The sequence below is a fragment of the Pseudomonas sp. NPDC089569 genome (genome assembly GCF_050280625.1).
Taxonomy (GTDB): domain Bacteria; phylum Pseudomonadota; class Gammaproteobacteria; order Pseudomonadales; family Pseudomonadaceae; genus Aquipseudomonas.
The window spans coordinates 1-54,314 of record NZ_JBNNVQ010000017.1; the positions used below are offsets into that span (position 1 = coordinate 1).

Genomic DNA, 54,314 nt, shown 5'->3' on the forward strand with positions numbered 1-54,314 from the left:
CGACTATTGAGAAAATCTTCACCGCGATGAATTTCAACGCGATCGTGATCGATTTGACCGAAACCCGCAGCATCGACAGCACGACCCTTGGCCTGTTGGCCAAGCTGTCGATCCTGTCGCGGCAAAAGGTCGGCCTGCTGCCGACCGTCGTCACCACCCACGAAGACATCACCCGACTGCTGCAGTCCATGGGCTTCGAGCAGGTGTTCAATATCGTTGACCAGCCTGTGCCGTGTCCGGAATGCCTGGACGATCTGCCGGATCAGGATCAGTCCGAAGAGGTGGTGCGGATCAAGGTGCTGGAAGCGCACAAGATCCTCATGGGTCTGAACGATTCCAATCGTGAAGCGTTTCATGACCTGGTGAATGCGCTGGAGCGCCATTGATTTAATAAGCGGCGCGCATGAAAAAGGGCGAACCTGTGAGGGGTCGCCCTTTTTGCATTTCAAGCCATCAGATCACAGCTTGGCCTGCAGCAGCGCCTCAAGCTTTTCCTGATCCCGGGCGAATTGGCGAATACCTTCCGCCAACTTCTCGGTCGCCATGGCGTCCTCGTTGGACAGCCAGCGGAACTGCGTTTCGTCCAGCTTCAGACGTGCTTCACCGGCATGGCCTGGCGACAATTTGCGTTCCAGCTTGCCGGTATCGGCCGCCAGTTTATCGATCAGATCAGGGCTGATGGTCAGGCGGTCACAGCCGGCCAGTTGTTCGATCTGGCCCAGGTTACGGAAGCTGGCGCCCATGACCACGGTCTTGTAGTCATTGGCCTTGTAGTAGTTGTAGATGCGTGTCACCGATTGCACACCCGGATCGTCTGCGCCTGTGTACTCGTTGCCGGTGGCCTTCTTGTACCAGTCGTAGATACGACCCACGAACGGCGAAATCAGGAACACCCCGGCGTCTGCGCAGGCTGCGGCCTGTGCGAAGGAGAACAGCAGGGTCAGGTTGGTCTGGATACCTTCCTTTTCCAGGATCTCGGCAGCGCGGATGCCTTCCCACGTGGAAGCAATCTTGATCAGCACGCGGTCACGGCCAATGCCGGACTTGTCATACAGCTCAATCAGCCGGTGCGCACGCTTGAGCATCGCCTCCTTGTCGAACGACAGGCGGGCGTCCACTTCAGTGGAAATGCGTCCCGGGATCACCTTCAGGATTTCCTGCCCTACGGCGACGCCGAAGCGGTCGCTGGCCAGGCCGACATCGCCCTTGCAATCGCTGACGCACGCGTTCAGCAGCTCGGCGTAGGCGGGAATGGCCGCTGCCTTGAGCAGCAGGGACGGGTTGGTGGTGGCGTCCACCGGTTTGACGCGAGCGATCGCTTCGAAATCGCCGGTGTCGGCAACCACGGTGGTGATGCGTTTGAGTTGTTCCAGCTTGGAAGTCATGGGCGTGCTCTGTCCTTTGGATCTGATGACATTACCCGAGCGCTGACAGCCACTCAAGGGCGCGTATGTGTATCGATGGTCCCCGCGGCAACAACCTGAAAACGGCTGTTTGAATGGCGGGGTGCGCTATCGGGAAATACGATGCCCAAACCGCGTACAGGTTCAACGCAACCGACAGTCAACGCCCTTCGAGCAACTGCGCAGCCTGATCCAGCAAGGCCAATGGCTCTTTGGTCTTGTGGATGTCCACCGACAGCAACTGCCGGAACTTGCGCGCCCCCGGAAAGCCGGTGCCCAGCCCCAGCATATGCCGAGTGATGTGATGCATCGAACCGCCCGCCTCGAGGTGCGCGGCGATGTAGGGGCGCATCCCTGCCAGCGCTTCGGCACGGCTGATCACCGGTGCAGTGCTGCCGAACAGTTGCTGATCCACTTCGGCCATCACATAGGGGTTGTGATACGCCTCGCGACCGAGCATCACACCGTCGAACGTCTGCAAATGCTCGTGACAGGCTTCAAGTGTCTTGATCCCGCCATTGAGAATGATCTCCAGCTCGGGAAAGTCCGCCTTCAACCGCGCCGCCACGTCATAACGCAAAGGCGGAATCTCGCGGTTCTCCTTCGGCGACAACCCTTCCAGAATCGCAATCCGTGCATGCACGGTAAAACTCGTACAACCGGCTTCGCGAATCGTACCGACGAAATCACACAGCTCCTCATAGCTGTCACGGCCATTGATGCCGATGCGATGCTTGACCGTCACCGGAATCGACACCGCATCACGCATGGCCTTCACGCAATCGGCCACCAACTGCGGATGCGCCATCAGGCAGGCACCGATCATATTGTTCTGCACCCGATCACTGGGGCAGCCGACATTCAGGTTCACCTCATCGTAACCATGCTCCTGCGCCATCCGCGCACAAGCCGCCAGGTCCAGCGGAACACTGCCGCCCAGTTGCAACGCCAGCGGGTGCTCGGCTTCGTCATGACGCAGGAAACGCTCGTGATCACCGTTGAGCAGCGCACCGGTGGTGACCATTTCGGTGTAGAGCAGGGCGTTCTTCGACAGCAGGCGCAGGAAGTAGCGGCAGTGGCGGTCGGTCCAATCCATCATAGGCGCAACGGAAAACCGCCGAGACAGCGTAGAGCTTGAGGTTGCTAGGGATGTAGCTGATTTTTGTACCATTTTACTCTACGCGTTTTGAACGGGTTTTCGGGGGTAAATGGGCGTTTTCGAGAGGTCGTTGGTACAATGTACCAACCCCTTTCACAATTGTACCAGTTGACCATGGCCACGATCAGAGCACGGAAACGCACCGACGGCAGCATCAGTTACACGGCACAGATACGCCTGTTTCGCGATGGAGCGCAAGTTTACCAAGAGAGCCAGACCTTCGCCCGAAAACAGGCCGCCCAGGCCTGGGTTCGCAAGCGTGAAACCGAACTGGACCAGCCTGGCGCCATTGAGCGGGCCAACCGCCAAGGGACCACGGTCAAGGAAATGATTGATCGTTACCTGCTCGAAATGGCAAAAGTCCGCCCATTGGGCAAAACCAAACTGGCCACGCTCAAGGCGATCAGCGAGTCGTACCTGGGTAAACTCAGCGACCAGGACATCAACAGTCAGCAGTTGGTGGAGTATGCGGTGTGGCGGATGGGCGAGGAGGGCGGAAGTGTCCAGCCCCAGACAGCCGGTAACGATCTTGCCCATCTCGGTGCTGTACTGTCGATTGCCCGACCTGCATGGGGGTATGAAATTGACTCTCATGCGATGGCGGACGCACGAAAGGTTTTGAAAAAGCTTGGCTACAACATGAAAAGCCGAGAGCGCGACCGACGGCCTACGCTGGACGAGCTGGACAAACTTCTGACGCACTTTCGCGGGATTCAAGCTCGCCGCCCAGCGTCGATAAACATGCTCAAAATGACGGCTTTTGCATTGTTCTCAACCCGTCGACAAGAGGAAATCACGCGCATCCGGTGGGAGGATCTGGACGAAGAGGGCCAGCGGGTGTTGGTGCGCGACATGAAAAATCCCGGCCAAAAGATTGGCAACGACGTTTGGTGTCATTTACCGCCCGAAGCCTGGGCCATTCTGCAAACAATGCCGAAATCGCTGCCCGAGATTTTTCCATACAGCGCTGAGTCCGTATCTACGTCCTGGACCAGAGCTTGCAAGTTCCTGGGCATCGAGGATCTGCACTTTCATGACTTGCGTCATGACGGTGTTAGCCGACTGTTTGAAATGGACTGGGATATTCCGCGAGTCGCCAGCGTGTCAGGACACAGGGATTGGAACTCCATGCGACGTTATACCCATTTGCGCGGTCGCGGCGACATTTATGCTAACTGGAAATGGTTGGAGAAAGTCCTACAGGCGCCCGTAAAGCTGGGCGCCCGGACATTGAAGTGAGTTAACTGCCGCGCGGCACGCTGTTCAGTTGAGTGGTTTCTTTGATGGCCGCAGCGCGTTGCGCATCAAGGTAGTTAGCAAGATCCGTAATGTGAACGCCCTTTGCACTTTTTTGGCTTGGTTCTAATCGAGTGATTGGGATTTTTATTTGTCCGGCCAGCACCTTTCGTTGAAACATTTCAGCGGTGAGGTGCGTGAAGTAGTCGCTGCAGACCCGCGCCAGCGGAATGATGGCCTGGCCATCATATTGGGCAAGAAGCACGAAGAAAGTCTTCATGGTTTCTCCCCTTTCGTCAGTTGCCTAACTGGGCACAACTGTGTAGCCCATTTGGCAACCGAAAACTTGTACGTGATAGCCTCGGCGTTGCCATCGTTGAGGGTTTGGGCTTGCATGGTTCTCTCCTTTCAGTGGTGGTAGGCGTCGAGGGGTTGCAGCCCCTCGGCACCGTTCTTTCAGCCTTTCCTGCGGCTGCTTATGAGTCTTCTTCTCCCATTGCGCGTGCAAGCTCAATCAGGTAGAACGGTTCGTTGTTCGGTATCTCCGTAACCTCCAGCTCGCCCTTCTCGCCGAAGACGAAAAGCCACTGACCGCACATAAACCGTCTCGAAATGTTCTGATCCGTGGCAGCAGCAGCGTCCCTGGCGGTGATGAAAAGTTCGACGGTTTTTTGCGTTTCTTCCTTCAGTTCACGACTCGCCCTGGCAAGCTCGTCGTGGGCGCGCTCAAGCATGTACAGGGCACGTTGAAAATTACTGATTGGCTTCGGTTGATTCGTTTTTGTCGTGTTCATGGTTATTCTCTTTTCAAAATTGACACCAAGGGTTTGCAGCCCCTCAGCGCCGTTTCGTTGATTACTTGGCAAGCCAGATCAGTACGTCCGGCACTTGAATGGCCACGATCGCGATCAGTGCGACTGTTGAAATCGTGATGAGCAGATTGCTCAACAATTCCCGGCTGCCCGATTGGGCTGTTTCATTGGTACGCTGCATGGTTCTCTCCTTTCAGTGGTTGCCGGTTGCAGCCGGCGTTACAGGGAGCTGTCTGGCTTTCGCACCAGGTGCAGCTCCAAGCCTTCAAATTCGTTGTTGTCCCCGGTGATCGATTGCCACTCCAGAACCGCCTGGATCTGAATCTGCGAGCAATTCAGCACCAGAATTTCTCGCTGACCGTCTGTTGCCCGAACCTCCAGGATGTCGACCAGCCCACTTGCGCCGTAGGCGTCGGCCTGCACGGTTTTCCGGTGGTCGTTGCCCATCTGGTTTTGCAGCTCGGCAACGCGGTCCTGCAGGCTGATCGATGTGCCGAGAGCGCCTTCGGCGAGTACTTGAATCTGCATTGACGTGTCCTCGGCGGTCAGGCGTTGAAAATCCAGCACTTCACAATCGGCTGTTTCGTCATGACGGCGTTGGAGTACTTTCGCCTGATGAGCACGCACCGCACTGTCGGTTGCCTTGTTGGTTTCGATCAGCTTTCGAGAGCGGGAATCTTTCAGGCGCTCGCGCAGCTCGCCGATGTCGGCGACCTTCTGGCGGTGTTCGGCGGCGGCCTTGACGAAATCGTTGAGGTTGATGGCGATGGTGTGGTCTTTCTTGCTGTGGTTGACCACCGGGCCGTCCGCGTCCAGGCCTTCGAGGTACTCGTACACTTCCCAGAACTCAGCCACTACCGGGTGATCCGAGCTGATTGAGGCCTGGCGCTCGATGGCCATGCGGATGATCTGGGCGCGGGTATGGCTGATCTGAGAATCACTGAGGGGCACGACCAGGCGCAGGCAATCGAGCAGGGCCAGCAGCTGGGCGTGGTTCTTGTTGATCCGCTCCACACGGATGTAGCCGCGCAGCTTGTTGCCGCAATGGGCACAGTGGCTCTGCTCATCTTTGAATGGCGTTTCGCACGCAAAACAATGGCTGTGGAGGGTGCGCAACTTGGCTTCGTAGCCTGGCATGCGACTGGCAAACAGCTCCATCACTTCCGATTCTTTGCGTACCGCTTGCAGCAGGAAATTGCTGAGTTTTGAACCTTCCAAGGAATTGAGCAGGTCCGCCGCCGCTCGGCTTTCGGCCGTAACGGTTGGCCGAACAAAGTGCAGCTTCACAATCCGGGTCATGATCGCCTCGGACGCTACGACAGGCGCGTTCTGGCTGATGGCGATGGTGGCTCGAAAGGGCGGCTCGTAGGTTTCGTTGCCGGCGGTTTTCACGCCTTTGGTGGCCAGCGTGCCGCCACCGTAGTAGTCCTTCAGTTCGTCCCATTCGAATGTTTTGGCGTGGGCCTTATCGTCGCCGCTGCGATCGGACTCCAGCAGCACGACAGGCATGCCGGAGATTTGGCCCATCAAACGGCTGCGGCCGGCCTTGGTGGATTTGGAAGGGTCGAAGCCTTCGTACCCTTCACGGCCCAGCAACTTCCACAGCAAGGTGAGCAGGGTGGTTTTACCGGCGCCGGCTTCGCCCGTGGCTTCGAGGAATGGGAACGACTGGTACCGAGCGCGGATTTGCTCGGCGAACAGCGAGCCGAACCAGAAGGTCAGTGCAACGGTGCCCTGGGCGCCGAAGCATTGCCAGAGCAAGTCCAGCCAGCGTGTGTCGTAGTCCTTGGCGTCCTTCTGCAGGGCGATCTTCACGCCTTTTTGCAGGCTCTTGAGTTTCAGTTTGCCCATCTCGAAGAACTCTTCTTCGTTGATGGTGATGAGCTGGCCTTCCTTAATGGCGATGTCGTTGAACACGTAGCAGCCGTATTCCCGGCTGTAGCCCACGTAGTCGATGGTTTGCACGGTTTTGATACCGAAAAGCTGGTCTTTCATGATCTTGTCCAACTGTTGTCCACTGCCGGTGAACACGGCTCCGGCACCCATGCCGAGAAGTCTTTTTTTGAATTCGCTGGCGGCGGCGACCTGGCCACCGGTGAAGGTGTTTTTCACCGAGCCACCGTCGTGGGGGAAATCGACGCGGAAGAAGTACCAGGACTCGTCGGTGATCTCGTTGCGCTGGAAGTACAGGGCTCTGGGGTAGCAGTTAGCGATCTCGACCACGCAGCCGGACATGCGCAGCGCCTTGGCGCGACGCTCTTTGTCGTTCAGCTGTTGGTCTTCATGCTTCTCGCTGGCATCCAGTGCCTGCATGGCACTGTTGAAATTCGAAATGTCCAACTTCCACCAGTACAGGCGGGAGTCGAAGCCGAAGTGAAACTCCTCTCGCTCGCGCCACTGGTACATGAGCAAGGCTTTCTCGACGGCGCTGTCTGCAATCAGCAAGGCGCCGTGGTGCTTGGCTTCGCCCAGCTCTTTGTCGATCCGCTGGGTACGGGCATCGACGTCATCCATAAATGCCCAGCGTTGATGTAGATCGTTCCAATCGACCTTGCGCGAATCCGGCTGCGGGATCTGCGCGGCCTCGCAGGTGAAGCCGATATCGCGCGCCTGACGGACCCACATGCGGGTGTATTTGTGGGCGCCTGGTTCGTTGTCCAGAGCCCAAACAAGCCTCGGTGTTTTACCGCCGCGAGCCGTGATCAGGGCTTTCAGCGATTCCTCTGGGTAGGCGTTCGAGGACAGGGCGGCGACAGCGGGGATGCCGTTTTGCACCAGGGCGATGGCATCGAAAATACCCTCGACGATCCACAGTTCATCCACCTGCAATAGGTCCACGCAGGGCGGTACCCACCAAAATCCTTTGTAGCTATCACCTGGTTTGAAGCGCGCCTTTTTCTTGCCGAAGCGGTTCGGCTTATCGATGAGCCGTTCCCAGTAGCCGCCTTTTTCGAGAGGAAAGCGAACGGTGGCCGAACCGATGTTCAGTTCCCGGTCAAAGTAGTGCTCCTGGGTGTACCAACCCTCAATCTGGCCAACGTCGAAGCCGCGGGCGAAAGTCAGGTAGGCCTTGGCACTGGCTGCCGGCTGATCATCGGTGGCAGGGGCGCGCTTGCTCCAATCGTCGAACAGGTCGCTGTACAGCTCTTTCACCGGCTCCATGTAACGGCATTTCTGCTCGCGGCCACAGCGGATGAACCATGGCTCGTCATGCCGGGAAAACAGCCGCTTCTGGTTGCACTGCGGGCAGGTGCCTTTGCGCATGTATTTAGTGCCAGCCATGTGCTGCAGACCATAATCGGCCTCGAGCCGCTGCAACACGTCAGCGCGAATCTTATGGTCCATGGCCTTCACTGCGCACGCTCCCCAGCATCGGGGGCGAGCTGCTTTTTCAACTCACAACGCGTGCGGCAGATGCCGGCCAGGTAAGGCAGGTCCTGGAGAACTTTGGGGCCCCGTTGGCCAGCGGGCACGTTCCGGTAGCGATCGGAGTACCAAACGTCGGCCATGGTGGTGTCGTACTGGCTGTTGAGCCACTGCAGGTATTGCTTTGCCTGCTGCTGGTTCAGCTCCAGCTGGATGGTGATATTGCTCATTTCGGCCACCAATAAAGTGCAGTTTCCCCTTACCCACGCAAGGCGGGCATGTCGCAGGGGCGGTTCAGATTTAGTTCGAGGTGTCGCGGGAGGTCAGCAAGCGCGCAGGTAGGAAACGCGCCGGCACGGGGTAGCGCTTCTGGGTTTGGGTATCCAGCAGCCAGACCAGGTATCGAAAGGCGCTGCTTGCCGGATAGATGCCCAGCCGTGCCACGCGTTTTGTGGTCATGCTTTCGAATTCGGTCACTGCCAATTCGGCGATGCGTTGCACCAGGTGCTCAGGTACTTCGAGCGACTGGGCGAGGTAGCGTTTGCAGTTTTCAAGAAGCTGATGGTCACCGGACAGATGTTGTCCCTGTTGGCGGTACAGGTAGGCCACGGCAGCCTGTTGCATGGCGGCGCGATAGTCATTGGTGGGGTTGATCGTCAAGGTGATGGCGTTCATGCGAGTGTGGCCTCCATTTCCAGTTGATCCAGCAAATCGGGTTGATCGTTGGCTGACTTCATTGCAGCGCGGCGCAGGGATACGTCGGCGATCGGAAGGCGAACGGCGGGATTCGCCATGCCGCTCGGGCTCATTTCATGGGTCATTTCAAACTGGGCACGCACCGACCAGCCGCAGGCCTCGTTGACGCATTGCAGGTAGGCCACGCGCAGGAAAATATGGGTGCCTTCACTGGTGCGGATACGCATACGGCCCATGCAGTGGGGGCAAACAAGTTTGTAGGTGCTCACTGATCGGCCTCCTTGCTGTGCAGTTGGATCGTGGCCAGCACCTCGGCATGGCGAGCGCTCAGGTATTTGCTGTGGGCTGCGAGAATCGCAACGGCCTCACCTTTATCGATGGCGCCATCGGCCAACGCTTTCTCGATGATCTGATCGACTACGCCTCGTTTTGCAGAAGTGCTCACCGAGCGGCTATACAACTCGACGTTGTCCAGGGTTTCAGGGGCGGCGATGGGCACGAACATGCCGTCGTAAAGGAAAGCCACGTACTCAGGGAAAAAACGGGTGCCAGCCTCGCGCTCGAGCATGTGAATCTGGTCATCGCGCAATGGCCGGCTGCCGGCGTTTTCGTAGACGTGATTGTCGAATTTCTTGAGTTCGTAACCGAGACGCGCTGCGGCGCATTCGCGTCCACCTGGGTAAGCACAAACAACGGCGCTGACGACTTGGCGTCTGGTTTCTAGCACTGGGCGTTTCATGTTCTGGTTTCCTCCGTGAGCCAGAGGCCCTAGTTTGCAATCACGCCGTCTTTGATACCGAGAAGCACAGCAGCTCGATGTGCCTCCCCTCGCAAGCATTTTTTCTGGCCATTTAGAACCGCGTACACGGTTGAAGGAGAGAGGTCGTTTTTTTCCGCCCATTCCTTCGCCGTGATTCCTTGTCGGGCAAGGCGATCGCGGGCCCCTTGGCGCGCTTGCTCGGTTGGGTATGTGTTCGGCATAGTTCCGTTTCGTGTGATTTCGTGTGATGACAGAGGAAGATTATTCAACATTCGTTGGATCGTCAACTTCTTAAGGGGTCGTTTTGTTGAATATTGGCGAAAGGCTGAAAGAGGAGCGTGTCCGCTTGGGGTTCAATCAGGCGGACTTCGCAGCTTTTGCTGGGGTAGCCAAAACCTCTCAGTTCAATTACGAGAAAGGTGATCGCAGTCCAGATGCGGCTTACCTTGCGGCTGTGGCTGAAAAGGGCGTGGACGTGCTCTACGTCGTGACAGGAGAAAGGAAGCCTTTATCCAGTACCTGCATGACCCCAGACGCATCTGACTTCTTCGCGGTGTATCAGCTCGTGAGTGAGGCTGACCGCGATGTGCTGTTTCGAACAGCGCAGGCTTTTGCAAAGGCACGTGGGTAGGAAAAGACTGCAGGAGGCTGATTGCTTTCAGTCTTGAGCTGGGGTGAAGGACGTAAGACGCGGGCCATGGGGGCCAGCGAGTTTTCGAGGACGATGTGAATGGATGGTGTTGTTGCAATAGTAGCGTTGGCAGTTTTCGTCGGTGTCTGGTGGTGGTTGGTAAAACAGTTGCGCAAGAGCGGCAGGGGCTTTTTGATGCGGCACCTGTTGGGATGCTCAGCCGCTTGGATGGCGGGTTTGTTGATAGTCGGATCCGCAATCTCCATGGGGATCATCGAGTCCAAACCTGTAGAAGTGGCTCAGAAGCCGCAAGCTTCCAATCCTACGTTCAAGTACTCGATCGTTAACGATGAACACCGAGAGGGCAGACCCCGTAAGGTCGAAGTACTGTTGTCTCGCCGACTGACTGATGGCGAGCTGGCTGATACTGCGAAGGCGATCCGTGACGATTCGTCAGTAAAAGCGGAGAAGACTTTCATTGGTTTTCGGGTTGAAGGCCAAACCGAAAAAACTTTCTGGGCGAATGCCAGTTTTGATCCCGATTTCAAAAGTTCGCTCATCGGCCTCAGTGCCCAGGACTATCAGACTCTGGTGACGATGGACTTGAAGGCGTATCCGGACATGTTGGGTAGCTGGCTTCGCGACGGTGCCCTGGGCCACGTGATGGTTTTGTACAAACGAAACGGCCAATACAGTATCGATTCGATCTTCCCTAGTGGCGGAAAAAATACTGAGAACTATCAAGCGAAGACGCTTGCTGATGGATCGCTGCGCCTGGATGAGCCTGAAAATAGTTTCCATGAGTATTACGTTGTCGACTCCAAAGGGAATTTACAGGGCTGGGGTGAGAACGGTGTCTACATGACGTTACCGCCCACCAAATCTTCCCTCTGAGTCCAAGGGAAAACACTACTTACATTTCCATCGTGGTGCGTGGCTTCGGGAGTGGTCGTCTGCACGACGGCCCCCATTCAATCCGGGTCAGTGATTTTTTCTTTTGACGCTGGTGACACACACAAATGTGCTGAGAATGGGGAACTCCCGGGTGAGTCAGGTGGTGCAAATGCCCCCGCGCCCAACACAAGGAAATGGAGTACGCAAAATGGAAACCCTTACCCCTTTGGAGCACCTCTTTCTGAATTTTCTGCGCGAGCTGAGTGAGCAGCAGCGTCTGGACGTGTTGAGGATTCTGGAGGTGCTCGTGCAGTCAGAGAAGTAAGGCACGGTGGAAAGAGGCTCCGGCATTGAGCCGGAACCTCTTGGTGTTGGTTAGCTTGCAGCTCCTCTCTTAGAAACTCTCAAGAAAAAAGAGAGGGTGTCGACAAGGTCTATGTAAGGGAAATTCCGAAGACGCTCTTTAAGTAGAGGTTTATTGCCTGGCATGATTTTACCGTCTAGCAGTCTACGAGAAGGGCTCTCCACTAAACAGGACACATGGAAAAGGTAGGATTTGTGGACGTTAAAAAAGAAATCAAAGCTGCAAAAAGGCTGCAACTTGTTGGCCTAATCATCGCGGCTGTGAGCATCGTGTTTATCGTGGTCTCGTTGCTGCTGTCGATCTACTCTTACGCCGACCTTCAGGGGTGGGAGCGCCTAAAAAACCTGGTAAGCAGCATCTTCGCACACACCAATTTTCCAGTAATTGGCGGTATCTGGAATATTGCTGCTATTGCAGACTTCAGTGAACCGTTACAGGTGAAAAACCTAGGTTTTCTTTGTGAGTTAGTCTTGTTTACGGTTGGTGCAGCAATGGTGGCCACTGCAAATATCACCCTTAGAGATATTGCGAAGGCCTCACACGACGCGACGCAGGAGCGCCGGAAAGAGCAACTCAAGAAAGAGCAAGAAAAGTTGAGCGAACAACAGCGGGTGAAAGAGCGGTCTTAATTGGTTCCATTGTGTAAACCCGGTCGATACCGGGTTTATGCTCTTTGTGTCTGCATCAGTTTCCATTCCCTATCTACTGCCCGTTTCGCCGTTTTTTCACTTGCGTACAGCCAGCGTAACCGTCTCGGCTTGTTTTGAGCTCCGGCAGTCACTGTCTTTTCCGTTCCAGCCTTTTCGTCTCGATAGTGGGCGATGATTCCGGTGTACTCCCCTTTGTTTTCCTCAGCCAGGTCTTCGACCGAGTCCTCCGGCAGTTTGCTCTGCAGGTCCAGACTCATGGTGTAGCCGTTATCGGCACTGAGGCTGTGCTGCACGTTCCCCCCATACCAGATGATTTCATCAATCTCGGCCTTCACACCCTGGAGCGTGTAAGTCAATTCCGGGATCAGATCCGGTCGTCCTCGGGCAAGCGTATAGCTGAGCGTGGCGCTGCCACGTTGCAGGCGCTTGAACTCTGCCCGGGCGGCACGCAATGCGGACTGCTGGTCGCTGTAGGTATGGCGTAGGTCCTTGAGATTTTCCCCGCCACCGGCAATGGCCTCCTGCTTTTTCGCGCTGTTCACGTCGTAGTAATACGCCCGCACACCGTCGTAGCTGTCGCGGTCGGCCTGCAGATAACGGTGTTGGTCGCCATCGGCGCGGTTCAGGGTGATATGGGGCAGTGCCAAGCCGCTGGCTGTTTTGCCGCCGCCGGCGGGCATGCACAGCAGGCAGCCGGCTTTGACGGTGGCCACCGCATCAAACTCTTCGCCCAGGCGGCTGATCAGGTTGGCATCTGACTCATTGGCCTGGTCGAGCTGCAGGATGGGCAGGCTGCCCAGTGCGCCGGCAACCGTAGCCGTGAGGCCATTGCCAGAGGCGATGGCACCCAGTACAGCGCCAAGGGTGGTGTTGCTCCAGCTGCGCTCGCGTTTTACCTTGAGGCCCTTACGCAGGTCGGCCGATCGAGCGCGGATGCTAAGTACGTCAGGGGCGCCACTGTGCTCGGTTTCGTCGACGGTGTAGGTGCCTTTGTCGACCAGACCGGTGTCGCTCCAGCCCAGCCAAAGTCGTAGGGTTGCGCCTTTGGGGGGAATGGCCAGCAGGCCGTCGTGGTCGCTGAGGGTGATGCTGAGCTGATCCGCTTCAATGCCACGATTGTCGGTCAGATCCAGGCTCATCAAGCGCGGGCTGATCAACTGGGCAATGTCATTGCCATCGACGGTCAGGCGAAACGCCGGCACCGGATAGGCGAGGTCGCGCCGGCCCTGCTCCAGGGCGCTGCTCACATAGCCCGTCACGCGAGCAATCACGGCATCGATCACAGCAGCCCCCTCAGAATGTTCACGCCGGCACCGGTACTGGCGCCGAGCAGATCGACACGACCATCGTCCACGCGCTTCAGACTCAGATTGAATTCAATCCGCCGCGCGGCGCCGTTGGAAAAGAAAATCGTCCTGGTCTCCGTCAGATCGTCGATGACCCAGAGCCCGCACAGCCTCCCGGTGCCTTCCACCATCGGCCAGGCCTTGCCGGTATCCGCCATCGTGCGCAGAGCATCAAGGCTCAGGACCGTGCCGGCCAGCTCCGGAAGGATGATGCCGGGGAGGGTGATGGCATCCTCACCACGCCCCAGAAACTGGCGGGCCGGTTGAGCGCCGATCCGGCTGCTGCTGGGGTGGCGCCATTCGGTACGGCGTTGCATCTCCTGGTAGGCGGCCGTGTGCAGGCTGAACACGAACATGCCAAGGGCGAGCATCATGCGGAGTTACTCCTGGTCAGACAGTCGGCTGCGTTTGCGGGCCGACTTTTCGCGTTCGATACGGGCCATTTCGGCGCGCACCGCACGGGCAATGGCTTGCGCATCCATGCCCGGGGCGGGGTGGATGTTGATCTCGTAATGATCATGACTGTCATAGGTCGCCGCGGCCGGTGGCGCGATGGGCGCTCTATCGTCGATCGCAATGGCTGGCGTCGCGGCAATGCCCATGGCCATGGCGGGCGCAGCAATGCTGCCCAGGGCCATGCCACCGGCGGCGGTGAATTGTTTGCCGAGCCTGGCCAGCGTTCCGAACACGCCTGAATCCGAACCAGCTGGATCGGCCAGCGGCGATTGCGCAGCAGCTCGCGCGGCCTTGAGAGGTTGAGCCACGCCAGCGGCCTCAGCTGGATTGCGTTGATCTCCGGCCGGTGATGGGCCAGCGATCGCATTCATCACGAACGAGCCAGCGCTGGTGAGTTGTTTGCTGATGTTGGCAACGGCATCGAGCGGCCCTTGTTCCCCCGACTGCAGGCCCTGAGTCAACCCGGCCATGGTGAAACCACCCAACTCAGCGAAGACCCGCGAAGGGCTGTGGATACCGAGCTTTTCTTTGAACCAGTCGATGGTCGAGCCGCCGATCGAGGTGATGGCGTCCTTAATCTGGCCGGTACCGGCCAGCAAGCCGTTGACCAGGCCGTTGACGATCATGTTGCCGAACTCGGTAAAGCGCGTCGGCAAGTCCACGCCCAGATAGCTCAGCACGCCGGCGAAGGCCTGGTAGATCAAGCCAATCGGGCTGAAGTTGGCCAGCGTAGTGAGGATGCCGCCAATGCCGCCGTCGAATCCGGCCTTGATCTCCGTCCAGGCATTGGCGAAGTACAGCTTCACCTGGTCCCAGTTCTGATAGATGAGGTAACCCGCGCCGGCGAGCACGGCCACCACTGCCGCGATCGCCAATGCAACGGGGTTAGTGGCCAACCCCCACAGGGCAATGCTGACGGCCCGAATAGCGGTGACCAGGACACCGCTGAAAGCAGTGGCCAGTATCCTGAGCAGGCCCAGCAGGGTGGGTATTTTCAGGCCGATCATGGACAGGGCAAAGCGAACGGCGAGGAAGGGACCCAGTACACCGGCGATACCCAGCGCGGCGACGCCAAACCCTGTGGAGAGGGCGGCGATACTGGCCGTGGCTTTCAGGATGCCCGCCACCAGGTTGGGGTTGGCCGTCGCCCAGGTGTTCACCCGTTCAATGATCCGATTGAATCCGTTCACCAGCTCAATGATGGTCGGCTTCAGCGTTTCGCCCAAGGCGCTGCTGAGGTTGAACAGGCGGTTTTGTGTCATCTGCCAGCGGGCTGACAGCTGCTGGCCTTTGATGTCACCCTCGCGCTGCATCGAGCCGCTGCCCTTGGTGCTGTTCACCAGCTCAAGCTGGCGGCGGTACTCGCCAATATTGTTGGCAAGTTTCGCGGCGTCATCGCCGTATTCCTTGCCGAACAGCTCGGTCGTGACGCCGAGTTGGTCGCCCTTGGGCAACTTGTTCACCGCATCCAGCACCTTCTGAATGGTGCCGGTAGCGTCCTTTGCCATGCCGTCCTGAACGGCCTTTGCCTCGAGCCCAATAGCGGCCAAACCCTTCTGAAACCGCTTGGGCTGCTGCGTCGCAATCGCCAGTTCACGAATCATCGCGTTGGTGGCGGTGCCCGCGACTTCAGCCGACGCGCCCAGCGTCAGAAAGGTTGAGCCCAAAGCGGCGGCATCCTTGAACGACATCCCCACGGAGGCTGTGATGCCGGCGGTGCGCTGCATGACATCAATGATGTCGGAGCCTTTGGACATGGCGTTGTCGTCGAGGTAGTTGATCGCGTCACCGAGCTGGCTGACGTTCTGGATCGGCAGTTTGAAGAGCTGGGCGATACGGGCCAGGTTCTCGCCGATCTGGTCGGCGGGCAATTCAAACGCTGTAGCAGCCGTGGCCGCGACCCGTGCGAACTCCAGCAGGTTGTCTTTGCCCTGAACCCCCATCCGCGCTCCACCTTCGACAAGCGCGGCGATGTCCGTGGTGGCCATGGGGATGCTTTCAGCCATCTTCTTGATGGCGGCGCCCATGTCGTAATAGGTCTGGGTGAGCTGGCCGTTGTCGTCCCGGGCGCCGTCCACTTGTTTGGCGACACCGGCCATGGCGTCTTCGAAACTCGAGTAGTTCTTCACCATCGCCAGAATGGGCAGGCCGACGGCTGCACCTGTGGCGGTCGCACTGGCGCCGGCGGTCGCCGTGACGCCCACCATTTCACGACTCTTGCCGAAGTTGCTACGCAATTTCGCTGCCCGGGCATGTTGCGCACTCAAGGCGGCGAGGCGCTGTTTTTGCGCATCGATGCTGGCGGTGGTCGCATTGATCTGCTCACGCAGCTGGCGTTCCTGGCCGCTGAGGGATTTGGTGCTGAAGCCGGCGTCTTGCAACCGTGTACGCAATCCCTGGAGCTTTTCGCTTTGTTGCTGGTGGGCTTGTTTCAGGGCCTGGGCTTCCCGTACCGCCGCACGGAAGTCTCGGGCCATCGCTTTGGTCGGCACGCCGGTGGAGGCGAATTGCTGGCTGATGCTTTTGACCTTGGCTTGCGCGACTTCCAGCGCTTGGCTGGTCTCTTGAGCGGCTGCTCGCTGAGTGCGCCAGGCGCTGATGTCTTCCTGCTGGGTATTGAGTTCCTTGAGGCGGTCGCGAGCATCTTTCAACGCCCGCGCCGTTTCCAGGCTGCCTTGGCTGATTTGCTTGAGCGGCGCGGAGGCTTTGTTGATGACATCAAGCAATACTTGAAGTCGTAGATCATTCGCCATCGGCACCACTCCTAACCCGCGCTCTCTCGCGCCAATCCATCAGTTCCTGCAGGCCCAGCCGATCCATGTCGGCCGGAGCCCAGTGAAAGACCACGGCCAGGTCGGCCATGGCGTCCTCTACGCAACCAGGGATGCGTCCGTCTTCGCCTGCTTCTGCAGCAAAAAACCGACGACCTTGCCGCCGATGGCCAGCAGGTCGGCCGGGTCCATACCGGCAGCTTCGGGGGCGGTGATGCCAGGTGAGCTGATGCGCGGGATGACCTTGATCAGGCTGGCCACATCGAGGTTCAGCAGTTCGGCCAGGTGAATGCCGCGCAGTTCGCCGGCGCAGGGTTTGCGCAGGGTGACAGTGCTGATGATTTGCTTGCCGCGCTGGATGGGGGTGTCGAGTTCGACGGCGTTTTCGTCGAGCTTGATGGATTCAGGGGCGGCAACAACGGATTCAGCGGTAGTAGCTTCGGACATGATTTGCTCCAGGAGGTTGGGTGCACCCTCGTTCGAGGGCCAGTTGAATTAGATGCCCAAGGCTTTGCGTTGCGCTTCGAGCATGTCGACGCCATCGACCATCTCAACGAAATTGAGCAGGTCGATTTCGATGATGACTTCGCCGTCGACGATCAATTTGTAGTAACTGCAGGTGGTCGTCATGCCGTGCTCGGTGTCATCTCCCGGCTTGGCGTCGCCCATTTCGATGGTTTCGTGACGGCCACGGACAACGATCTCGACGGCGCTCATTTCCTCGGTGTCGTCCTGTTGATACGTGCCGGTAAAGCGCAGCAATACGCCAGACACCTTGATCGAGCCGAACTGGCGCAGCGAAATCAGATCGAGGCCGCCGGTTTTCCATTCCAGCTTGATGCCGTCATCGGAGAAGCCCAGGTCAGCCTTGACCGGGCCGTTCATGCCACCGCCGCGATAGGCTTCCATCTTGCGGCCGAGGGCGGGCAGGGTGACGGACTTGCAGACGCCAAGGTAGCTGTTGCCGTCGTTGAAAAGGTTCATGTTCTTGAGTTTGCGAGGCATGGCCATGGCGGGGTTCTCCGGTCGTCTGGCGCTGGGTTCCCTCCCCGTGAGGGGAGGCCCGGGTTAGCTGTTGAGGCGGCTGGCGAAGTCGACCAGGTAGCGGTCGGTGATGCGCTGACGCAGGGTGAGGTCTTCCAGCGGTGGCACGGGGGTGTAGTCGTAGTCGATGTACAACTTGCCGGCCTTGAGCGTGGTTTCGTCGTTGATGTCGTCGGGGAACCAGGCGCTGCCGCCGATCAGGTAGCCGCCGGCGACCATTTCGCGGATCTTGTCGTTGATGCTTTCGAGCATGTCGCGCACCAGGGAGGGATGCATGGGGTTGTCCATGGCCCACATCTGCGCGTTGGCCATGGTGTCGGCCAGTACCTGGGCGGTGCGGGTGTAGTTCTCGAAGGCGAACAACGGATCGTCGCTGCAGGTGCGGCTACCCCAGAAGCGATAACCGCCCTCGTTGATCAGGGTGGTGACTTCGTTGCCGTTGAGGTAGTTGGCATCGGTGGCGGGGTTCTGCAGATCCCAGAACACGTCGGCACTGATACCGGTCACGCCATTGACGGCGACGTTGGACAGGGTTTTATGCCAGCCCACTTCCTGGTCGATCTTGGCGCGCAGACCCAGTGCACGGGCTACGGCGGGAGCGTTGACGGTGGCATTGGTGACGGTGTCCCAGTTCTGGAAGTCCGGCCAGATGACCATGACTTCGCGGGCGCCGAAGTTCTCGCGGTAGGTAGTCGCTTCTTCCTTGGTTTGGCAATCCCAGGCGTTGACGTAGGCGAAGGCTCGCAATTGTTGGGCGATGGCCACCAATGCGGTGGCCACGGGCTGGGTGTCGAGACCTGGCACGCCGAGAATGCGCGGGGTGACCTTCAAGCGCGACTTGGCCGCGAGCAGGGCTTTCATGCCGGTGTATTTACCGGCCGCCGTGGTGGTGCCGATCAGGTTGCTTGTGGTGGCGGCTTCATCGACACCCTTGGCTACACGAACCACGACGGTGAGCGGTTTGGTCTGGTCAGCGATCGCCTGCAGGCTGGCTGCCAACGTGCCTTGAGTGCCGGCTTTGCCAATAGCGGCCTGTACGTTGGTGAGCAGGACAGGGGTGTCCAGGGGGAACATCGTGGCATCGGCGTCTTCGGCAGTACAGACCAGGCCGATGACAGCGGTGGAAACGGTGCGAATGGGGCGCGTGCCCTCGTTGATTTCGAGGACTCGCACGCCGTGATGGTATTCGTCGGCCATGGGGTTTGCCTGCGCAGTGGTTGAAAGACACTGCACAGGCTGCCGCGCGCGCGTTGGTTGAGCGAGTTCGAGGAGTTGTAGGGGCGGGGCCTACAGGGTGCTGCGAATGAAACCTCTACTTGATGATACCAAGCGCCTCGTGCGGCGGAATCTCAAGGTAGACCAGTCGGCTGTTTCACTTGCTCAATCTCACTGGACTGGCCTTGTTTGGAGGCATAGCTCATACAAATTCATACTGGAGAAAGCAGCTCAAGCGGCTTACCAGTCGTGCGCGCCGGGTATGCCAACATCCATAGGTGCTGAGGCGTGACGCGACCGGTAATCTCCGGACGAATTAGCGGCGATCCGGCCTGATCGAACGCCCAGGCCACGAACTCGGAGCAGAAGAATCGCGCCTTATCTTCCAGACGCAGGGAGTGCATCAGTATCCCGATAAGCCCCAGATAGTCATAGCCGGCGCCCAGCTTGCTCAGGGCCGCGTTATGGACCACCGCAGCATCAGGACAAGGCATCTTGACCAGGGCGGCATAGCTGGACTTCTCCAGGCGCTCTTTGAGTGGGGTTAGCGTTACGCCGCCGAACATGTTCGCGCCAATCACTTGATCGCCCATGACAATCTCGACATGGCTGAACGCCGACCAAGTAACCCCACGAATCAGCAGGCTGCCGATCAGACGGCGGCGGGTGAACAACAGCTGGACCGATTGCATCATGCGTTATCCTCGTTTATCGCGTTAACTGATCTGACTGGCTACTTGCGTGATCGCCGCACAGATTTCGTCATATTTGGCCCGTGCTTCCGCTCCGCTCAGCGGAACAATTTCGTACTTGCGCATGCGCAACGCGCCAAGCGCTTCCTGGGCCGCGCGCAGCCCATCAGCCTGCTGAATGATCAGGTCGGTAGAAGCCTTGTAGGTTTGCTTGGCCGCATTAGCGAACGCGGTGATCCAGATGCTGCACTCGCCGGTATAGCCCGCCGCCTTGTACGCCCGCGCCGCCGCTTCACGGGATACATATTCGCCCTCAAACCGTGTCCAGTTCATGGACACGCTGGCTACTAAGTCATTGATCTTGGCCGCGTACTGACTGCCGCTCTGGTAGCTCACGTTCTGCGTGGTTTGAACCAGTTGACCATCAATGACCCCATGCGGGACCGACAGGCACAAAAGCCACTCCGCATCAGTCAGCTGAATGATGGCGTCAGGGTTGGCGTCCTGAGGGACAGGGCTGTCGGACTCGTCGTAGAAACCCGTGATTAGCCCCGTCGAATCGTAAACTGCAAATTTTTGACCCATATCGATCTCCGATCAGTAACCAATGGCAAACCAGCTGCCAGCTTGGGCGGAAGTTGGATGCGTGTTTTGAATGCGGTACTGGCTCGGACTAGGGGAGTCAGCGTTGACCTGGTTGGTCCCCGAAGTCCCGACCGAGGCCACGATGGATGCACAGCCAGAAGGGAAAGCCAGTGGAAAGGTAAATGTGGATGACGTCGCCCCTGCAACCGAGAAGTTGCCCCATTGAAGGATGATGCCGGTCGGCAATTTTTGGTAACCAGTGCCTGCAATCGAGTTGCCAAACTGACCTGACGAAAAAATCATTGAGAGCGAACCGCCCACGATCATCCAGCCCACCGCTGTGGCGACCAGCACTACCGAGTCACCTTTGCGCATGGTGATGCCGCTCACCTGCGGGCCGCTGGTGCCCATGATGATGTCAGCGCCAGTCGTCGCCAGGCTGATTACGCCACTGCCGGTGTTGCAGATGGTGATACAGGCGCCGGAGGTATACGCACCCACCGCCGACAATGCTGGAATGGTCAGGGTGATCGTGCCGGACGCGCTGATCAGGCCGCCCACCGCCGCCAGAGGGATGGTTTGCGACGTCGAGATCGAAGCGCCCGGCCCGTACACAAGACCTGCGTTTTTCAGAAAGTCGGTGGTGACCAGTTTCTGACTGCTATCGAACTGCGCGGGTGACGGCGCCGTTGGAGTCCCTGTCAGGGCCGGGCTGATGAAGTCGGTCTGCGTCAGAAAGACGTTGGTGCTGCCATCGCCGTAAACACGCGAGATCTTGCCTTGCGTGACCACGATTGTGGTGCCTGCACCAGGGGCTTTGACAGTTACGGTAAATGCGCCCGAGGTGGAGTTAAATATGGTCCACGAACCGAGCATGGCCGGCAGCGTCAGGGTTACGTTGCCCGTCAGTGCCCCGGTCAGGAACAGGAAGTCAGCACCATACTGCGCGGCCGTCAGCGTGGTGTTGCCGGTAGCTGCCATCGCCACGTTTGCGCCGCCGCGCGCGCCCATAACGAACGCCGTGGTAGCCAGTTGCGTGTTGTTGGTGCCCGCCGAGGCAGTCGGGGCGGACGGGAAACCGGTCAGCGCAGGCGAGGCCAGCGTTGCGTAGTTGCTACTGACCCAGTTTTCCAGGGCCAAGTTGCCCAGGTCGGTGGCATCCACGGTCGCCTTTAGTTTGGCAGCAACGCTCCAGCCAATTTTCACCACGTTGGGTTGCTGGCCAACGCCTGTACCTTGCTGTACCGGGGTGAAACCGAGGCTGGCCTGCTTGCCTGCCAGGGCGTTGGTAATGGTGGTCGCGAAGTTAGGGTCGTTGCCCAGCGCTGCTGCCAGCTCATTCAACGTATCCAGCGCGGCCGGGGATGAAGCGACGAGCGCGGAAATAGCCGTCTGGATAAATGCGGTGGTGGCGATCTGCGTTGTGTTGGTGCCTGGCGCCGCAGTGGGCGCGGTTGGCGCACCTGTAAAGGCTGGCGAGTTGAGAAATGCAAACTCAAGCCATGGCTGGTACACGCCCACCGATTTGCGACGGTAAAACGCCCGGTCTGCTTGAACGCCCAGCGACAGCTGGACTCCGTTGGACGCGTCGACAGGCATCGCCCATATTTTTGTCCACTGCGGCATTGGCGCATTCGCCGTAGTACTGATGGTGCTGCGTGCCTCTGCCATGCTCGCGCCGACGGTATCTGCGTCGTTGCCGCTGGGGCTTCCAGAACTCTGTGTGTACAAGCCGGCGGTGACCAGCCGTGCAAGGACGTGTCCCGTCGTCGCAATTTGCGTACTGTTGCTGGTATCCGGGGCAGTCGGCGCGGTCGGTGTGCCGGTCAACCCTGGACTGGCCAACGGCGCTCGTGTGGTGTCCGTTGGATGTCGGTGGTCCTCCCTTGCGAGTTTGCTTCCCGTCCCCACCGCTGCCACACCAGCCATCAACGGTGCGACCGTAGCCAGATCGCCTGCAATTTCTTGCTGCACAAAACCTGTGGTGGCCAGCTGCTGATTGTTGCTGCCGGCGGGCGCTGTGGGTGCCGTTGGGGTGCCGGTGAAGATCGGGCTGGCCAACGGCGCAAAGCCTTGGGTGATGTTCTGGAACGTCAGCGCCGTGGTACCCAGGACAATGGGCCCATCCGTGACCAACTGCCAACGCGTATCCGCTTGAGTGGCACCCTGTTCGACCGACACCATTAACGACGGCGTTACCTCAGCGCTGTTGTCGGCATCGAGCGCACGCGACCAAGCTCCGACGGCCGCGACATACAGGCCATTATCCTTGCTCGTGGTCTGGTTCTTCACCAACACCCGATCACCGACGACCAAGGTAATGCCGTCCAGTATCTGCAACCCTGTCAACGCGATGTTGGCCGTGGTCGCCACGCGCACCGATTGCTTGCTATCGAGCTTGTTAACTTCTTCCAGCACCTTGGCATCAACATAGGCACGGGTGGCCAGCACCACGCTGGGATCGATTTTCAGTTCGACGTTACTCGAGTTGCTGACAATCAAGTTCATGCGCACAACTTGCGTGCGCCCGGAACCCTGAGTGAGCAACGGCTTGAACGATGGCGCGCAGTTGGCGATGGCCACCATGTCGCCGTCTGAGTCATACAGGCCGATTTCACGTATCCACCAGCCGCCGACGTCTTCCGGGATCACTTGTTCGGCGACGATGATCCCCGGATTCACCGGGTCAACCTTGAGCTGGTTCAGCGGCGCCCGGCGGCGCTCATTGAGCAACGCCGCTTGCGTCGCAGACGGCTGGGGCTCGGTGCCGTTGGCATCGCCTACGGCCATGTGGGTGATTTTCCACGAGATACCCAGGGCGTCCGCGTTGGCCTGCTTGGCGACACCGACATTGGTGAGGATGGCAAAAAACTGTGAGTTCTGGTCGATCATGGGAATACATCCAGGGTGTCAATGGTGTGGTCGCGACCGCCACGGCCTATTACGCCGCTGACTTCGATGTCACGTTGAGTGGGCGGGTACACGCTGATTTCGTCGCCCTCGTAGATCGTGGCGCCCAGGTAGAGATGGCCGGTGGTTTCCAGGCTGATCGCCAAACCGGTCAGGTGCCGACTGCGGGGCTTGGCGTCATCGATGAGGAAGGTCAGTTCCTGGTACATCTCGTCGGTGATGCCGGTGTCCAGCACGCCGACCTTCAAAGCAAAGGTCCCAGGCACGCCTTCGGGGATGGTCTGGTACCACTCCACCACTTCGATCAGGTAGCCCAACGGTTCGACGACGCGGCGCAGGGCACCGATGGTGCCTTTGCGGGAATGGATGTAGTACGCGGAACGAATGGCGGCGCGCTTGGTAGCCTCAGTCCAGTTACTGTCCCAGCGATCAACGGAAAACGACCAGGCCAGATACGGCAACAGTTCGACTGGGCAAGTGTTTGGATTCCATAGCTGACGCAGCGGAATGGGCGTGTGTTCAATCTGCGCCAATGCTTCGGCGGCCAGGTGTTCCAGCTGGCTGGCATTGCGCGGCAACAGCGAAACGGCGCCCATCACTCCACACCCTGTGTGAGTGTGATGCTCGTGCAGTATGGCGCCTGGTAAGGCGTAGCGACGATGTCGGTCCAGTTATCCAGCTCGACCTTGCGCACACCTTCGACGTGCAGCGCGGCATGGATGGCGGACTCGGAGACTTCCATGGCCAGCCGGCGGCGTTGGTGCACATAGGCCAATAGGCGCTGATTGGCAGCAGCAAGGATCGGCTCGGACTCAGGGCCACTGGTTTTGAGGTAGATTCGGGCGTTGACCTGGTACGGCAGGATGACGGCGCCCTGCACGGTCAGGCGATCACCCAACGGGCGGCGATCCTCGTCGCTGAGGTAGGCCTCGACAATTCCAGGTAGCTCCGGGTCAGCGCTGCCATCGCCCAGCAGGGATTGCACGGTGACCACCACTACAGCGGGGCTTGGGCTTTCGGCTGTGGCATCCGCCACGCGGCCAGCGGCGGCACGGGCGTGAAAGATGTAGCTGTTGCGCGGGCCGGCGGTGCTGAGGCCTTCAAAGGCCATTTGGGCGCGCTCGCGCAAACTGTCATAGCTCTCCAGGACTTCTGGGATCGGCGGCACGGCATTCGGATTACCGACCTGCACCACCAGGCGTGCGACATTGAAGTTTCCCGCCAGATTTTCCAGATCGGCGCCTTGCGCCAGGGCGAGCATGTTGGCCACGGCCCCTTCGTTGACGCGCTGACGCCAGATGGTTTCCCGGTAGGCGTTCTCCTCGAGCAGCTTGGTCAATGGTTCCGACTCCAGCTCGAGGCGGGAGGCTATTTCGGCCTGCTCTTCCACCGGCCACAGACTGACGGCGTAGGCCTTGCGCTCGGCCAGGATCATTTCGTAGTCAATTTGCTCAACGATCTGCGGTGGCGGGAGTTGGCTGAGGTCGATCGGGACAAAGGTGTTCATACGCTGGCCCCCAGCTGTAAGGGAATGCTGAGGTTGTGCTGTTCATTGCTGTCGACTTCGGCGCCTTCCAGCTCCAGTACGACTTGGCCCTGCAGGCTGACGCCGCTGAATTGCACGCGACTGAGGCTGATACGAGGCTCCCAACGCAGGATGGCCATGGCGGTGGCGGCGTATACACGCAGCCGCGTGGCATCGTTGAAGGGCTGGTCGACCAGTTCCGGCAGCAAGCTGCCGTACTCGCGGCGCATCACCCGGGAGCCAATGCGGGTGGTCAGGATGTCGGTAATTGACTGGCGCATGTGGTCCAGGTTGCCAATGGCACTGCCGGTTTCTCTGTTCATAGCGGTTTACCTGACTGATCAGAACCAAACTTCACGCCGCCATGCGGGTGATTGACCAGGCTGATACCGGACGCAATGACATCCTTCGAGACGGTGACTGTGCCGGTGACGTGCTGATTGCCGGTCTGGGTGTAATCGCCTTCATGGGTGATCGGGCCGACGATGTGAAGGCCGCCCTTGCTGATCAGCTCGCTGGTACCGGTTTCGGGCAGGACTGCCCGCAGGTGATGGGCGATGCTGTCGTACTCGATGACGGCGCCGTCGCGGTAGGTGCGGCGGTGCAAGCCGGCACGGTCGCCGATGGCTGCATGTTCGTCGCTGAAAACGCCGGTGAGCGCTACGCCGTTGGCGAGTTGTCCCGAGGGACTGAACAGCACGACCTGTTCGCCCTCGGTGGGAGGGTTCCAGTCCTGATCCAGACCTGCTCGCACCGCGATCCACGGCAGCCAGGCCGTGAGGAGGTCGCCGGTTTTCACCCGCACGCGCGGCGGCTTCATCTGGACTTCGGCGATGGTGCCGAAACGGATGAGGTTTTCGATCAGGCGGGCGAGGGCGGCGATATCGTTCATGCCGTCGATGGTGGCGCCACGCGCACGCGAGCGCAGCCGAGCAGCCTTGTAGCGAGGGTATTTACACTGTCAGGTGAGCCAGAAGTGTGTCGCGGATCAGCTCAAGGTCGACATCGGTGAAGCCCAGCACTTCCCGTTTTTCGTAGCGCACATCCGGGGCACCACGTTCGGCTCGGTCTTTCAGGCCGTACTGGTGCACGCGGGCGATGCGGGCAATTCGTCCGGTAAAGCCCACACTGACCAGGTTGCTGTCACCTTTGGCCTTGAGAAAGCTCGCGGTGCGCAGCTTGCGGAACATTTTCAACTTGCGCTGGATGCGACCCTGTTTGCCGCGCAAGTCGCGTTGCTTTCGCGGGGCGTACTGGCTGCCGTCCGGGTTGCGTTGTGCCGTGACTCGTTGCTGTTGGCTACGACGCAGCTGCTGCGCAATGGAACGCGCCAGGGAGGTACGCGCGGCTGGCTCCAGCCGGTGCAGCAGCAGGCCGGCCCAGTCCTCCAGCGCTTGCAGGTCACTCATGGCCAGGTCGCTGCGGATGCGGACTGGTCAGCGCCATGGCATCGGGCGGCTGAGGCGATTGCCATTCGGCAACCAGTTGGCCGTCGGCGAACACCTGGATTGGGCCGGCGATTTCCTCGTAGGGTGTGTATTGCGGTTCGGCGGCATGCCTGGCGGTGTAGGTGCCGTCGGCCTGCTTTTTGACGATGACACGCTCGGTCAGGGGCAGGCTCAGGCTCATGTCGACCTTGCTGTTGTCGATGACATCCGCTTCGAACTTGATGCCCTCGGCGGACTTGTCCAGGTTGGCCAGCAGTTCTGACTGGTTCACGCGCAGCCAGCCCAGTAGCGGCAACATCACGCTGTCGGGATGTCCAGCGAAGTCGGTCAGGATGATTTGCAGGTCGTAGGCATATTCAAAGGACAAGCCGGCAGCCGCGGTGCAGCGAATTTTGCCATTGTCGATGAAAACCAACAGGCGGTCGGGGTTGTGCTTGAGTTCCGGCACGGCGGCCAGCAGGTGGGCGCGCAGGTTATCGGGTTTGTTCATGTTGCACCTGGTGTTGGTAAAAGCAGCAACGCCAGAGCGCCGAGCAATGCAAGGCCATATAGCACCTGGCGCAAGGTGCTCACGCGCGATACCAGCCGAGTTTGTTCATGTCGCCGACATCCAGCTTTTCGATTGGCCCACGGACAATCACGACCTTGCAACCTGGTGTCATGAGGTGAAGGGCCTCGCAGAGCAATGCCATGTCCTCATGCTCGGTGGACTCCGGCACGACCAAAAGATCGCCGTCTTGTATGTTCAGTCGTTGCACAGCTTCGATATCGATCATGCGGCCTCCGGTACAGGGCAGTTGGCGGCGTGCCGCTGGTAGGCGCGCTCCAGCTTGATGTCGTACAGATTGCGTTGGTAGTCGGGGCCGTTGTAGACCTTGGCAAACACAGCCCATTTCTTGGCCTTGAGCGCCTTCAGCAGCGCAGGATCGGCCTCGAGGAAGCGCACGAACGCTTCAAATTGTTCGTTTTCATCTTTGGCCATGCGGGTGGCGAAGTCCTGCACGCTGGCGTAACCCAGCCGTACTGCATGAAACCCCATGATCTGGAAGGCGCCCCAGCTGGCTGACTCCAGCGCGCAGGTGTCATCGATGAGCCGGGCGTGAGCCAATCGTTGGTGTTCAGCCGTGCCGCCGGCGTAACCCCCGGCACGCGGGTTGACCAGGTTGGGCTGGCTGGCCGCCAAGTCATCGGCGTGGGCCTTGAGTGCAGTGGCGTCGTCTTCTTGATTACGAGGCAGGGCGAGTTGGCGGTACATGATGTGCCGCTCATACAGAATATTTGGCTTGCCGTTGTCGAGGAAACCCGCGCCCAGGCTTTCCACTTCGTTGACCGCGAGAATGGCGGCCAGCTCGACGCCCAGACGGACGGCGCCAGCGCTCAGCGTGGCATTGCGCAGCAGGGCAGAGCAGTCGGCACCGGTTAACGCCGCGAGGGTCTTGGCACCGGCGATGCCGTCACTGACCAGCCCCAGCCGGGACTGATAGGCACGCACTGCGTTCTCGGTGGCATCACCGAACAGGCCATCCACGAACAGGGAGGCGCCGGCCAGGTTGAGGCGTTGCTGCAGTACGCGGACATCCTGGCTGCGGTCGCCGTGGCGAAGGGTCGTCATACTTGTTCCACCTTGCGCTTGAAGAATTGATTGGCCAGCGCCCGGGTGCCTTCGACGCCGAGCAGTCCGATGACCCCGCCGAAGAATGGGCCGGTCGATGCGGGAATCCCCAGCAGAGACAGGCCATGGCTGCCCGCCAGTGCGAGAGCACCGCACAACGGGGCTTCCAGCGCGACGCGACGCAGGGTGCCGCCGCCGTACATGATCCGCAGCGCTGCAATGACAGCAGCCAAGGCGCCTGCATAGAGGGCAGGCCAATTTTGTTCGAGCCAGCTTGCGAGCCAGGCCCAGGTGTCCGGTTTATCAGGCATGTGCATCATTCCACTGTCCGAGGGTGAGGGGAGAAGGCTGGTGGGAGCCCTGTAGGAGCGAACACTGGATCAGTCCCATAGCTGCACCATTTGTCGTTGTTCCGCTTGGGGGGCCACCTCAGGCAACTGCACCAGGGTGCCGTGCGGCAGGACGGTGCCGAAGTCGGCCAGCCCCGGATTGGCATTGAGCACAGCCTCGGTGACGCCGGCGGTGCGACCGTAGATCCGCCAGCAAATGGCATCGACGGTTTCGCCCTGTTGAGCTTGGATGGACGCCATCAGATGAGCTCCACGGTGCAGTGCCCAACGCCGAGCAGATCGCGTATCGCGAAACGGGCGTCACGGCGGTATTCGTCGATCGAGGGGGTCAGTTCGTCGGCATTGCGATTGCCTTCGGAGGCGCTGTCGAAGCTGCGGTACCGCTCTGAGAGCTCGGCCGCTGCCGTGCAGTAAATGGCACGGCGATAGAGCAAAACCAGGCAGCTTTCGCCATTGATCAGGTCTGCCGGTACATCCGCCAAGGTGGCGTACCCTTCGGCTTGATGGTGGGTCTTGAGGAGGCGCAACTCCTGATTCACCTGGATCAGTGCATTGACGGCGGCCACTTCAAGGCGGGCGTCACTGATGGAACCATCCAGACGTATGGCGGCGCGAAGCGTGGCGCCATCGATGTCCGGCCAGAAACCGTCGTTGGTAATGACGTAGGTGTTCGTGGTGCTGCCAGTGGCAATGAATCCGCTCATGTTTCGGCCCTAAGTCGGCGGTGGCCGGGGCGTCACAGCAAGGAAAGGAGATAACCTGCTGATCAGCCCCGGGCCGCCGGGGTTGCGGGGTACGCTCGGGTTAGCTCCCAGAAGGGGGAGCGAGTTTTTTCAGAAGGCGTTCGGCGCCATCCAGATCCTTCTTGCCGCCAACAAAGCCATTGAGCTCGATAGCGCGCTTGAGCAACTCGATTCCGGCCTCGATTTGCCCTGGTTGTCCCGGATTCTCAGGGTCGAGGCCTGCGACCGTCGCGCGGCCGGTGGCCAGGTACAACTTGGCGCGGGCCTCGTCAGGCATGTCCTGCTCGTAAGTGAGTTCAAGCGTGCGGTGCAGGGTCGGCAAATCAAAGTCGCCGCCGATTTTCTGCGACTGGAGTGCGGCTTCGGCGATCTCCTCCGCGACCAGACAACCGGTGCTGCGTTCGAAGCGATCCGGCATCAGCAGGTTGTGCTGCAACACATACGCTGCAATATCGAGTGCACCGCTATAGTCACCAGCGTCGATCCGCCAGACCATGATGGTGGTCAGCACTTCGTCCTGGGCACCATTACCAGCCTCAAGCACGCCTTGGACGTAAGGCTCATAGGCCGGCAGCAACTGCGGCTTGAGCAATTTTTTGGCCTCGGTGGACTGGATCTGTTTGAGTCGCAGGCGGTCCTGTAATAGTTGGGCGAGCTGCATTTCGTAGGCCGTCCCTCCTGCCATTGAAATGGCCGGGGTAGTGGCAGCGGCCTCCTGCGCCGCAAGCACGCGGCGCTGGTGACGTTGGGCAAGAGAGAGGGCCATGGCTTATTCAGCCTCTTCGATGTTTTCGACCAGGGCGCCCAGACCGAAGTCCTCGATCACGTAGGCGTCGTTCGAGGACTGGTAGTCGGCGATGCGATCGCGCTCCGGTTCGTCCTTGGTCAGACGACGACGGCCGCTGATCTGGAAGTAAATCGACAGGTTTTTCAGCGTGGTGATCAGAATGCCGCCATCGATGAAGAACGGCGCGTCGACGATCGGCAAACCGCCCAGCGTGCCATTGGCGATAATCCGTGCGGCAGCCAGTTCGTTTTCGTTGTTGGCAGCACCTTCGATGTTGGCCAGGAACTTGGCGTGCAGCAGGTTGCGGTCAACCAGGACAACCAAGTCAGGATGTTTGCGGTGCCATGGGTCCAGCAACTGGATAGCGTCATAGACCAGGCCGTCGAGAGTTTTGTAGTCACCGTTAGGGCCAATGGTGATCTTGCCAGCAACCTTGCCGCTGCTCAGCACGCGGGCCGGGGCCTTGGTGCGGTACTTCTCCAGCCAGCCGACGTTCACGTCCTGCAGTAGAGGATGGGCGGTGCGATCAGTCGATGCGGCAGCACTGGTGCCGTTGAAGCCGATCATGATCCGGTCCAGTGCCTGGCGCTGAACGATGGCACCCGACAGGCGTGCTTGGAAGTCCGGAAACTTTGCCCAGGCATCGAGCAGTTGATAGGGCACGGCAGTGTCGAAGTCGGTCTTCTTGCAACTGTAGGTGTCGTTGTTAAGCGAGCTGACATCACGCGGGGAGCGCGCAGTCTGGCTGGTGTTGGTGCGGCCGGCAATGGTCGAGCCGACGCCCAGAATGATGGATTCGCCTTCCTGTTCGTCCACGCCGAGAACGTTGATTTGTGCCAGGAAGCCACTGGACTCCTGAATCGCGGTTTCCAGCTTCTGCTGAACTGACGGCGTGACGGTGAATTTTTCCGACGCGGAGCCGACCGAATTGAGTGCGGCGACCTGCTTGGTGAAGCCGTTGAAGGCAAGACGTGTTTCGTTGCGCATGGTGTTCTCCGAATTGAGCGAATAGGGCGCCCGCGTGGGTCAGTAGGCTGTCAAGACATTGCCGTCGCCGCCGGTGGCTGGCGGACGGGAGGTCTGGCTGTGGTCTTGGGTTTTTCCGAGTCGCTCCAGCAGTTCCGAAAAGTCGGTGCTGAGCTTTTCGTGCTTGGTCAGCAGGTCCTGGTGCGAGGCCTGTACTTTGGTGAAGGCCGTCGCTTGTTCGGATGCGTGGTCTGCCAGGGCCTCAACCGCATCGTTCAACTCAGCGAACTGGACATTGTCCTTGCTGGCCTTGTCCTTGCTCTTGCCCAACAGCTCGGTAACACGACTGAACAGGCCTTCAATTTTGCTGGGCGTTTCGACGACTTCTTCGAACTCCAGCTGAGCTTCCACCAGTTCGGAGAACAAGTTGTCCGGTTTGCTTTTGCGAGACTTCAGCGGCGACGCGTCCGGGTTTTGGGCGCTGAAAGTGAGCATTTCGGTGCCCAGGCTGGCCGGCGAATCGGTAACGGCCAGACCGTCCAGGTAAGCGCGACCAGTGTCGGCAAACTTCGGATTGATCTCGATGCTGGTGTACAGCTTCTGACGGGCCTTGTTCATGCTGATCAAGTCGGCGGTCGGCTCGATTTGTACGAACAGCGCCAGCTTGTTCACGCCGTTGACTTCGACTTCTTCGGTTTTCGCGGCCAGCACGTCGCCGTAGGCTCGGAAAGGGCTGTCAGGCAGAACGCTGCGGAAATGCTCCACCCAGATCCGGGCGCCGTAGGTGTTCGGGTTGTAGGTTTCAGCCGCATCGATCAGCCATTGACGTTCGATTTGGCGGCCATCGGTGGTGGCGCCTTCGACGGCGACGCGGAACCATTTGGAGCGGAATTTTTTCATTGAGCGAGTCCTCAAAGCGGTGCTGCTGGGTGCAGTTGCATTGAGGTGCATCGTCGGCAGTGGCAGCGTGACGGGCAATCGCCCGCACTTGTACTCCCGGGCCTTACAGGCCTGAACACTACGCCTTCACGCGCGCGCGGCGGCAGCATCGCCGCCATGACTACAGCCGAAGCCACCCCCGTCCGTGACAACCGCCGCCAGGCCAAATTCCTGTATTGGACCGGCCTGCGCATCTGTGCGATTTCCGAAATGCTGGGCGAGAAAGAAAAGACTGTGCATGCCTGGAAGGCCCGCGATGAGTGGGACCGTGCCGACAACGTCGAGCGTATTGGCGGGGCGCTGGAGGCCCGCTTGGTGCAGCTGATTCTCAAGGAAGGGAAGACGGGTGGGGACTTCAAAGAGATTGACCTTTTGCACCGTCAATTGGAGCGCCAGGCCCGGATCGAGCGATACAAAAGCGGCGGTACCGAGACGGAACTCAACCCGAACCTGGCCAAGCGCAACGAGGGGCCGAAGAAGAAGGCTGCACGTAACGAGTTCGATGAAGCACAGATCGAGCTGCTGACTGAGGCTTTCAAGGAAGGCTGTTTTGGCTATCAGCTGGACTGGTACCGGGCCAGCAATCAGCGCACCAGGGCCATCCTGAAAAGCCGGCAGATTGGTGCAACCTACTATTTCGCCCGTGAGGCGCTGATTGATGCCCTGGTTACCGGTCGTAATCAGATTTTTCTGTCGGCCTCGAAGAACCAGGCTCACATTTTCAAGGCCTACATCCAGGGGTTCGCCCGTGAGGTGTGCGGCGTCGAGCTGACCGGCGACCCGATCATCCTGGGCAACGGCGCCGAGTTGCATTTCCTCGGCACCAATGCGCGCACCGCCCAGGGCTATCACGGCAATTTCTACTTCGACGAATTCTTCTGGACGTTCAAGTTCAACGAGCTGAACAAGGTCGCCAGCGGCATGGCGATGCAGAAACAATATCGGCGCACCTACTTTTCGACGCCATCGAGCATGGCTCATGAGGCCTACACGTTCTGGACCGGCGAGCGCTTCAACAAGGGCAAACCAGCCGCTCAACGGCTGACATTGGACGTATCCCACGACGCTCTGCAGCAGGGGCGTTTGTGCGAGGACCGCATTTGGCGGCAGATCGTCACCATCCTGGATGCCGAGCAGCGTGGTTGTGATTTGTTCGACCTCGAGGAGCTGCGCCTGGAGTACAACGCCGACGCTTTCGCCAACCTGCTGATGTGCCAGTTCGTCGACGACGGCGCGAGCATCTTCCCGCTCAATGTGTTGCAGCCGTGCATGGTGGACAGCTGGGTGGAGTGGTCCGAGGACTACAAGCCTTTCGCCGCGCGACCGTTTGCTGATCGTCAGGTCTGGGTGGGCTATGACCCGGCCGAAACCGGCGACAGTTCCGGCTTGGTCGTGGTGGCCCCGCCCATGGTTCCGGGAGGGAAATTCCGCGTGCTTGAGCGGCATCAGTTCCGCGGTATGGACTTTGCCGCGCAAGCCGAATCCATTCGCCAAGTGACGATGCGTTACTGGGTGACCTACATCGGCATCGACATCACCGGCATGGGCTCGGGCGTGGCGCAGCTGGTGCGCCAATTTTTCCCGAACGTGGTGACCTTCAGCTATTCGCCGGAGGTGAAAACCCGCCTGGTGCTCAAGGCCTACGACGTGATTCACAAAGGGCGGCTCGAGTTCGACGCAGGTTGGACCGACATGGCCCAGTCGCTGATGGCCATCCGAAAAACCATCACCGCCAGCGGTCGGCAGTTTACCTATACCGCTGGGCGCAACGACGAAACCGGCCACGCCGACTTGGCTTGGGCGCTATTCCACGCACTGCAGAACGAACCGCTTGAGGGCCAAACCTCAACGAACACCGGCTTCATGGAGATCTACTGATGAGCAACAGCCGCAGCGAAACCACGCAATTGTCCACCTCCCCCCCGGCTGCGGCCGAGGGACAGGTGCAGCCGGCAATAGGTGGCAAGATGGAGGCCTTCACCTTCGGAGACCCCACGCCGGTTCTCGATGAGCGCGGGATTCTCGACTATCTGGAGTGCTGGTTGAATGGTCGTTGGTACGAGCCACCGATGTCCTTTGATGGGCTGGCCAAGTCTTCTCGGGCCAGCGTATTCCTGCAATCAGGGTTAAATTTCAAGCGCAACATGCTGGCCCGCACCTTTATTCCCCACAAGTTGCTGTCGCGGCAGACCTTTGAGCAATTCGTCCTGGATTTCCTTTGGTGCGGCAACGGTTATCTGGAAAGGCGCGACAACATGCTGCGCAGTACGTTGGGCCTGCAGCCCGCCCTGGGCAAGTACATGCGGCGCGGTGAGGATCTCGAAACCTATTATCAGGTGCGCGGCTGGCGAGACGAGTATGAATTCAAGCGCGGGACGGTTTACCACCAGCGTGAGGCAGATATTAACCAGGAGATCTACGGCCTTCCGGAATGGCTACCGGCGCTGCAGAGCGCGCTGCTCAACGAGTCTGCAACCTTGTTCCGGCGCAAGTACTACAACAACGGTAGCCACGCCGGGTTCATCATGTACATGACCGACACCGCTCAGAACGAGACGGATGTTGCCGCGTTGCGCAGTGCGTTGAAGTCCGCAAAGGGCCCGGGTAATTTCCGAAACTTGTTCATGTATGCCCCGGGCGGTAAGAAGGACGGCATCCAGCTGATCCCCGTCAGCGAGGTGGCGGCGAAGGATGAATTCGGTTCAATCAAAAACATCAGCCGCGACGACATGCTCGCTGCGCTGCGCATCCCCCCTCAATTGATGGGCATCGTTCCGCAGAACGCCGGCGGCTTCGGCTCGATCAAGGAAGCGGCGCAGATCTGGGCGATGAACGAGCTGGAGCCGATCCAGGCACGCCTGATACAGGTCAACGAATGGGTGGGGGAGGAGGTGGTGAGATTCCAACCGTTTGAAGAAACCCCAGGCTCTTCAGGTTTGCTCAACCCGTAGCGACCAATATCCGGCCAGCTTTACCGCTCCTCGGCTTACTGGCTTAGGAACGCATGGCCCATCGAGGCCATGCTTCACCCTTACAGCCTCCATAAAACTGACACGCTGCCTCATGAGCAGAAAGACCGTTGGGAATCCGCTCTGCAGCTAAAAAGCATCATCTATGTGGATAAATAGGCCCGTTCCTGTGTAGTCATGTTGCTGCTTGCCTTCTTCATCGTGTCTGGCGATGTTTACGGCATATGCTATTAATGCAGTTTGAACGTCAGTGCTGAACTGAAATTTTTTCTGATCAAATTCGGAAAATTTTCAAACATCGACGTGGATGCTTGTTGTTTTGTCTATTCATGTCCAAGCTTTTAGGATTTGCTTAGGCTCAATCATTGAATAGACCCATTCGTTGCCTTGTTTGGCTTTTTTAAATAATTTCAACTCTACGAGCCCGTTCAGCACTGTCGCGGCTGTGTTGTACGCGCAGTTTAAATTCTCTTTAACGTTATTAACGGTGAAAAATCTATTATTTCCAGATCTGGCAACGTTAAAAACTACACGTTGCTTTTCTGATAATTTGCCAAATAATCCGGACTCGTACAGGAACGTGTTGAAGGCGTCGATAGACGCAACAGCGTTGTCATAGTTTTTCTTGAATTGTCTAATTGCCCTAGCAATTACTCGGCACTGATAGTCGATAAAATACGTCAAGTCCATTTCATCAGTTTCAGTATACAGATAGCTCTTTCCGTATTTTATAGGTGCTATCTTCAAAAGTGTGCTGATTGCAATGTATCGGAACCCGCCGAAACCTTTTTTAAACAAGTACCAATAGAATAATGATCTTGCCACCCGACCGTTTCCGTCATGAAATGGGTGCTCGTAACCTACGATAAAATGCAAGATTATTGCTTTTATCATAGGGTGTATATAGTTCTGATTGTTTATATCTGTATGATTAGTGTTAACCCAATCAATTACTTTTTGTAATCGTTCCTCTAAGTGTTCTGCCGGAGGGGGCTGATGGACGGTGTGACCATCGCCGTCTTCTACAACCACGTTATCATTGTTGCGGAATACGCCCGGATAGTAACGCTCATCGTCGATCCCCTCTACTCCGACTTGGTGCAGGTCGGTAATTAATTTATGCGATAAATCTTTATCCCTGCATTCCCAGGCGTGCTGCATCATCTTGAAGTTGCCAATGATCATTTTTTCATCTGGAGTCCTCGGGCCGCGTTTTCTGCCCAACAGGTCCTTGGCAACTTTGGTGGTAGTAGCAGCACCCTCAAGTTGGCTGCTGCTAATAGCTTCATCCTCAACCAAGTCGTTCAGCAAGTATTGCAGCTGCTTGGACTCTCCAATTTTTGAGCACATCCACTCTAACGCTGCGGTCGTTGTATTTTGGTCACAAGCCGATACTGCGATGTGCATTGCTGGAGTGTAGATAAATGAACACAACTGTGGTGGTTCTCCAAGGGAAATCACTGGCGCCAGTTGTTTGTTCCGCGCGAATTTTACTACTGACCAAGCTAGTGCCGGGTCCAGCTCCTTTGGAAAACGAAAGCGCAGCTTATCGAAAGGCAGATAGCGGCCTTGGCCGTCCAAGATCTGACCTACCTCCAGATAGGCTCCAATCTGATCACTGTGCTCCTTGATGACACGGCCGAACGGATTCTGGATCGTTTTTGGCGGTGACTTGATCATGATTTCAATTTTCCTCAAATTTGAAATGGAGCATACATCCGCATTTGATGCATTTCAATTTTTATAGATTTTGAAATTTCACTGTTTTGTAAGTTCACAGGCGACTGGGATGACCGGAGGCTGAGGCGTCCGTTACCAGTCCCAATCCCGCTAACCGATGAAGCGAATTCCGCGGTCAGCGAGGTAATTCACTCTAAATAGACGCTTGCGTGGTTACACCCAGCATTTCCTTATGAGGTTTCGGGTCGCGCTGTCGGCCGCCTTCAGCTCTGAGAAGCGTGGATCAGTGCTGAACTTGAGCTCGGTTGTGATCGACTGCGTGGGGCGGTTGGTGAAGGGGGGAGCGATGCGAACCATGTTGGTGCGTTGGATGTGCGTGGTGGGACTGCCGTGCTACAGCTACACCTGGCGCGCGCCGTCGTCCCCCCGCCACGCCTGCGGGCTAAATGTGTCGTTTTTTCTGCACTCCCTGCAGGTACTGTGACGCGGGCCAGGCTGGGCTTGCTGTGACATTTTTGGAGAGCAAAAAACCTGCGAACCCCTGCACAAGGCGGCTGTTTTGATACGTCGGCTGGAGCGCAGTCTGGGGCGATTCTGAGAGGTGGCTCGGGAAAAGGGTTAGTTTTTAGAAATGAGGTGGGAAGGGGTATGCAGGCCCCGTGTTTACTGGGGTTGAGGGCTAACTTTGGGAGGTTAGTTATGGTTAGTTTGAAGGTTAGTAAATCGCAAGCTACTGATTTATAAAGATTTTATTTTTTGATTTTTTAACAGTTATAAAGGTTAGGAAATTACCTCTCATAACCCTAAAGCTAACCCATGGCATGGGCCGCAAAGCCGCGAATGACAAGGCTTTCAGAGCGATTAGCAAAAAACTAACCTTCCTAACCTCTTTCCCGTGGGTCAACATGAAAAGCCGAAAGCACCTAGGGGGTGGGCGCTGGCAAAGGTCCATCAGATGTTGTGCATGCACGCTGCGGCACAAACACTCCCAGGATTTCAGTAACTGTCACCAAAACTGTCACCAGTTCTGTGTCGCGTGGACCTGATACCGCTGGAAGCCTTGAAAATAGTGGAGCGGGTGAAGGGAATCGAACCCTCGTTATCAGCTTGGGAAGCTGATAACGAGTTGTGTCAGAAGGGCCGTTGATGCTGTGGTCGGGGGACTGTAGCAGCTAGAAGCTATATTGATTCGTCGAAACGATTTTCTGTTTTAGTATTTCTTTTGCAGTTGTTCGCTAGCAACTTCTTCGATAATATTTTTCGAAAAAGCGGCCCCGTTAAAAGCGCTAAATAGTTCGCCTACTATGTCGGGGACTAATGAAGGTATTGAAGAATGTGCAATATCTAAAGGGATGTTTGTATGGCTCGTAATCTCGTTGTCGCCGCAAATTTTACCAGGGCTGATATGTCGCCTAAAGTCGTAAGACGTCATGATGCGATCTGCCAGCCCGCTCCAACGGAAAGCGAACTCTAGATTCGTTTTGTCACCCTCGAAACCCATGGATTTTGCGAACGAAATCGCAACAGCAATAGCTTCCGCTACATTTATTATGGCAATGTCCATGCCGAAGTATGAGTTTGGGGGGGTGCCTTTCGAAATAGCAATCGCATCCTCCCATAGAAGGCGAATATGGTAGAAGCTTCCTGGAGGTTCAACTCTCCAATAATCCAAATGTGGTCGGATGAAATTTCCAACATAGTCTTCGATTAAAGTCTCCCAGCCATTTGTACGGACTCTAGGCCTATCAGTGCTTTGCTGGAAACCACGGGTATCCATCCATAGAGGCCAGCCTGAGTGATGAGGATTGGCGTAAATAAAAGAATTCAAGAAATTGTCGTCTGCTCGTACCGCTCCCCGCTCTTGTGTACTGTTGATGACGAATGCCACCTCAAAACGTCCATTACCTAGTTCCCGCGCATTATCAGCTTTCGGAGCATCCAAAAATCTTTGACGGCATTGGTTCATGAAGGCGTCAATAACCGCTGTTTCAGGCTCGATCGACTGATTTCCGAAATGTGCGAGCAGGCTAGGGATATCTAACCCCGTAAGGTGGCGTCTGACGAAGTTTCCGATGTCCGCTTCCCGATTTTCGAAACAGACGTTCATTATTTGTGGCCAATCACTAAAACGTGCGGCGGCGGTACTGGGCGTATTATTTGCAAGCAGAGTGCGAACATACACAGTGTCTTGTTTTACCAAGTCTTGTGGCGGTGAATTCAGGTCTTGCAAACGGCATTTTGTTGCAACAGGTGTGCGTACTCCCGAAGGAATAACAATAAATGGAAAGCGAACTCCTTGGAAGTTTCCGAATTGAACTGTTATTTCAAAAGGCTCTGATGAGTGTTTTGTTATAAGTGCCTGGATTGTATCCTGATGGAACTGCTCATCCAGGTTTTCAGGAGACTCTGAGGTTAAGGGGATTCCTTCGTTAGAAATTCCAATTCCTAGGTAGCCGCCATCGAAGTTTCTCAAGGCAATTGCAGCTTTGACAATCTTTGCTTTTCCATCTTGCGTCAAGGGATCAATCCAGGCTTTCAGTTCGATATTTAGACTTTCGCGGGGTGCCTGTAAAAACTGATCTAAATCCATGTGAGGGTCCTGCCTTAATTATTATTTCGCCTACCGAAAGGCTCATTTTACTAGCTTTTAACCAGTGTTCAGTTATTAGAGGCGAGCGAGACCTGCTTGATATAGCCTGCGCTTTTGCGCCAATGGGACAAAACGCCCCTTCCGCAGCGTTTTGCCGCTCATCCCTCTGAGTCATCTCCATCACGGCCGCATCCAGGGCTAGTTGATTTTGATAAGTCCTTTCCAGCACATCCGCCAGTGAATATTCGCTGGTTGTTGTTGCCGACTCCTTTCGAAAGAGCTCAAGCATAGCAGCGACAGTGCTGGTGATTGGAGCCGAAACAGATTGCTTAATTTTTGCTACAGAGAAGGTGGCAGGCGGAACGAGGCTGGAGCAGGGAGGAAAATATTGGTACGAAAGTGGTACAGGAAAATTAACGGCGTCCTGTGAGCCCTTACTTATCAGGCGGGAGCGACCAGTGCGGCCAATCCATCATGGGCGCGACGGAAATCGGCGGTAGGGCGGAGCAGGTGTAGCGTTGGCTACGGACATGGGGAGTCTGGAATCGGTGAGGCTGGGAGGTGAGAGCGTTTATCAAGATTGGGCTTTGCGCTGAGGATCAATGAGCTTGCTGCGGTTTCACCCCGCCTCATCATCATTTAATCAGTTGAAGGTGTCGTGCAAATGAAGGAGATATCCCTCATCTCGCGTCGAAATCACTCGACGCGAGGTTATTCGCGACGGTTTGCTTTGTCGGTCAAGCCCCACTCACTACTGCTTATCCAAATCCCCAGGCTTCCAGGTTTTCTCATAGAACGCCTTAGTCGGACCATACAAACGCAAAATCACAAAGAAACCTTCCCCCGGCACGGTCTTGATCCAGTTTTTCCCGGTGCCCGGCGAGCTCGGGCCGAAGTGCACGTCAATCGAGCCGTCGGGGTTGGTGGCCGGTTTGTCCATGGTATTGAGCGACGGGAATGGTTGGCCATTGTCCAGGCCGGAGGCTGTGATCGAGTCATAGGCGGTGACTGACCAGAACAGGGCCGCCGGGATGCCTTTGGGCAGGTGGAGTGTGTAGCTGTTGCTGCCGGAGAGGAATTGGCCGCTGGCATCGACGAAGGTGACCGGGTATTTGGCACCGACGTTTTCCATGTTGGCCGCCATGCCGGGGCTGGCGGAGTAGGCGTTGGTGAAGAAGCCGGTGCGCGGGTCGATGAAGTTGAAGGTGTCGGCCGTGAATGTCGCATTGCCGGGGAACACGTTCAGCCATTTTCGATCGGGGTACCAGGTGCCACCGGCTTCGATGGTTTGCGGGGTGTAGGCAACGACGTGGCCGATCTTGCTGGCGGTTTTCGCCGCCTTGTCGAGCAGTTCGCGAGCGGCGGCATCGGGATTGAATGGCTTGCCTTTGACGATGCCCAATGCGGCGACCATGCCGCGCATTTCCATGTCCTGAGGGTCGACATATTCGTGATCGATGAATCGCCAAAGCATGTCGAATGCGCTGCCATCGGTTGGATAGAGCATGTTAACGGGCGTCTTCGAGGCGTTGGGGAACTCCATCGCTTTGGCCGTGGCCTGTTTGCCCAGCGGGTAGATGCGCGTCTGTTCCATGACCTTCACCGGCTGTTCCAACTGCTTGGGATCCTGGAAGAAACCGCGCCAGAACACGAATACACCGTAGGTGCGTGAGCGATAAGTCAGGTAGCCCGGTGGTACATCGCCCTTGTAGTCCGGTGGCAGTACCAGGTATTTGGCGCCTTTGCCTTTGTCGGGGCCAGGTAGTCCGACATCGCCACACCACTGGCGACCGTCAATGGAGCCTTCGGAGCAGATCGGCCGCTGGAAGAAGTCATCGAGAATGCCCTGCAAGCCCGGCGGGACTTCGAGCACCATCGGGCCGTCCTGCTTCAGGTCCAGATAACCCATGGCGTAGATCACGTCGGAGTTGGGGGTGGTGACCTTTGTCCTGGCGTTGAGCCGGTCTTTCCAGATCGGCAGCACGTTGTAGCCTGCACCGAAGGTCTTCTCGGAGCCTTCTTTCATGGCATACATATTCAACGCGGGCAGTGCCCAGATATACGACTGCACGGCGCGCTGGAACAGCAGTTCATCCTTGAGTTGCGCCACGCCTTCCCAGGTGGGATATCCCCCGGCGAAGGGCAGGTCGGCCAGTTGTTCGTAGTGTGTAGCGGCATGGACGTTGAGGCTGATCGAAACAGCCAGAGACAGTGCAGTCAGTGCTTTGCCTGATGTTTTCATTTCGAGCATCCGGTTACGGTCAGTTGGCTTTCACAACGGCAGGCGGCACCCAATCGCCATTCAACGCCGCAGGCTCGGGCCAGTAGGCGCGGATGTAGAGTGAGAAATCGGCATCTTTGGGTGCCGGCAGCCAATTGCTTTCCTTCTCCTTGCCGGGAGATTCTCTTTGCACGTAAATCGTCAGCGAGCCGTCGGCGTTGGCTTGCAATGCCTTGTTCTTGGTGCCGGTCGAGAAGCGCTTGAGGTCATTGGGGGCGAAGAAGTGCTGTTCGTTGTACAGCGTCAGCGACCAGAAGCCCTTGACCGGCGGAAGCTGCCCTTTGGCGAAGGTGACGCTGTAGCCGTTCTGGCCATTGAGGCGAGCGCCGGTCTGGTCCAGATCCTGGTAGAAGTATTTGGTCTCTTTCTGCTGATTGACGAAGATGTTCGAACGCGCCACGGCGGTGCGACTGAAATAGTCGGTGCCAAATGCCGCGCCATTGCTGATGGTGCTCCAGTGGTTGGGCAGTTGCAGGCCATAGTTGCGGAACTGCAGCAGCGGATCGATCACTTCGCTGTCGGCTTTTTTCGCTTCATCGATCATTGCCGCCTTGAGTTGCGGATCAGACTTGGCGATAGCGCTCAAGGCAGCCATTTGCGCGTAGCGCGCCTCTTCGCCAGGCAAAGGCTTGGCATCCTTGAGCAGCGCCGGCAGTTCGTCGAAGAATTTATCCGGCACTACCCATTTGGTTTCGCCGCTGCCTTGTACCTGCGCCGGGAATTTCGGCAGTTTTGCCCACTCCCGCCGTTTGACCTTGCCGTCGTACTGCGACAGCGGGTACATGTCGATGCCGGCCAGCGCCGATTGCACGGCACTGCGATCGGCAGCGGTGTCATCCTGAAAGACCCGGGGAATCACAAAGCCTGTATGGGTTCGTGCACGAAAGACCTGGGTGATGCTCGCCGGAACCTTGCCGTTCCAGTCCGGGCCCACCAACAGGTAAAAGCCGGGTTTCGTGCCGTACATCTTGCCCAGTTCGGCAAAGCTGTCGGAGCGCAGGTCCACCACCTGGTAGACCCAGAAGCGGCTACCGAAATCCGGCACTTGCAATACCACTGGTTCCAGGTCTAGAGCGATGCTGCCGGCGCCGTACACCACATCCTGGTTCGGGCAGGCCACCAATCGCTCCGCCGGGTCGATGTAGTCGCTGAGCATCGACAGGCGATTGAGCGGCGCCACCGGAACGATGCCGCCCATCAAGCCGGGTTCGGGGAGGTCCTTGAAGGCCTGGCGACGGTTGAAAATGTTCGCCATTGGCCAAGCCCAGAAATACGCTTCGCGCGCCATCATCCGCACGTAGGGTTCGGTCACTTTGGTATTGGCTACCGGGCCGGCGACGGTGGCGTCAGCGGCGTGACTGGTTGCGGACATGGAAGCAGCGGCCAGAGCTGCAATGAAACTCAGTGCAAACAGGCGGTGACGGTTCGGGAAACGGTTCATGAGGCATCCTTTCTTCAGGGGTACCGAATGAAAAGTAGGCTGCAGACAAGATAGTCCAACTTTTTCCTGTCAACGGACGCGGGCCGGATATCACCGCAGCGTTTCGGGAGCTGATGCGAAAAGGCTGGTGCAGGTTTCCGGGGGACCGGTGGAAGGAAACATATGGGGACCTGAACCCATGCTGTCATCCGGAAAAATTTCATGATGGCGCACGGGCCTGAGGTTCAATATGTGGTTCAAGGTCGAATCACCGTGTCACCACTGCACAGGAAAAAGAAAAATGAACTCAAACGTCGTCAAAGTAACGCTGGTCGCCGCTGCCTTGCTGTTGAGCGCCTGTTCGGGAGTGGGCACTCATCGCTGTGATTCGCCGGAGTGCCAGCCGTCCAGTGGATTCGGCCCTGTCACTGGCAATAACCCCAACAAGCTGAATTTCCATGGCAGTGCGCTGGGCAGCAGTTACGGCGAGTACAGTTCGGGCTTGCTGCATGACGATTGATCGATGACAAAACGGTGGAGTGACTTCCACTGTTTGCACCTGGCTTGATGCGTCGCGGGCAGCATCTGACGCAGTGTCAGGTCGAGCCTGTTCAGAACCACCTCCGGATAGCGAAAACCGGAGGTGCTTCTCACTGGGGCTGAATGTGCCGGTTCAGGATGAAGTCCGCCACGGTGCACTTATTGCCGTTGCAGTCATCGGACTGCTTTTTCAGCGTTTTCATGAGGCTGAGCGGGTTCTCGTCGGTCCAGCCGCTGAGCATCACTGCGTAATTGCGGTCGTTCTGAAAAGGTTCCGGCTCACGGGCATCGATCACCAACGGCCTGTAAACGCCGGACTTATTGACGCGAAGTGGATTTCTCCCTCGATGCCACTGTGCCGCTCCCGCAATTGATATACGAAGACGACTTCAACCAGCGCTGATCCGGATAGTAGGAAAACAACAACTGTCCATCCTTCATCGAGTCGATCAGGCGATGCGCAATCGCCGGCCTGACTGCCGGACAGCCCAGGCTTCTGCCGATACGGCCGTTGGCACGCGCCAGGACGGGGCTGACATAGGGTGCGCCATGGATGACGATTGCCCGGTCGTAGGCGTTATCGTTGAAGCCTGGCTCCAGGCCCTCCATGCGCAATGAATAGCCATTCTGGCCACTGTAGCTTTCCTGCGTGCGGAACAGGCCAAGGCTGGTGGCGTAGCTTTCGTTCTGGTTGGAGAACCAGGTAGCCATGTTTTCGCCACTGTTGCGGCCGTGGGCGACGAGCTCGTGGAACAGCAATTTGCGTTTTTTCAGGTCGAACACCCACAACCGTTGTTCGGTGGAGGGCAGGGAATAATCGATCACTGCTAGTCTCTGTGCCGGTGCAGCACCTTGGGCACGGGTACACTGGCTGGCGCGTACCGCCAGGGCAATGACCTTGGCATTGGCATTCGGGGCGGCTTTGGCCAGCGCGACTTCAAGCGAATCGGCGTAGGCTGAAGGAATGAAGGCCGACGTCAACAGCAGGGCTGTGAGCAGAAAGCCAATGCGGTGTGCCGGCATAAGGTAAGTCTCATCAGGAATATATCGAGTCTAGCAGCGAGTTGGACGCTAGCCTTTTGATTTGCGGGAGATTAAGGATTATCCATGGTGCAATTAACAAGGTTATTCGTCATAAGCCCCGCGCTTTTTATGGTCTTTCTGATCAGCGGCATCGCGCAAGGTGAAACTTCTTCGATCGTGCCGGTATCTGCGCCAACGAGCGTATTCTCCGCCGCGCCTGACGATGTCGTCGGTCAGGCGATTCAAGCGGTGCTCGAACCCTTGCAATCGGCCTTTCCTCCGCTGCTGACTTCACGCAAGCATCAGCGGGCGGATATCAACCGCGTCGTCCTGGACTTTTATTCGCACCGCAATTACCGCGCCGCCTGGACCAACGGGCGCGACGTCACCCAGTTGCTTGATAGCCTGAAAAACACCGAGAACGATGGCCTGGTTCCGGCAGACTTCCGGATTACCGAACTGGCCCAGGCGCAACTGACCATGCAGGTCACCGCACCGACACCCACGCAATCAGCGGCCTTCGATATCGCGCTGACCAGGACCTACATCACTGCGCTGTTGCAATTGCGGCGGGGGAAGGTTGATCCGTCCCGACTGGATTTTCACTGGAACTTCGATCCGCCGGGTGTGGATCCTCGCGAAGACGTGAACAGTTTCTTTGTCGCGCTCGATGATCACGACGTGGCGCGGGCGTTCGCTCAAGCCCCGCCACAGGAAGCGGTTTACCGCAGTTTGCGAGAGGCGCTGACGCAGTTGCGCAAGATTCGTGATGCCGGTGGCTGGCCGAAGATTGCCGAAGGGCAGTCGCTCAAGCCCGGAATGACCGGCGCCGCGGTTGCGCAACTGCGTGCCCGTTTGGTCGCCGCCGGTTATCTCGTTGCGCAAAAGCCCCAACGCACCGATTACGACGCCAGCATGATTGCGGCGGTGAAGAAGTTTCAGGTCGAGCAGTACCTGGATGCCGATGGTGTTGCAGGTGCGGCGACATTGGCATCGCTGAACGTGCCCGTGGAGGCCAGAATCGATCAGGTCCGGGTGAACATGGAGCGGGCACGCTGGCTGCTTTACAAGCTTCGGGGCACTTTTGTCGTGGTTGATATTGCCGGCTACAAGGTGGCCTTGTACCGCGACGGACAACCGATCTGGCGCTCCCGGGTACAGGTCGGCAAGCCGATTCGCAGTACACCTGTGTTTCAGTCCGAGATTACCTATGTGACCTTCAATCCCACCTGGACAGTGCCGCCGACGATTCTGGTGAAAGATATGCTGCCCAAGATCCAGCAGGATCCGGGCTACCTGGCGGCCAACCGGATCAGGGCCCTTGACCGCAACGGCAATGTGCTCGATCCATCCACCATCGACTGGTACAACGCGCGCGGTATCACGTTACGCCAGGACGCGGGGCCCGATAACTCATTGGGGCAGGTCGCCATTCGTTTTCCCAATGACTATTCGATTTATCTGCATGACACGCCCCACCGCGAGCTGTTCGCCAAGTCTGTGCGCACCACCAGTTCGGGCTGCATTCGGGTAGAGAACCCATTGCAGCTGGTCGAGCTATTATTCAACGATCCGGTGCGCTGGAACAGCGAGGGCATACAAAAGCAATTGGCCAATGGCAAGACCGAAAACATCAGGCTTCCGGTCAAGATACCGGTGCTGCTGGCTTATTGGACAGTCGACCTGAGCAAGGAGGGGCGGGTCACGTTCAAGCCCGATGTCTACGGCTACGATTCACCGGTACTGCAACAGTTGAACCTGCCTTCAAAACTGCCGGCATTGGCGTTGCCGCGGGCGGAGTCAGCGCTGGTGCTGTCCGGCCAAGGCGAGTGACCGTCTCATGCCCGATGAAAACTATCGGATTGAAAGCAGGTCACAGATGATCGATTAACACGGAAAGGGAACTCACCGATGGATGTTGCGCAAGAAAAACCGTTGCTCAGCTCGGGTCAACTTGATGTGCATGACCTGGATGAGTGTCGCAACATCAGGAAAGGCTCGGTATTCATCATCGCCTCGGGGGCGTCTGCCAGGGATTTTCCACTGCACAAGTATGCAGACGTTCCTATGATCACCATGAATGGCGCCATTTCGAAATTTGCCGGCACAGGTATCACACCGTTCTTTTATGTCTGTACCGACCAGGGCTTTTCCCAACAGCAACCCGAGCTCTTTACCGAGGCCATGCGCCTGTGCAAGCGGGTTGCCTTGTGGGAGCGGCATGTCTGGCATACAACGCTCAAGCCTCGGGGTGAGTTGTACTATCTGCGGCGGGCGCCGAAGCTCGGCTGGCGCGACCTGCTCAAGACCGATAAGGACCTGGTCAGGTGCCGCAAGCTAGGCAATGGTCGCAATAGAACCCTGGGTTTCAGCAGGAATCTCAAGCGCGGATTTTTCGACGCTCGCACGGTAGCCTATCTCGCATTACAGCTTGCCTATCACGTGGGGTTTACCAGGGTGTTTCTGGTGGGGGTCGATCTGGATCCACTGGCGGGGCGCTTCTATGAGAAGTCCGGATCGTTTGTTTCTCCCTGTGTGCTCGATGATCATTTCCATACGCGAATCCTGCCGTCATTCGAAATACTGGCGAGAAGCGTCATGAACGAGGATTTTCGTGTTTACAACCTGTCGAACTCTTCAAGAATTCCGGTGAATCTCGTCCCCCGGGTAACGCTCGAAGAGGTCGATCGATTGATCTGAGGGCCGGGCCAGGCTGGTTTTGTGAGTGGGTGGGTCAAATGGCAGCCACTGGGCGCATGGCTCCCATTTTCAGGTTGTAAACCCGTAAACTTGGCATCCGAACACGAGGATCCGGGCTTGCGCTCATGTCCTGCCCATTCAGGATGAGCTTTTGCCTACACGCCTTCACGACTCGCATCTGACCCCTGGCGTCGCATTGACACGCATACCGCTGCGCAAGGCAGCGGTTTTGTTTATTGCCACGGTATGCCTGTGCCTGTGTGCGTTGCTGTATCTGCAACTGGAACAATCCCGGCGTCAGGACTTGAACCAGGCCAGGGTCGCCTCCTCGAACCTGACGCGAGCGATGGCGCAGCAAGCCGAAGACACGTTCATGAAGGCCGATCTGGTGCTGACCAGTCTGGTGGACTGGATACAGGTTGACGGTTTCGGACCTGCCTTGAGGCCACGGTTACAGAAGACCTTCGCCCGGCGCGTACAGGCGCTGGAGCAATTGCACGGCATTCTGCTGTTTGACGAAAAAGGGCAGTGGGTCGTGACGTCATTTGAAAATCTGCCCCGTGGTCCCGGCGTGGCGGATCGAGAGTACTTCAAGTTTCACCAGCAGAATGTCTCATCGGTGGCGCACATTGGCCCGGCGATTCGCAGTCGCGAAAACGGAGAATGGATCATTCCGGTTTCCAAGCGGGTGAACGACAAGAATGGCCAGTTCCAGGGCGTGCTGCTGGCCGGAATCAAGATGTCCTACTTCGACCAGTTCTTCAAAAGCTTCAGCCTCGATGACAACGGTTCGATGTTTCTGGGACTGACCGATGGAACGTTGCTGGCGCGGCGTCCCTTTGTCGAGGCCCAGATCGGCACTTCATTGGCCCGCGGTGAAATCTTTCAGAAGTTCCTGCCTCAGGCGCCTTCAGGCGATGCGATGTTTACGTCGATGATCGACGGTGTTGTCCGTTTGTATGGTTATCGGCAACTGGAGGCGTATCCGCTGGTGGTCGCGGCGGCGACTTCCCGGGACTCGATCCTGGCGGGCTGGTACGACACGGCGTGTCGCTCCAGCGTGATAGTCGCGCTGGTCATGCTCGGTGTCGGCCTGTTTGGTTGGGTGTTTATCCGCCAGGTGCGTGTCGGCGAACGGGTCGAGGCGGATTTGCGCGAGGCCCAGCAGGCACTGGAGCTGATCGCCACGCACGACAGCCTGACCGGGCTGGCCAATCGCAGGCTGTTCGAGCGTGCGCTGGACATCGAGTTCGGGCGCGGTGCGCGCCAACAGAGCCCGCTGAGCCTGATCATTCTCGATATCGATTACTTCAAGCGCTACAACGACACTTATGGTCATGTGGTAGGCGATCACTGCCTGGCCGAGGTGGCGCGCGCCGTCAAAGGGTGCTGCCACCGCAAGGCCGACCTGGCCGTGCGCTACGGCGGCGAAGAGTTCGCGGTGTTGTTGCCCGACACCGATATCCACGGTGCCATGACCATTGCCGAACAAATCCGCCGCAGCGTCATCGACAAGAACATCGGTCACGGCGGTTCGCCCACCGGGTATGTCACGGTCAGCCTGGGCTGCTACTCATTCGTGCCGACGGGGCGCGACAGCATGGAGGTGTTCATCCAGCGCGCGGATGCAGCGCTCTATCAGGCCAAGCATTCGGGTCGTAATCGTTCGGCCGTTCTGTCAATGGACGTCGCCGTTGAAGCGCTGATGCGTTCGGATCGTTGAAGCGCTTTGGTGTTTCACCTCTGCAACACCGCGGCCAACCGGCCGTCCGCCTGTCAGAATTCATTCATTTGATCGTCTAGAGTTCCGTTAGCTCTGCCGAACCTGGCAGGTCTCCCCACTGCATGGACGATCACTGACATGTTGCTAACCCAAGCATTGACAGCCGCTGCTCTAACCGTCGTAGCCTCCGCTATCTTTCCGCTGGTCAGTCACGCGCAATCGAAAGTCACCGCCGAAGAGGCTCACGCCATTGGCGTTGATGCCTACGTGTATTTCTATCCGTTGCTGACCATGGACGTCACTCGCAAGCAGTTCACCAATATCGAACCGGGAAAGGAGTTCGGTAAAGGCCCGATGAACATGTTCGTGAGTGTGCCGGAATATCCGCCGGCGAATTTCAAAGGCGTGGTGCGATCGAATTTCGACACCCTGTATTCCATCGCCTGGCTCGACTTGACCAAGGAGCCGCTGGTGATTGCCGCACCCGATACGGCCGGACGTTTCTATTTGCTGCCGATGCTGGACATGTGGAGCGATGTGTTCGCCTCCCCGGGATGGCGCACCACGGGCACCGAGGCTTCGCAATTTCTGGTGACGCCACCTGGGTGGACTGGCACCGTGCCGGCCGGGCTGAATCATCTGCCGGCCCCTACGCCCTATGTGTGGATCATCGGTCGCACCAAGACCGATGGCGCGGCCGATTACGCGGCTGTGCACAAGATTCAGGCCGGCTACACCGTGACGCCATTGTCTCGCCTGGGCAAGGGCGCCGAGCCGGTCAGCGTCAAGATCGACCCGACCGTGGATATGAAAACGCCGCCGAAAATCCAGGTCGACACGATGTCGGCGGCCAGCTACTTCGCCTATGCCGCCGAGTTGCTCAAGATTCATCCGGCCCACAGTACCGATCAACCGATGCTGGCGCAGTTGAAACGAATCGGCATCGAACCCGGTAAATCGTTCAGCCTGGATGCGCTCGATCCTGATATCAAAGCCGCGTTGCAAACCGTTCCACAGGACGCACAGGCGCTGATGAACTGGAAAGTGGAAACCCTGGCGCGGGTGGTCAATGGCTGGTCAATGAACACCGACACCATGGGCGTCTATGGCAACTATTACCTCAAGCGGGCCATCATTGCGCAACTGGGGCTCGGCGCCAACCTGCCGGAGGACGCGATCTATCCATTGAACCTGGGTGATGCGAACGGCAAGGCGCTTGAGGGGGCGAACAAATACGTGCTGCATTTCGACAAGGGGCAACATCCGCCGGTGAATGCATTCTGGTCGATCACCTTGTATGACCCCGAAGGATTCCAGGTCGGCAACGGGCTCAACCGCTTTGCCGTCAGCAGCTGGATGCCGTTCAAGAACAATGCCGACGGATCACTGGATATCTACTTCCAGAATGAGAGCCCCGGAAAGGAACTCGAAGCCAATTGGCTACCAGCACCGAAGGGGCCGTTCAACCTGACCATGCGTCTGTATGGGCCGAAAGCCGAAGCATTGAATGGCAAGTGGAACCCGCCGGCAATTAAGCAAATGTAGGTTTCAAGCTATGGCAGGCAGCCGAAGATGCTCCGTCATCGGCTGCTTCGTCTGCGTATGAGTTGCAGTGTCAGCGAAGCCTGTATGCGGCCAGCCTGCTTTCCAGGTGCTGCCGTACTTGCGGCCATTCGTCGTCAATGATGCTGAATCGCACCGAATTGCGCTTGCGCCCGTCGGGCATGATGCGTTCGTGACGAACGACACCTTCCTCCTGAGCCCCCAGCCGCAGGATGGCCTTGCGTGATGTCTGGTTGTTTTCGTCGGTGGTGAACTGCACGCGTACGCAATCGAGTTCCTCGAAGGCATAGCGCAGTAACAAGTACTTGGCCTGCGTATTGACGAAAGTCTTCTGCCAGCGTGCTGAAATCCAGCTACTGCCAATTTCGAGCTTGCGGTTGAGCCGGTCGATCTTCCACAGGCGGGTCGAGCCGATGACCTGGGCGGTGTCGTTCAGCACGATTGCGAAAGGCAGTACCGAACCGGCATCGCGGCCATCGAGGGCTTTTTTGAGGTAGGCGTCGACGGTGGTGGGCGAGGGCACGACGGTCACGGTGAGGTTCCACAATTCACCGTCCGCGGCGGCAAGTACCAAGGCATCGGCATCGGTGTATTGCAATGGACGCAGGGTAATTCGGCTGCCTTGCAACAGGGTATCCATGAGGTTCAGGCTTCTCGGTCGAGCTGATGGGGGGAGTGTTCATGACGCCGTACACTGACCTCTCGACGCAGGTGTTGTCGAATGTTCGCGTCGGGCGATTGGCTAAATCAATTGTCGGTCAGAGTGATTGATCCTTTATACCTGACCGCCCTGGGCGGAGCGATTCGCCTGCCGCTTACACAAGGACTGAACGATGAGCGAGCCTCGCCTGAGCAATCGTGCGCTTTACCTGCAGCGCCTGGGATTTTCTTCGCCGCCTGCACCGACGCTGGAGACCTTGCGTCAACTCCAATTGCGTCACACCGGCGCTTTTCCGTTTGAAAACCTCACCACACTGTCGGGAGAGCCGGTGCTGATCGATCTGCCATCGGTGGAGCGCAAGGTTCTGCACGAAGGACGTGGCGGTTATTGCTACGAATTGAACAATATGTATCTGGCGTTGCTGCAAGAGTTGGGCTTCGACGCCCGTGGCATCAGCGGCCGTGTGGTCATGGGCCAGCCCGAAGGCGCCTGGCCCGCGCGTACCCATCGCTTGAGCCTGGTGACACTGGACGGCGTGCGCTACATCACCGATGTCGGCTTCGGTGGCATGGTACCCACCGCGCCGTTGATACTCGACAGCACTGCCGAGCAGGTTACGCCTCACGAAACATGGCGCATCGAGCCGCACGCCGATGGCTACACCCTGCGAGCAAGGGTCGCTGATGAATGGCGCGCGATGTACATCTTCGATCTGCAACGCCAGGAAGACATCGACTACACCGTCGGCAACTGGTACGTCTCGACCCATCCGGAGTCGTCCTTTGCCAGGCAGTTGATGGTGGCGCGCACCGGTGAAGGGTGGCGACGTACCCTCAATAACGGCAGTTTCGCGATCCATCGCGTGGGGTGCGAAAGCGAACGCCGGCAGGTAGTCGATGTGCAGGAGTTGATTGCCTTGCTGGAACATGAGTTCGGCATTCGTGTGCCGGTTCACGCTGCCTTGGTGCGTACACTTGATCGACTGATCGCGCAGCAATAGGCAACTTGATATGCACACAAAAAGGAGTGGTCTGCCCCTTTTTGCATCACTTTCAAGGGCGAGCCTCGGGCTTCATCACGCGTTGAATTTCCCTTAGGACTTCAGAAAGCTTTTTCTCCAGGGTCTTCAATTCCGAAGCCGTGATCGACTTTTTCAGATGCAAGGCGTCAGGGTTATCGGCGGATGCGCCATGGCCGTTCAGCAATGCGCGGCGCAGTGTGTGGTTGATCGCGGTCTGATAGCCATAGCCCTCGCTTTCTGCCAGCGCGCGTGCCGCTTCGATGACGGCATCATCGAGCATGATGGTGATGCGGGTCTTGCCTTTGCCGGGGGCAACGGCTGCGCGGCGGGCATCGCTGAAGTCGTATTCATCTTTCATCGGTCAAGCCTCCAGGTACTGACGGCGCTCGTTTTTACTGGCGAGACGCGCAGAAATGATTCGAACGAAATTCGGGTCACGGTAGGTGTATGCAACGACCAGCAAGCGACCTTTGGCATCCTGTCCGAGGGTGATCCAGCGCTGCTCGTCATGACGATCATCCTGAAAGGTCAGGGCGCGTTCGTCGTAAAAAACCGGCTCTGTCTCAGCGAGGCTGATGCCTTGATGCTTGAGTTTGTTGGCTGCGTTCTTTGCCTTGTGGTACTGAATTTCGAATGGCTTCATTATGCATACTTTATATGTATATGGAAGGAGAGGCTCACGACCGGTGGTCGCCGCAAATTCAAAAGGCTAGCGGACGCAGGAGAATGGCCCGGGAGGATGTATTTCAAGGTTTAAGGCAGAGGTGCGTGTTACTGGCAGGCGGCTTGCGTGAACGACCGTTCATAACTTGACCGTTAAGTTGTATACAACTCTATGGACATTTGTCCTCAGTCTTGAATACAGTGTGCGCATAACAAAAACCAGGGAACCCCCTAACATGAAAACGCCCCATGTTTCACACCAACGGCCCGAAGATGAAAACCTCGGGGTCGGCGCGAATATGGCTTACGGCCTGCAACATGTTCTGACGATGTACGGTGGTATCGTCGCGGTGCCTTTGATCATTGGTCAGGCGGCCGGCCTCTCGCCGGCGGACATTGGTTTGTTGATTGCTGCTTCATTGTTTGCGGGGGGGCTGGCCACGTTGCTGCAAACCCTGGGTCTGCCGTTTTTCGGATGTCAGTTGCCGCTGGTGCAGGGTGTGTCGTTCTCGGGCGTCGCCACGATGGTGGCAATCGTCAGCAGTGGCGGGGAGGGTGGCTTTCAGTCGGTGCTTGGCGCGGTCATTGCCGCCTCGTTGATCGGCCTGCTGATTACCCCGGTCTTCTCACGGATCACCAAATTCTTCCCGCCGTTGGTCACGGGTATCGTGATCACCACCATCGGCCTGACGTTGATGCCGGTCGCCGCACGCTGGGCCATGGGGGGTAACAGCCATTCTCCCGACTTCGGCAGCATGGCCAACATCGGTCTGGCGGCGGTGACGCTGGTGCTGGTGCTGCTATTGAGCAAGTTGGGCAGCGCGAGCATTTCGCGTTTGTCAATCCTGCTGGCCATGGTCATCGGCACCTTCATCGCGGTGTTTCTGGGCATGGCGGACTTTTCCGGTGTCAGTCAGGGGCCGATGTTCGGATTTCCAGCGCCGCTCCACTTCGGCATGCCGACGTTCCACTTTGCCGCCATCCTGTCGATGTGCATCGTGATCATGGTGACCCTGGTGGAAACCTCGGCGGACATCCTGGCAGTCGGTGAAATCATTGGCACCAAGGTCGATTCCAAGCGCCTGGGCAATGGTCTGCGGGCGGACATGCTATCGAGCATGATTGCGCCGATCTTCGGCTCCTTCACCCAGAGCGCATTCGCCCAGAACGTCGGCCTGGTTGCGGTGACCGGCATCAAGAGCCGCTTTGTGGTAGCTACCGGCGGGCTGTTCCTGGTCATTCTCGGCCTGTTGCCATTCATGGGGCGTGTCATTGCCGCGGTGCCGACCTCCGTTCTCGGTGGCGCCGGCATCGTATTGTTCGGTACGGTGGCCGCCAGTGGCATTCGCACTCTGTCCAAGGTCGACTACCGTAACAACGTCAACCTGATCATCGTCGCCACGTCCATCGGCTTCGGCATGATCCCGATCGCTGCACCTAACTTCTACGATCATTTCCCAAGCTGGTTCGCCACTATTTTCCATTCAGGCATCAGCTCGTCGGCGATCATGGCCATCTTGCTGAACCTGGTGTTCAACCATTTCACCGTCGGCAATTCGGATCAGCAATCGGTGTTTGCCGCAGCGGCCGAGCGGGTGTTGCGTTATCAGGACCTGGCTGCGCTGCGTGAGGGTGATTACTTCAGTGACGGCAAGCTGCATGACTGCGACGGTAAGGAAGTGCCGGTGATCGATGTGGAATCCGATCATGGTCACGGGGTATCGAAGACCCATGTGAAAAACAGTGAGCACGTCTGACGACCGCTGAACAGAAAAAAAGCCGACCGGTTGCAAGACCGGTCGGCTTTTTTCATGTTGCAGGCTTTTTCATCGACCACAAAAAAGCCCCTGAATCTTTCGATTCAGGGGCTTTGCTATTTGGCTCCACAACCTGGACTCGAACCAGGGACCCAGTGATTAACAGTCACTTGCTCTACCAACTGAGCTATTGCGGAATTGGTGCGTATGTTACTGATTTAAAAAGGCAAGTCAAGCGTTGCGATGAAATTTTCGATTTTTCCCGATCAACCGCCGAAGGTGATCGTACCCATCATCAATTTTGCGTACAGGGCCGTGGCCGCCAGTTGCACCAGCCAGAGGGCCAGTCCGCCGAGAAATACC

Annotated in this window: 58 protein-coding genes, 1 tRNA gene and 4 pseudogenes (1 of these 63 running past the window's edge); 14 read left to right on the forward strand and 49 right to left on the reverse strand. The window is 57.9% G+C overall.

Annotated features, from left to right (window positions below):
* Positions 1-386 (forward strand): STAS domain-containing protein (locus ACQKP2_RS10345; RefSeq protein WP_427576174.1); only part of this gene is annotated, 386 nt, incomplete at its 5' end.
* Positions 387-458: 72 nt separating this feature from the next.
* On the opposite strand, the gene tal is transcribed toward ACQKP2_RS10345, so the two are convergent.
* Positions 459-1,385: a transaldolase gene (gene tal / locus ACQKP2_RS10350; protein ID WP_427576175.1), complete on the reverse strand. Its 927-nt coding sequence runs from the start codon at positions 1,383-1,385 to the stop codon at positions 459-461.
* 178 nt (positions 1,386-1,563) lie between these two features.
* Entirely contained in the window at positions 1,564-2,574 is a 1,011-nt protein-coding gene (gene dusA / locus ACQKP2_RS10355) for a tRNA dihydrouridine(20/20a) synthase DusA (protein ID WP_427576176.1), read from the reverse strand.
* A gap of 102 nt (positions 2,575-2,676) precedes the next feature.
* On the opposite strand from dusA, the gene ACQKP2_RS10360 reads away from it, so the two are divergent.
* Positions 2,677-3,801 carry a site-specific integrase gene (locus ACQKP2_RS10360; RefSeq protein ID WP_427576250.1) on the forward strand — a complete coding sequence of 375 codons (1,125 nt, stop codon included), beginning with the start codon at positions 2,677-2,679 and terminating at the stop codon, positions 3,799-3,801.
* A gap of 1 nt (position 3,802) precedes the next feature.
* Here ACQKP2_RS10360 and ACQKP2_RS10365 read toward each other — a convergent pair whose 3' ends face one another.
* The 10 genes and pseudogenes from ACQKP2_RS10365 to ACQKP2_RS10410 form a co-directional block, all read right to left on the reverse strand.
* Positions 3,803-4,078: a pyocin activator PrtN family protein gene (locus ACQKP2_RS10365; protein WP_427576177.1), complete on the reverse strand. Its 276-nt coding sequence runs from the start codon at positions 4,076-4,078 to the stop codon at positions 3,803-3,805.
* A gap of 196 nt (positions 4,079-4,274) precedes the next feature.
* Entirely contained in the window at positions 4,275-4,592 is a 318-nt protein-coding gene (locus tag ACQKP2_RS10370) for a hypothetical protein (RefSeq protein ID WP_427576178.1), read from the reverse strand.
* A gap of 61 nt (positions 4,593-4,653) precedes the next feature.
* A complete protein-coding gene (locus ACQKP2_RS10375; RefSeq protein WP_427576179.1) occupies positions 4,654-4,791 on the reverse strand; it encodes a hypothetical protein in 138 nt (45 codons plus the stop codon).
* Between the two features lie 38 nt (positions 4,792-4,829).
* A complete protein-coding gene (locus tag ACQKP2_RS10380; RefSeq protein WP_427576180.1) occupies positions 4,830-5,138 on the reverse strand; it encodes a hypothetical protein in 309 nt (102 codons plus the stop codon).
* 17 nt (positions 5,139-5,155) lie between these two features.
* Positions 5,156-7,955: pseudogene (locus ACQKP2_RS10385) on the reverse strand (toprim domain-containing protein).
* A gap of 5 nt (positions 7,956-7,960) precedes the next feature.
* On the reverse strand, positions 7,961-8,206 hold the full coding sequence (locus ACQKP2_RS10390) for a hypothetical protein (protein WP_427576181.1): 246 nt from the start codon (positions 8,204-8,206) through the stop codon (positions 7,961-7,963).
* Between the two features lie 70 nt (positions 8,207-8,276).
* On the reverse strand, positions 8,277-8,651 hold the full coding sequence (locus ACQKP2_RS10395) for a hypothetical protein (RefSeq protein WP_427576182.1): 375 nt from the start codon (positions 8,649-8,651) through the stop codon (positions 8,277-8,279).
* Positions 8,648-8,941, reverse strand: a complete 294-nt coding sequence (locus tag ACQKP2_RS10400) for an ogr/Delta-like zinc finger family protein (protein WP_427576183.1) — start codon at positions 8,939-8,941, stop codon at positions 8,648-8,650. Before ACQKP2_RS10400 ends, ACQKP2_RS10395 begins: the two co-directional genes overlap by 4 nt.
* Positions 8,938-9,411: a YmfL family putative regulatory protein gene (locus ACQKP2_RS10405; protein WP_427576184.1), complete on the reverse strand. Its 474-nt coding sequence runs from the start codon at positions 9,409-9,411 to the stop codon at positions 8,938-8,940. Before ACQKP2_RS10405 ends, ACQKP2_RS10400 begins: the two co-directional genes overlap by 4 nt.
* 29 nt (positions 9,412-9,440) lie before the next feature.
* The gene (locus ACQKP2_RS10410) at positions 9,441-9,653 is read right to left on the reverse strand and encodes a DNA-binding protein (RefSeq protein WP_427576251.1); all 213 of its coding nucleotides are present in this window, start codon (positions 9,651-9,653) and stop codon (positions 9,441-9,443) included.
* An 86-nt stretch (positions 9,654-9,739) separates the two neighbouring features.
* Here ACQKP2_RS10410 and ACQKP2_RS10415 point away from each other — a divergent pair, with 86 nt between their 5' ends.
* The 3 genes from ACQKP2_RS10415 (at position 9,740) to ACQKP2_RS10425 (ending at position 11,950) form a co-directional block, all read left to right on the forward strand.
* Positions 9,740-10,063: a helix-turn-helix domain-containing protein gene (locus ACQKP2_RS10415; RefSeq protein WP_427576185.1), complete on the forward strand. Its 324-nt coding sequence runs from the start codon at positions 9,740-9,742 to the stop codon at positions 10,061-10,063.
* Between the two features lie 99 nt (positions 10,064-10,162).
* Positions 10,163-10,957, forward strand: a complete 795-nt coding sequence (locus tag ACQKP2_RS10420; protein WP_427576186.1) for a zinc ribbon domain-containing protein — start codon at positions 10,163-10,165, stop codon at positions 10,955-10,957.
* Positions 10,958-11,515: 558 nt separating this feature from the next.
* Complete coding sequence (locus ACQKP2_RS10425) at positions 11,516-11,950, forward strand: hypothetical protein (RefSeq protein ID WP_427576187.1); 435 nt, start codon at positions 11,516-11,518, stop codon at positions 11,948-11,950.
* 35 nt (positions 11,951-11,985) lie between these two features.
* Here the strand turns inward: ACQKP2_RS10425 and ACQKP2_RS10430 are convergent, their stop codons facing one another.
* The 25 genes and pseudogenes from ACQKP2_RS10430 to ACQKP2_RS10550 form a co-directional block, all read right to left on the reverse strand.
* The gene (locus tag ACQKP2_RS10430) at positions 11,986-13,254 is read right to left on the reverse strand and encodes a phage late control D family protein (protein ID WP_427576188.1); all 1,269 of its coding nucleotides are present in this window, start codon (positions 13,252-13,254) and stop codon (positions 11,986-11,988) included.
* Positions 13,251-13,691 (reverse strand): phage tail protein, encoded by a 441-nt coding sequence (locus ACQKP2_RS10435; protein ID WP_427576189.1) that lies wholly within the window; start codon positions 13,689-13,691, stop codon positions 13,251-13,253. Before ACQKP2_RS10435 ends, ACQKP2_RS10430 begins: the two co-directional genes overlap by 4 nt.
* Positions 13,692-13,697: 6 nt before the next feature.
* Positions 13,698-16,526, reverse strand: a complete 2,829-nt coding sequence (locus ACQKP2_RS10440; RefSeq protein WP_427576190.1) for a phage tail tape measure protein — start codon at positions 16,524-16,526, stop codon at positions 13,698-13,700.
* Positions 16,516-16,635 carry a GpE family phage tail protein gene (locus ACQKP2_RS10445; RefSeq protein ID WP_151140785.1) on the reverse strand — a complete coding sequence of 40 codons (120 nt, stop codon included), beginning with the start codon at positions 16,633-16,635 and terminating at the stop codon, positions 16,516-16,518. Before ACQKP2_RS10445 ends, ACQKP2_RS10440 begins: the two co-directional genes overlap by 11 nt.
* Positions 16,636-16,643: 8 nt before the next feature.
* Complete coding sequence (locus ACQKP2_RS10450; RefSeq protein ID WP_427576191.1) at positions 16,644-16,991, reverse strand: phage tail assembly protein; 348 nt, start codon at positions 16,989-16,991, stop codon at positions 16,644-16,646.
* Positions 16,992-17,039: 48 nt separating this feature from the next.
* Positions 17,040-17,555 (reverse strand): phage major tail tube protein, encoded by a 516-nt coding sequence (locus ACQKP2_RS10455; RefSeq protein ID WP_427576192.1) that lies wholly within the window; start codon positions 17,553-17,555, stop codon positions 17,040-17,042.
* Between the two features lie 57 nt (positions 17,556-17,612).
* Positions 17,613-18,785 (reverse strand): phage tail sheath protein, encoded by a 1,173-nt coding sequence (locus ACQKP2_RS10460; protein ID WP_427576193.1) that lies wholly within the window; start codon positions 18,783-18,785, stop codon positions 17,613-17,615.
* Positions 18,786-19,015: 230 nt separating this feature from the next.
* Positions 19,016-19,498 carry a hypothetical protein gene (locus ACQKP2_RS10465; protein ID WP_427576194.1) on the reverse strand — a complete coding sequence of 161 codons (483 nt, stop codon included), beginning with the start codon at positions 19,496-19,498 and terminating at the stop codon, positions 19,016-19,018.
* Between the two features lie 21 nt (positions 19,499-19,519).
* Positions 19,520-20,080, reverse strand: coding sequence for a hypothetical protein (locus ACQKP2_RS10470; RefSeq protein ID WP_427576195.1), 561 nt, complete (start codon positions 20,078-20,080; stop codon positions 19,520-19,522).
* A gap of 12 nt (positions 20,081-20,092) precedes the next feature.
* Entirely contained in the window at positions 20,093-22,009 is a 1,917-nt protein-coding gene (locus tag ACQKP2_RS10475) for a gp53-like domain-containing protein (protein WP_427576252.1), read from the reverse strand.
* Positions 22,001-22,972 (reverse strand): annotated as a pseudogene (locus tag ACQKP2_RS10480) (phage tail protein); the annotation flags it as partial. The gene ACQKP2_RS10475 and the pseudogene ACQKP2_RS10480, both read right to left, overlap by 9 nt.
* Positions 22,969-23,586 carry a phage tail protein I gene (locus ACQKP2_RS10485; RefSeq protein WP_427576196.1) on the reverse strand — a complete coding sequence of 206 codons (618 nt, stop codon included), beginning with the start codon at positions 23,584-23,586 and terminating at the stop codon, positions 22,969-22,971. The pseudogene ACQKP2_RS10480 and the gene ACQKP2_RS10485, both read right to left, overlap by 4 nt.
* Complete coding sequence (locus ACQKP2_RS10490) at positions 23,586-24,497, reverse strand: baseplate J/gp47 family protein (protein ID WP_427576197.1); 912 nt, start codon at positions 24,495-24,497, stop codon at positions 23,586-23,588. The genes ACQKP2_RS10485 and ACQKP2_RS10490 overlap by 1 nt, the downstream gene beginning before the upstream one ends.
* Positions 24,494-24,838: a GPW/gp25 family protein gene (locus tag ACQKP2_RS10495; protein WP_427576198.1), complete on the reverse strand. Its 345-nt coding sequence runs from the start codon at positions 24,836-24,838 to the stop codon at positions 24,494-24,496. The genes ACQKP2_RS10490 and ACQKP2_RS10495 overlap by 4 nt, the downstream gene beginning before the upstream one ends.
* Complete coding sequence (locus ACQKP2_RS10500) at positions 24,835-25,407, reverse strand: phage baseplate assembly protein V (RefSeq protein ID WP_427576199.1); 573 nt, start codon at positions 25,405-25,407, stop codon at positions 24,835-24,837. Before ACQKP2_RS10500 ends, ACQKP2_RS10495 begins: the two co-directional genes overlap by 4 nt.
* A gap of 61 nt (positions 25,408-25,468) precedes the next feature.
* Positions 25,469-25,924 (reverse strand): phage virion morphogenesis protein, encoded by a 456-nt coding sequence (locus ACQKP2_RS10505; RefSeq protein ID WP_427576200.1) that lies wholly within the window; start codon positions 25,922-25,924, stop codon positions 25,469-25,471.
* A complete protein-coding gene (locus tag ACQKP2_RS10510; RefSeq protein WP_427576201.1) occupies positions 25,917-26,453 on the reverse strand; it encodes a phage tail protein in 537 nt (178 codons plus the stop codon). Before ACQKP2_RS10510 ends, ACQKP2_RS10505 begins: the two co-directional genes overlap by 8 nt.
* Positions 26,454-26,532: 79 nt before the next feature.
* On the reverse strand, positions 26,533-26,739 hold the full coding sequence (locus ACQKP2_RS10515) for a hypothetical protein (RefSeq protein ID WP_427576202.1): 207 nt from the start codon (positions 26,737-26,739) through the stop codon (positions 26,533-26,535).
* On the reverse strand, positions 26,736-27,575 hold the full coding sequence (locus tag ACQKP2_RS10520) for an N-acetylmuramidase domain-containing protein (RefSeq protein WP_427576203.1): 840 nt from the start codon (positions 27,573-27,575) through the stop codon (positions 26,736-26,738). The genes ACQKP2_RS10515 and ACQKP2_RS10520 overlap by 4 nt, the downstream gene beginning before the upstream one ends.
* Positions 27,572-27,895 carry a phage holin, lambda family gene (locus ACQKP2_RS10525; protein WP_427576204.1) on the reverse strand — a complete coding sequence of 108 codons (324 nt, stop codon included), beginning with the start codon at positions 27,893-27,895 and terminating at the stop codon, positions 27,572-27,574. The genes ACQKP2_RS10520 and ACQKP2_RS10525 overlap by 4 nt, the downstream gene beginning before the upstream one ends.
* Positions 27,896-27,955: 60 nt before the next feature.
* Positions 27,956-28,165: a tail protein X gene (locus ACQKP2_RS10530; protein ID WP_427576205.1), complete on the reverse strand. Its 210-nt coding sequence runs from the start codon at positions 28,163-28,165 to the stop codon at positions 27,956-27,958.
* On the reverse strand, positions 28,165-28,629 hold the full coding sequence (locus ACQKP2_RS10535; RefSeq protein ID WP_427576206.1) for a head completion/stabilization protein: 465 nt from the start codon (positions 28,627-28,629) through the stop codon (positions 28,165-28,167). Before ACQKP2_RS10535 ends, ACQKP2_RS10530 begins: the two co-directional genes overlap by 1 nt.
* Before the next feature lie 100 nt (positions 28,630-28,729).
* Positions 28,730-29,434, reverse strand: a complete 705-nt coding sequence (locus ACQKP2_RS10540) for a terminase endonuclease subunit (RefSeq protein ID WP_427576207.1) — start codon at positions 29,432-29,434, stop codon at positions 28,730-28,732.
* A 3-nt stretch (positions 29,435-29,437) separates the two neighbouring features.
* Positions 29,438-30,442 carry a phage major capsid protein, P2 family gene (locus ACQKP2_RS10545; RefSeq protein WP_427576208.1) on the reverse strand — a complete coding sequence of 335 codons (1,005 nt, stop codon included), beginning with the start codon at positions 30,440-30,442 and terminating at the stop codon, positions 29,438-29,440.
* Positions 30,443-30,481: 39 nt separating this feature from the next.
* Positions 30,482-31,321, reverse strand: coding sequence for a GPO family capsid scaffolding protein (locus tag ACQKP2_RS10550; protein WP_427576209.1), 840 nt, complete (start codon positions 31,319-31,321; stop codon positions 30,482-30,484).
* Between the two features lie 156 nt (positions 31,322-31,477).
* Here ACQKP2_RS10550 and ACQKP2_RS10555 point away from each other — a divergent pair, with 156 nt between their 5' ends.
* Positions 31,478-33,238 carry a terminase ATPase subunit family protein gene (locus tag ACQKP2_RS10555; protein WP_427576210.1) on the forward strand — a complete coding sequence of 587 codons (1,761 nt, stop codon included), beginning with the start codon at positions 31,478-31,480 and terminating at the stop codon, positions 33,236-33,238.
* On the forward strand, positions 33,238-34,311 hold the full coding sequence (locus ACQKP2_RS10560; RefSeq protein WP_427576211.1) for a phage portal protein: 1,074 nt from the start codon (positions 33,238-33,240) through the stop codon (positions 34,309-34,311). The genes ACQKP2_RS10555 and ACQKP2_RS10560 overlap by 1 nt, the downstream gene beginning before the upstream one ends.
* A 345-nt stretch (positions 34,312-34,656) precedes the next feature.
* On the opposite strand, the gene ACQKP2_RS10565 is transcribed toward ACQKP2_RS10560, so the two are convergent.
* The 5 genes and pseudogenes from ACQKP2_RS10565 to ACQKP2_RS10585 form a co-directional block, all read right to left on the reverse strand.
* Positions 34,657-36,009, reverse strand: coding sequence for a Fic family protein (locus tag ACQKP2_RS10565; protein ID WP_427576212.1), 1,353 nt, complete (start codon positions 36,007-36,009; stop codon positions 34,657-34,659).
* A gap of 1,210 nt (positions 36,010-37,219) precedes the next feature.
* The gene (locus tag ACQKP2_RS10570; protein ID WP_427576213.1) at positions 37,220-38,599 is read right to left on the reverse strand and encodes an AlbA family DNA-binding domain-containing protein; all 1,380 of its coding nucleotides are present in this window, start codon (positions 38,597-38,599) and stop codon (positions 37,220-37,222) included.
* A gap of 68 nt (positions 38,600-38,667) precedes the next feature.
* Positions 38,668-38,888 (reverse strand): annotated as a pseudogene (locus ACQKP2_RS10575) (hypothetical protein).
* 462 nt (positions 38,889-39,350) lie between these two features.
* On the reverse strand, positions 39,351-40,841 hold the full coding sequence (locus ACQKP2_RS10580) for a DUF1254 domain-containing protein (protein WP_427576214.1): 1,491 nt from the start codon (positions 40,839-40,841) through the stop codon (positions 39,351-39,353).
* Between the two features lie 19 nt (positions 40,842-40,860).
* On the reverse strand, positions 40,861-42,321 hold the full coding sequence (locus tag ACQKP2_RS10585; RefSeq protein WP_427576215.1) for a DUF1254 domain-containing protein: 1,461 nt from the start codon (positions 42,319-42,321) through the stop codon (positions 40,861-40,863).
* Positions 42,322-42,601: 280 nt separating this feature from the next.
* Between ACQKP2_RS10585 and ACQKP2_RS10590 the strand changes: the two genes are divergently transcribed.
* Positions 42,602-42,820: a hypothetical protein gene (locus ACQKP2_RS10590; RefSeq protein ID WP_427576216.1), complete on the forward strand. Its 219-nt coding sequence runs from the start codon at positions 42,602-42,604 to the stop codon at positions 42,818-42,820.
* A gap of 157 nt (positions 42,821-42,977) precedes the next feature.
* Here the strand turns inward: ACQKP2_RS10590 and ACQKP2_RS10595 are convergent.
* Together ACQKP2_RS10595 and ACQKP2_RS10600 are read right to left on the reverse strand one after the other, a co-directional pair.
* Positions 42,978-43,157: pseudogene (locus tag ACQKP2_RS10595) on the reverse strand (copper oxidase); the annotation flags it as partial.
* Position 43,158: 1 nt separating this feature from the next.
* A complete protein-coding gene (locus ACQKP2_RS10600) occupies positions 43,159-43,863 on the reverse strand; it encodes a murein L,D-transpeptidase catalytic domain family protein (protein ID WP_427576217.1) in 705 nt (234 codons plus the stop codon).
* An 84-nt stretch (positions 43,864-43,947) separates the two neighbouring features.
* Here ACQKP2_RS10600 and ACQKP2_RS10605 point away from each other — a divergent pair, with 84 nt between their 5' ends.
* The 4 genes from ACQKP2_RS10605 to ACQKP2_RS10620 all read left to right on the forward strand — a co-directional run bounded on the left by ACQKP2_RS10605 (position 43,948) and on the right by ACQKP2_RS10620 (position 49,831).
* The gene (locus tag ACQKP2_RS10605; protein ID WP_427576218.1) at positions 43,948-45,696 is read left to right on the forward strand and encodes a L,D-transpeptidase family protein; all 1,749 of its coding nucleotides are present in this window, start codon (positions 43,948-43,950) and stop codon (positions 45,694-45,696) included.
* A gap of 78 nt (positions 45,697-45,774) precedes the next feature.
* Positions 45,775-46,563 carry a lipopolysaccharide biosynthesis protein gene (locus tag ACQKP2_RS10610; protein ID WP_427576219.1) on the forward strand — a complete coding sequence of 263 codons (789 nt, stop codon included), beginning with the start codon at positions 45,775-45,777 and terminating at the stop codon, positions 46,561-46,563.
* Between the two features lie 151 nt (positions 46,564-46,714).
* Entirely contained in the window at positions 46,715-48,286 is a 1,572-nt protein-coding gene (locus ACQKP2_RS10615; RefSeq protein ID WP_427576220.1) for a sensor domain-containing diguanylate cyclase, read from the forward strand.
* Between the two features lie 138 nt (positions 48,287-48,424).
* Complete coding sequence (locus tag ACQKP2_RS10620) at positions 48,425-49,831, forward strand: DUF1254 domain-containing protein (RefSeq protein WP_427576221.1); 1,407 nt, start codon at positions 48,425-48,427, stop codon at positions 49,829-49,831.
* 70 nt (positions 49,832-49,901) lie between these two features.
* On the opposite strand, the gene ACQKP2_RS10625 is transcribed toward ACQKP2_RS10620, so the two are convergent.
* Positions 49,902-50,489: a GNAT family N-acetyltransferase gene (locus ACQKP2_RS10625; RefSeq protein WP_427576222.1), complete on the reverse strand. Its 588-nt coding sequence runs from the start codon at positions 50,487-50,489 to the stop codon at positions 49,902-49,904.
* Between the two features lie 193 nt (positions 50,490-50,682).
* Between ACQKP2_RS10625 and ACQKP2_RS10630 the strand changes: the two genes are divergently transcribed.
* Positions 50,683-51,510, forward strand: a complete 828-nt coding sequence (locus ACQKP2_RS10630; protein ID WP_427576223.1) for an arylamine N-acetyltransferase family protein — start codon at positions 50,683-50,685, stop codon at positions 51,508-51,510.
* 52 nt (positions 51,511-51,562) lie between these two features.
* Here ACQKP2_RS10630 and ACQKP2_RS10635 read toward each other — a convergent pair whose 3' ends face one another.
* On the reverse strand, positions 51,563-51,889 hold the full coding sequence (locus ACQKP2_RS10635; RefSeq protein WP_427576224.1) for a BrnA antitoxin family protein: 327 nt from the start codon (positions 51,887-51,889) through the stop codon (positions 51,563-51,565).
* 3 nt (positions 51,890-51,892) lie between these two features.
* A complete protein-coding gene (locus ACQKP2_RS10640) occupies positions 51,893-52,174 on the reverse strand; it encodes a BrnT family toxin (protein WP_427576225.1) in 282 nt (93 codons plus the stop codon).
* A 256-nt stretch (positions 52,175-52,430) separates the two neighbouring features.
* Here ACQKP2_RS10640 and ACQKP2_RS10645 point away from each other — a divergent pair, with 256 nt between their 5' ends.
* On the forward strand, positions 52,431-53,951 hold the full coding sequence (locus tag ACQKP2_RS10645) for a nucleobase:cation symporter-2 family protein (RefSeq protein WP_427576226.1): 1,521 nt from the start codon (positions 52,431-52,433) through the stop codon (positions 53,949-53,951).
* 121 nt (positions 53,952-54,072) lie between these two features.
* Here ACQKP2_RS10645 and ACQKP2_RS10650 read toward each other — a convergent pair.
* Together ACQKP2_RS10650 and ACQKP2_RS10655 are read right to left on the reverse strand one after the other, a co-directional pair.
* Positions 54,073-54,148, reverse strand: a tRNA-Asn gene (locus ACQKP2_RS10650).
* 69 nt (positions 54,149-54,217) lie between these two features.
* On the reverse strand, positions 54,218-54,314 hold the 3' portion of the coding sequence (locus ACQKP2_RS10655; RefSeq protein ID WP_427576227.1) for a hypothetical protein. It continues 104 nt past the right edge of the window; only the last 97 of its 201 coding nucleotides appear in the window; the start codon falls outside the window, past its right edge; the stop codon is at positions 54,218-54,220.

Bases quoted from the DNA above. Each gene is read 5' to 3' on its own strand.
- ACQKP2_RS10370 (WP_427576178.1), bottom strand. From the start codon at position 4,592: ATGAACACGACAAAAACGAATCAACCGAAGCCAATCAGTAATTTTCAA.
- ACQKP2_RS10520 (WP_427576203.1), bottom strand. From the start codon at position 27,575: ATGACGACCCTTCGCCACGGCGACCGCAGCCAGGATGTCCGCGTACTG.
- ACQKP2_RS10565 (WP_427576212.1), bottom strand. From the start codon at position 36,009: ATGATCAAGTCACCGCCAAAAACGATCCAGAATCCGTTCGGCCGTGTC.
- ACQKP2_RS10470 (WP_427576195.1), bottom strand. From the start codon at position 20,080: ATGGGTCAAAAATTTGCAGTTTACGATTCGACGGGGCTAATCACGGGT.
- ACQKP2_RS10360 (WP_427576250.1), top strand. From the start codon at position 2,677: ATGGCCACGATCAGAGCACGGAAACGCACCGACGGCAGCATCAGTTAC.
- ACQKP2_RS10380 (WP_427576180.1), bottom strand. From the start codon at position 5,138: ATGCAGATTCAAGTACTCGCCGAAGGCGCTCTCGGCACATCGATCAGC.
- ACQKP2_RS10525 (WP_427576204.1), bottom strand. From the start codon at position 27,895: ATGATGCACATGCCTGATAAACCGGACACCTGGGCCTGGCTCGCAAGC.
- ACQKP2_RS10570 (WP_427576213.1), bottom strand. From the start codon at position 38,599: ATGGATTTAGATCAGTTTTTACAGGCACCCCGCGAAAGTCTAAATATC.
- ACQKP2_RS10515 (WP_427576202.1), bottom strand. From the start codon at position 26,739: ATGATCGATATCGAAGCTGTGCAACGACTGAACATACAAGACGGCGAT.
- ACQKP2_RS10640 (WP_427576225.1), bottom strand. From the start codon at position 52,174: ATGAAGCCATTCGAAATTCAGTACCACAAGGCAAAGAACGCAGCCAAC.
- ACQKP2_RS10540 (WP_427576207.1), bottom strand. From the start codon at position 29,434: ATGGCCCTCTCTCTTGCCCAACGTCACCAGCGCCGCGTGCTTGCGGCG.
- ACQKP2_RS10625 (WP_427576222.1), bottom strand. From the start codon at position 50,489: ATGGATACCCTGTTGCAAGGCAGCCGAATTACCCTGCGTCCATTGCAA.
- ACQKP2_RS10485 (WP_427576196.1), bottom strand. From the start codon at position 23,586: ATGGGCGCCGTTTCGCTGTTGCCGCGCAATGCCAGCCAGCTGGAACAC.
- ACQKP2_RS10475 (WP_427576252.1), bottom strand. From the start codon at position 22,009: ATGGCTGGTGTGGCAGCGGTGGGGACGGGAAGCAAACTCGCAAGGGAG.
- ACQKP2_RS10405 (WP_427576184.1), bottom strand. From the start codon at position 9,411: ATGAAACGCCCAGTGCTAGAAACCAGACGCCAAGTCGTCAGCGCCGTT.
- ACQKP2_RS10490 (WP_427576197.1), bottom strand. From the start codon at position 24,497: ATGAACACCTTTGTCCCGATCGACCTCAGCCAACTCCCGCCACCGCAG.
- dusA (WP_427576176.1), bottom strand. From the start codon at position 2,574: ATGGTACAAAAATCAGCTACATCCCTAGCAACCTCAAGCTCTACGCTG.
- ACQKP2_RS10560 (WP_427576211.1), top strand. From the start codon at position 33,238: ATGAGCAACAGCCGCAGCGAAACCACGCAATTGTCCACCTCCCCCCCG.
- ACQKP2_RS10395 (WP_427576182.1), bottom strand. From the start codon at position 8,651: ATGAACGCCATCACCTTGACGATCAACCCCACCAATGACTATCGCGCC.
- ACQKP2_RS10590 (WP_427576216.1), top strand. From the start codon at position 42,602: ATGAACTCAAACGTCGTCAAAGTAACGCTGGTCGCCGCTGCCTTGCTG.
- ACQKP2_RS10455 (WP_427576192.1), bottom strand. From the start codon at position 17,555: ATGGCCATGCCTCGCAAACTCAAGAACATGAACCTTTTCAACGACGGC.
- ACQKP2_RS10510 (WP_427576201.1), bottom strand. From the start codon at position 26,453: ATGAACAAACCCGATAACCTGCGCGCCCACCTGCTGGCCGCCGTGCCG.
- ACQKP2_RS10440 (WP_427576190.1), bottom strand. From the start codon at position 16,526: ATGGCGAATGATCTACGACTTCAAGTATTGCTTGATGTCATCAACAAA.
- ACQKP2_RS10445 (WP_151140785.1), bottom strand. From the start codon at position 16,635: ATGGCCGACCTGGCCGTGGTCTTTCACTGGGCTCCGGCCGACATGGAT.
- ACQKP2_RS10555 (WP_427576210.1), top strand. From the start codon at position 31,478: ATGACTACAGCCGAAGCCACCCCCGTCCGTGACAACCGCCGCCAGGCC.
- ACQKP2_RS10505 (WP_427576200.1), bottom strand. From the start codon at position 25,924: ATGAGTGACCTGCAAGCGCTGGAGGACTGGGCCGGCCTGCTGCTGCAC.
- ACQKP2_RS10450 (WP_427576191.1), bottom strand. From the start codon at position 16,991: ATGTCCGAAGCTACTACCGCTGAATCCGTTGTTGCCGCCCCTGAATCC.
- ACQKP2_RS10495 (WP_427576198.1), bottom strand. From the start codon at position 24,838: ATGAACAGAGAAACCGGCAGTGCCATTGGCAACCTGGACCACATGCGC.
- ACQKP2_RS10635 (WP_427576224.1), bottom strand. From the start codon at position 51,889: ATGAAAGATGAATACGACTTCAGCGATGCCCGCCGCGCAGCCGTTGCC.
- ACQKP2_RS10600 (WP_427576217.1), bottom strand. From the start codon at position 43,863: ATGCCGGCACACCGCATTGGCTTTCTGCTCACAGCCCTGCTGTTGACG.
- ACQKP2_RS10550 (WP_427576209.1), bottom strand. From the start codon at position 31,321: ATGAAAAAATTCCGCTCCAAATGGTTCCGCGTCGCCGTCGAAGGCGCC.
- ACQKP2_RS10580 (WP_427576214.1), bottom strand. From the start codon at position 40,841: ATGAAAACATCAGGCAAAGCACTGACTGCACTGTCTCTGGCTGTTTCG.
- ACQKP2_RS10530 (WP_427576205.1), bottom strand. From the start codon at position 28,165: ATGGCGTCCATCCAAGCTCAACAGGGCGAAACCGTCGATGCCATTTGC.
- ACQKP2_RS10610 (WP_427576219.1), top strand. From the start codon at position 45,775: ATGGATGTTGCGCAAGAAAAACCGTTGCTCAGCTCGGGTCAACTTGAT.
- ACQKP2_RS10410 (WP_427576251.1), bottom strand. From the start codon at position 9,653: ATGCCGAACACATACCCAACCGAGCAAGCGCGCCAAGGGGCCCGCGAT.
- ACQKP2_RS10365 (WP_427576177.1), bottom strand. From the start codon at position 4,078: ATGAAGACTTTCTTCGTGCTTCTTGCCCAATATGATGGCCAGGCCATC.
- ACQKP2_RS10545 (WP_427576208.1), bottom strand. From the start codon at position 30,442: ATGCGCAACGAAACACGTCTTGCCTTCAACGGCTTCACCAAGCAGGTC.
- ACQKP2_RS10535 (WP_427576206.1), bottom strand. From the start codon at position 28,629: ATGAGCGGATTCATTGCCACTGGCAGCACCACGAACACCTACGTCATT.
- tal (WP_427576175.1), bottom strand. From the start codon at position 1,385: ATGACTTCCAAGCTGGAACAACTCAAACGCATCACCACCGTGGTTGCC.
- ACQKP2_RS10420 (WP_427576186.1), top strand. From the start codon at position 10,163: ATGGATGGTGTTGTTGCAATAGTAGCGTTGGCAGTTTTCGTCGGTGTC.
- ACQKP2_RS10605 (WP_427576218.1), top strand. From the start codon at position 43,948: ATGGTGCAATTAACAAGGTTATTCGTCATAAGCCCCGCGCTTTTTATG.
- ACQKP2_RS10375 (WP_427576179.1), bottom strand. From the start codon at position 4,791: ATGCAGCGTACCAATGAAACAGCCCAATCGGGCAGCCGGGAATTGTTG.
- ACQKP2_RS10620 (WP_427576221.1), top strand. From the start codon at position 48,425: ATGTTGCTAACCCAAGCATTGACAGCCGCTGCTCTAACCGTCGTAGCC.
- ACQKP2_RS10435 (WP_427576189.1), bottom strand. From the start codon at position 13,691: ATGATGCTCGCCCTTGGCATGTTCGTGTTCAGCCTGCACACGGCCGCC.
- ACQKP2_RS10465 (WP_427576194.1), bottom strand. From the start codon at position 19,498: ATGATGCAATCGGTCCAGCTGTTGTTCACCCGCCGCCGTCTGATCGGC.
- ACQKP2_RS10500 (WP_427576199.1), bottom strand. From the start codon at position 25,407: ATGAACGATATCGCCGCCCTCGCCCGCCTGATCGAAAACCTCATCCGT.
- ACQKP2_RS10585 (WP_427576215.1), bottom strand. From the start codon at position 42,321: ATGAACCGTTTCCCGAACCGTCACCGCCTGTTTGCACTGAGTTTCATT.
- ACQKP2_RS10460 (WP_427576193.1), bottom strand. From the start codon at position 18,785: ATGGCCGACGAATACCATCACGGCGTGCGAGTCCTCGAAATCAACGAG.
- ACQKP2_RS10630 (WP_427576223.1), top strand. From the start codon at position 50,683: ATGAGCGAGCCTCGCCTGAGCAATCGTGCGCTTTACCTGCAGCGCCTG.
- ACQKP2_RS10645 (WP_427576226.1), top strand. From the start codon at position 52,431: ATGAAAACGCCCCATGTTTCACACCAACGGCCCGAAGATGAAAACCTC.
- ACQKP2_RS10390 (WP_427576181.1), bottom strand. From the start codon at position 8,206: ATGAGCAATATCACCATCCAGCTGGAGCTGAACCAGCAGCAGGCAAAG.